The following is a 57,027-nucleotide window of genomic DNA, read 5'->3' on the forward strand; positions in this document are numbered from 1 at the left end:
GTGACCGATAGAGGACAAGTACCGTGAGGGAAAGGTGAAAAGAACCCCGAGAGGGGAGTGAAATAGAACCTGAAACCGTAAGTCTACAAGCAGTTAGAGCCCTTTATATGGGCGATAGCGTACCTTTTGCATAATGAGTCAGCGAGTTATGTTTGCATGCGAGGTTAAGCCGTTGCAGGTGGAGCCGTAGCGAAAGCGAGTCTGAATAGGGCGATTTAGTATGCAGGCATAGACCCGAAACCCGGTGATCTAATCATGGACAGGTTGAAGCGAGGGTAACACCTCGTGGAGGACCGAACAAGTTGAGGTTGAAAACTCTTTTGATGATCTGTGATTAGGGGTGAAAGGCCAATCAAACTGGGTGATAGCTGGTTCTCCCCGAAATATATTTAGGTATAGCGTTGAGTAAAAAGTATCGTGGAGGTAGAGCACTGAATGGGCTAGGGGTCTTTACCGGATTACCAAACCCAAATAAACTCCGAATGCCACAGATATGTTCCTCAGCAGGCAGACTCAGGGTGATAAGGTCATGAGTCGAGAGGGAAAGAGCCCAGACCAACAGCTAAGGTCCCTAAATGCACGCTCAGTGGAGAACGTTGTGGAGTTACTTTGACAACTAGGAGGTTGGCTTAGAAGCAGCAATCCTTTAAAGAAAGCGTAATAGCTCACTAGTCTAGTGACTCTGCGCGGAAGATACAACGGGGCTAAGCGTGTTACCGAAGCTTTGGATTAAGATATTTTATATTTTAGTGGTAGGGGAGCGTTCTAGTGTAGGATGAAGGTTGACCGGTAGGACAGCTGGACGAACTAGAAGTGATCATGCTGACATAAGTAGCGTTGAACTCGGGTGAAAAACCCGGGCGCCGAAAACTCAAGGATTCCTGGGCAAGGATAATCCTCCCAGGGTTAGTCGAGTCCTAAGACGAGGCCAAATGGCGTAGTCGATGGCAAAACGGTTAATATTCCGTTACCTAGCTAAGTGTGTTTAAGGAATGACGGTGTAGGATATCACAGCCTCTTATTGGATTGAGGTGTAAGCATGTAGGAGGATCAGTAGGCAAATCCGCTGGTCGTAACTCTGAGGTGTGAATGCGAGGGACTTTGTCCCGGAAGTGTGAAAAGCCATGCATCCAAGAAAAGTTTCGTAAATTTAGCTTAGTTAGCTCGTACCGTAAACCGACTCAGGTGAGTGGGGTGAATATCCTAAGGCGATGGGGTGAATTTTGGTTAAGGAACTCGGCAACTTAACACCGTAACTTCGGGAAAAGGTGTGCCTGAGAGAGTGTAAGGACTTGCTCCCCAAGCTTTTTCAGGTCGCAGAGAAATGGGAGTAGCGACTGTTTATCAAAAACACAGGTATGTGCAAAGTCACAAGACGACGTATACATACTGACGCCTGCCCGGTGCTGGAAGGTTAAAAGGATTAGTTAGCGTAAGCGAAGCTGAGAATTGAAGCCCCAGTAAACGGCGGCCGTAACTATAACGGTCCTAAGGTAGCGAAATTCCTTGTCGGGTAAGTTCCGACCTGCACGAATGGCGTAACGACTTCTCCGGTGTCTCAACCAAATGCCTCGCGAAATTGAATTCTCGGTGAAAATGCCGAGTACCCGCAGAAAGACGGAAAGACCCCGTGAACCTTTACTGTAGCTTGGCAGTGATTTTAGAGTTGGCATGTGTAGGATAGGTGGGAGACTTTGAAGCCAGGGCGCTAGCTCTGGTGGAGTCAACCTTGAAATACCACCCTTGGCAACTTTGAAATCTAACCTGCTCCTCGAAACGAGGAGAGGGACACTGTCTGGTGGGCAGTTTGACTGGGGCGGTCGCCTCCCAAAAAGTAACGGAGGCGCGCGATGGTCCCCTCAGCCTGATTGGAAACCAGGCGTCGAGTGCATTGGCATAAGGGGGCTTGACTGCGAGACCTACAAGTCGAGCAGGTGCGAAAGCAGGCCAAAGTGATCCGGTGGTCCCGCGTGGAAGGGCCATCGCTCAACGGATAAAAGGTACTCCGGGGATAACAGGCTTATTCCATCCAAGAGTCCATATCGACGATGGAGTTTGGCACCTCGATGTCGGCTCATCACATCCTGGGGCTGGAGCAGGTCCCAAGGGTTTAGCTGTTCGCTAATTAAAGTGGTACGCGAGCTGGGTTCAGAACGTCGTGAGACAGTTTGGTCCTTATCTTCTGTGGGCGTATGAGATTTGAGCAGACCTGTCCTTAGTACGAGAGGACCGGGATGGACGAACCTCTGGTGTTCCTGTTGTCGCGCCAGCGGCAATGCAGGGTAGCTATGTTCGGAATTGATAACCGCTGAAAGCATCTAAGCGGGAAGCAAACTGCGAGATTAGATCTCACTGGGGCTTCGGCCCCCTAAAGACTCCTTGGAGACTACGAGGTTGATAGGCGGAAGGTGTAAGCGCTGTGAGGCGTTCAGCTGATCCGTACTAATAGGTCGTGAGGCTTTTTTAAATTTTTTCTTCTTTAAGAAGAATATCGTCTCTATAGTAACTCTCTTACGAATGTAGGACTGAGCGAAAGAGACTAGTTCTCTGGATGAATCCCAAAAGGATGAGTCAATGAGCAGAGAATGAAGATTTGGGACTAACCACAAATCGCTAAAAATCAATTAAATCAATCATTCGATTGCTAAATCAAAAAAGTAACTTCTCCATTTGGATTGGAAGTAAGTTGCAAAGAAACGAAACGGAGTCTATAACGACTCCACTTTGACTTAATAAACGCTTTGCTGGTGTTTATAGCAGAGGGGCCACACCTGATCCCATTCCGAACTCAGAAGTTAAGTCCTCTTGCGGCGATGGTATTGCACGGGCGACCGTGTGGGAGAGTAGCACGATGCCAGCTCTATTTTACTTGAACCCAGGTTACGAAAGTAATCTGGGTTTTTTTTTTTGCCTTTTCCAAAAGGTACCTGCTTCCCTTCCTATTAAAAAGGTACACGGTTCTTTAATAAACGATCTCTTCCTGAAGAACGATCTACTGCTAATCTTTACTGTCACCGTGGCAGTAAGCTGATGCGTTAAAGTGGAGTTTGTTGTCGACTCAGAAGAATTACTCATTCCCTTACTGCCATTTGGGTAAAAGGGTATTCCATTAAGAGATCGACTGTAATCGAGGTTTTTCTGCTGAAAGTTACTTCCACCGTGGAAGTGATTGTTAGGAGTGCCTCTAGTCTCTTTAAAGTTTCTTCTGGTGGGGGCGGCTTGTTTGATCCGTTATTCTCCAACTAAGTCAGTCGATTTCAAAATCATGTTCTTGTTAGAGTTCTGATAATTGCCCTTTAACTGTCTCAGTATGATTCAAATATATAAACAAATGTTGATAGATGTAAACATATTTAGGCTCCATAGGAGGCTTCGTGTCTCTTTTGTAAATTGCTGAAATCTCTAGTTAATATTGTTTTAGTCGAGTCGCGAGAGCTTTTTGGAAGGGCCTGTGGTATTCTACATATATCAATAACAGGAATTTTCTCCTGTTCGCTTTTTAAGTCTTTTTTGACTGAATCAAAAAAAGATCTCTCGGGGAATCACCCGAGCACGGGAAAACAAAATTGAATAGCACAAGGAAAGGGTCGAGATGCGACAGGGTGTCTTATGGCTAATGCATACTTGTATTTGGCAGCAGCAATCGTTTTTGAGGTTTTGGGCACAATCACCATGAAATATTCCGTGGGATTCACAAAGGTGCTTCCAGTCATACTTACCATAGTTTGTCATGGAATCTGCTTTGTGGCTCTCGCTGTCGCTTTGAAGTCGTTACCTATCAGTATTGTCTACGCAATTTGGGCGGGTGTCGGAACGGCGATGATGGCGCTTGTGGGGCTTTGGATGTTTAATGAACCACTGCCAATACAAAAAGTATTGGCGACGAGTTTGATTATTCTCGGGGTCGTTATGTTGAACTTCTCAGAGACAAAACCAGTGGAGCAGCTTGCGAAGGTAGATAATGTTAAAGTTCTTCATCCAGAAAAACCTACGACTTCAGAAACTCGTGAAGTCGTGAGCGAAAGAAACTCTGGTTAACTTTGAAAACAATATTTTGAAAGAAAAGGCGGCAGAGATGTCGCCTTTTTTATTTTCAACAATCTATTTTCGAAGCTTCCCATTCAGCAGGCGCGATTTCAAGTATCGTCGGATTCAGTCAAGAGTAAGTGAGAAGTTAGCCAGCTCGATCGTAGCTAGTTAGTTAGTTGGTTGGTTGGTTAGTTGGTTGGTTGGTTGGTTGGTTGGTTGGTTGGTTGGTTGGTTGGTTGGTTAGTTGGTTGGTTGGTTGGTTAGTTGGTTAGTTGGTTGGTTAGTTGGTTAGTTGGTTGGTTGGTTGGTTGGTTGGTTGGTTGGTTAGTTGGTTAGTTGGTTAGGCGCATTAAAGAGATTGGATTTTTTGAATCCCGTTTGTAGTCACTATTTCGTTGTACAATTTTGGGATTTTTATTTTTTCTTTATTTCTAATGTAGATCTCTTTATGCGGAATTGATGTGGAAAGACCTAAATTGTTAGTCACTAAAAGGATTAACAATGGGTTTTACTATTTCAGACTTCATTCAAGTGTTTTTGACCCTAGCGGTGATCGTAGTGGCGACGCCGCTCTTGGGTGGTTATATGGCGAAAGTGTTTCAAGGAGAGCGCACCTGGCTGTCGCCGGCTTTGCGGCCTTTGGAAAAGATCATTTATAAAATATGTGGAATAGATGAGTTCGGTGAGATGAACTGGAAGCAGTACTCTATATCTCTTCTATGTTTCAACTTTCTAGGCTTGATATTTGTGATGCTCTTGATGATGGTGCAGCAGATTCTGCCTTTGAATCCACAGGGTTTTACAAATACGTCTTGGCACTTGGCATTTAATACGGCCGTGAGTTTTATGACGAACACCAACTGGCAGGCCTATTCGGGTGAAAGTACTTTGAGTTATCTAACTCAGATGCTGGGGCTGGGAGTACAGAACTTTTTCAGTGCGGCAACAGGCTTTGCCGTGTTTTTAGCTTTCACTCGAGGAATTGCGCGCAAGCAGGTGACAGGGATCGGGAACTTCTGGGTGGATTTAACGCGGGCAACAGTGCATGTGCTTTTGCCGCTTTCATTTTTTCTGGCTGTCGTTCTTGTCGGAGAAGGTGTTGTCCAAAACTTCAACTCTTATGTGCCAGCAAAAACCCTTGAAGGTGCTGAGCAGATTTTACCCCAAGGGCCGGCGGCTTCTCAGATTGCGATTAAACAACTGGGTTCCAATGGTGGAGGATTCTTTGGCGTTAATAGCGCACATCCTTATGAAAACCCCACTCCTTTAAGCAATTTCTTGCAGATGATTTCGCTAGTTCTGATCGCGGCGGCGAGTACTTACACCTTCGGTGTGATGGTGGGATCAAGAAAGCAAGGTTGGATGTTGTTTTCAGCAATGATGGCGATGTTTGTTGTGATGCTTTCACTGTCGCTTTGGAGTGAGTACAGTGCAAATCCTTTCATCGCTCAGGCGGCCTCCATGGAGGGGAAAGAAACTCGCTTTGGTGTGACGAATAGTGTGTTGTGGTCGGTCTTAACGACATCGGCTTCGAATGGCTCGGTGAACGCCATGCATAGTTCATTGTCTCCACTCAGTGGTGGAATAGCCCTGGTTAACATGATGTTAGGTGAAGTGATCTTCGGCGGTGTCGGGGCTGGGATGTACGGCATGCTGCTTTTTGTGATTCTGACCGTTTTTATTTCGGGATTGATGGTCGGACGCACGCCCGAATACTTAGGAAAAAAAATTGAAGCTAAAGAAATCATCTGGGTGATGATCGGAGTGCTTGCGCCTTGTGTGGTGATATTGATCTTCAGTGCTTTAGCAATTGCAACTCCGGCGGGGCTTGCGGGATTGGGACACCAAGGTCCTCACGGTTTGAGTGAAATTTTATATGCCTATACTTCGGGAGCGGCAAACAATGGGAGTGCTTTCGGGAGTCTATCGGTGAACACGACGTTTTACAATGTCACTATGGCGCTCGCAATGCTGGTCGGTCGTTTTGCGATTATTTTGCCTGTGCTAGTGATTGCGGGAAGCCTTGCCAATAAAAAGATTGCGCCAGCATCCGTAGGAACATTCAAGACGGACTCGTTATTATTTGTGGTTCTTTTATGTGCCATCATCGTGATCGTTGGAGCATTGACATTTTTTCCAGCTTTGTCTCTAGGACCGATTCTTGAGCACTTTCTGATGATGAGAGGTTAAGGAGTGATTATGAGTGCTTCCACTTTTTCTGATAAAAAAATTCTGACTCAAGCTTTTTTCGATAGTTTCAAAAAACTCAATCCCGAAGTGCAATGGAAGAATCCCGTTATGTTTATTACGTGGATCGGCGCCTTGGTGGTCAGTTTTATCACCGTTTATAGAATGAAGGCCGGCGAAAGTTTTGGCTTTGAGGTGCAACTAGCGATGTGGCTATGGTTTACGGTTTTGTTTGCTAATTTTTCTGAGGCTTTAGCTGAAGGGCGTGGAAAGGCGCAGGCCGAGTCGATGAAGAAAACTCGTTCGCACACCATGGCTCGTAAAGTTTTCCAAGGTCGAGAAGAAAACGTGGCTTCTTTATCATTGCGCAAAGGAGACACTGTGGTCTGTGAGGCGAACGATGTGATTCCTGGGGACGGTGAAATAATCGAGGGGATTGCAACGGTCGATGAATCCGCTATCACCGGAGAGTCAGCTCCGGTGGTTCGTGAAGCCGGCGGGGATCGCAGTGCCGTTACGGGAGGAACGCGTGTCATCAGTGATCGTATTATCATTCGTATCACCGCAGATCCTGGAAATAGTTTCTTAGATCGTATGATCAATCTTGTCGAGGGAGCTAAAAGACAGAAAACGCCGAATGAGATTGCTTTAAGCATTCTATTGGTATCGCTGACACTCGTGTTTGTGTTGGCGATTATCACGCTCAAATTTTTTGCAGACTATTCAGCAAAAAGTGCGGGGCAGGATCTGTCAGGTATCGTGAATGTGCCAGTGTTAACTGCGCTCTTGGTGTGTTTAATTCCGACTACGATCGGCGGACTTTTGAGTGCTATCGGCATTAGTGGCATGGATCGATTGATTCGTAAAAATGTGATAGCGAAAAGTGGTCGTGCCGTCGAAGCCGCCGGCGATATCGACGTGTTGATGTTAGATAAAACCGGCACTATCACTCTTGGAAATCGTATGGCCTTTGACTTCAAGGCGGCCTCTGGTGTCGAACTAGAAACTTTAGCAGAGGCCGCACAGTTGGCATCTTTAAGTGACGAAACACCCGAAGGGCGCTCGATTGTGGTTTTAGCCAAGCAAAGATTCTCGTTGCGCGCACAGAATCTAGATCCTCATCAGGCTCAGTTTGTTCCTTTCACCGCACAGACTCGAATGAGCGGAGTAGATATTAAAACAAGGGAAGGCCTTCGAGTGCTCCGTAAAGGGGCGGGTGACTCCATTCAGAAGTATGTGGAGTCTTTAGGTGGGGTCTTTCCTTTGGAAGTAAAAAACGCTGCTGACGCGATTGCACGCCAAGGAGGAACTCCGTTAGTCGTTGCTGAGAATGCGAAAGTGCTAGGCGTAATTCACCTTAAAGACATTGTGAAAGGCGGCATTCGCGAAAGATTTTCTGAACTTCGTCGCATGGGAATTCGCACCGTCATGGTGACCGGTGACAATCCGTTAACTGCTGCGGCCATCGCGGCAGAGGCCGGTGTTGACGACTATATTGCGCAAGCAACTCCTGAAATGAAGTTGCAACGAATTCGTGATGAACAAAATCGCGGGCACTTAGTCGCGATGACAGGAGATGGAACGAATGATGCGCCGGCGTTGGCGCAGGCAGATGTTGGTGTTGCAATGAATACGGGAACTCAAGCGGCGAGAGAGGCTGGTAACATGGTCGATCTTGATTCAAATCCAACAAAGCTTATAGAGATTGTCGAAACTGGAAAACAGCTTTTAATGACTCGAGGGGCGCTGACCACCTTCAGTATTGCAAATGATATCGCAAAATATTTTGCGATCATTCCGGCGATGTTCGCGGGACTTTACATGGTGAACGGAGAAGGGCCCTTAGCTGCTTTAAATATTATGCAACTTCATTCCGCGCAAAGTGCTGTTCTGAGTGCGGTGATTTTTAACGCTTTGATTATTATTGCCCTGATTCCTTTGGCCTTAAGAGGAGTGAAGTATCGTCCTCAGGGCGCGAATATCATCCTAAAAAGAAATCTTTTTATTTATGGATTTGGCGGTGTGGTGGTCCCTTTTGTCGGAATTAAAATCATTGATATTTGCATTGTCGGAATCGGGTGGGTGTTATGAAACAGTTTTTGATTTCTATAAAGGTGTTTGTCGTCATGACTTTTCTTTTAGGTGTTCTGTATCCCCTGGCGGTGACTTTCTCAGGGAAAACGCTGTTTCCTAGGAGGGCGGAAGGCTCGTTGATTGAAAGAAACGGGCAAGTGATCGGATCCGAGTTGATTGCGCAAAAGTTTGTGAATCCAAAATACTTTTGGGCGCGTCCTTCTGCAGGCGATTATGCCACCGTGGCTTCAGGGGCCTCGAACGCGGGCCCAACTAGCGAAAGTCTTAAGAAGGCCCTTGCTGAAAGGAAAGCACAAGGGAACGTGGCTGAAATGCTCTACACCTCGGGAAGTGGATTAGATCCCCATATTTCTGTTTTGGCAGCACACTCGCAGGTTCAACGCATTGCTGTTGAACGCAAGTTGTCGCAAGAGCAAACAGTGCTGGTTGAAAAGCTGATCCAGGAATACACTGAGGGGCGCCAGGGAGGAATTTTGGGAGAAGTCCGAGTGAATGTTCTCAAGCTCAATCTGGCATTGGATGAAACATTATGAGTGAAGCATATCGTCCCAATCCCGACCGTTTGTTGGCCGGGATAAGAAAGGAAGAAAGCGAAAGAGCGCGTGGGCACTTTCGTGTCTTTTTTGGGATGTGTCCCGGAGTTGGAAAAACTTATGCGATGCTGAAAGCGGCCCTGGAGCAAGTTCAACAGGGCACGGATCTTGTGGTTGGCGTCGTTGAAACACATGGGCGTAAAGAAACGGAAGAACTTCTTGCGGGGCTTGAGCTTCTTCCTCGAAAAGATATTGTTTATAAAGACACAGTTTTAAAAGAAATGGATCTGGATGCGATTCTTGCACGCAAACCACGTCTGGTCCTCGTTGACGAACTCGCACATACAAATGCACCAGGATCTCGCCATCCCAAAAGATATCAGGATGTGATTGAGCTTTTAGAGGCGGGCATTGACGTTTATTCCACAGTAAATGTGCAGCATTTAGAAAGTCGCGCTGATTTAGTTCAACAAATCACGGGTGTTAAAATCCAAGAGCGAATTCCTGATTCGGTATTAGATCTGGCAAACCAGATTGAGCTTATCGATATCTCGGCGCAAGGTCTTCTTAAGCGCATGAAAGAAGGAAAAGTTTATCAGGGGGACCGTGCGGTTCGTGCTGAAGAAAACTTTTTTAAAGAAACACATTTAACGGCGCTTCGTGAATTGGCATTGCGCTATACTGCGGAGCAAGTGGATCAAGATCTGCAGAATCAAATGATCGTGCAGCAGATTCAAGGTCCTTGGAATACGCAAGAGCGTCTGTTGGTAGCCGTCAGTCACAGTCCTTTCGCGGCTCGCCTGATTCGCGCCACCCGCCGTATGGCTTTTAGTTTAGAAGCACCGTGGGTTGCTTTACACATCGAAACCGAGGTGCGTTTAAGCGCCGAAGATCAGTCTATGCTGTTAAAGAATTTGAACTTGGCCCGTGAGTTAGGTGCGGAAGTTGTTTCCGTAAAAAATCATAATATTGCTGAAAGCATTCGCGAGATTTCTCATGAACGCAATGTCACGCAAATCATTATGGGAAGACCTCAACAAGGCTGGTGGGATCGCTTAAAAGGACAAGGGTCCCTTTTAGATCAACTCGTCAGTAAGAGCAGTGATGTTGACGTCCATATTATTCGTCAACAAGAGGATTCAAAAGTTCGTAAAGCAAAGTGGAAAGCGCCAGTTTTTGATTCTCCGTTAACTTCATACTGGTATTCTTTCTGTGCACTTTTAGGAGTGAGTTTTGTCAATGGCTTGGCTGTTCCGGTTATAGGCTACCGATCTGTCGGATTTGTCTTTTTGTTAAGCATGATCCTGATCGGGCTCGTCACCACTTTGGGACCCGTTCTTTTTGCGGCGACTTTGAGTGCTTTGATTTGGAATTTCTTTTTCATTCCGCCCGCAATGACGTTTGCCATCTCGCAACCCGAAGATGTGATGATGTGTTTATCTTATTTTCTGGTGGCGCTACTAAGTGGTGTTCTTGCGGACCGAATCCGAACTCGCGACAGAGATCTAGAGAGTCGTGAAAAGCGCACGCGTGTTCTGTACGAGCTCGTTCGAGAATTTGCTTCGGCAATGTCGGTTTTAGATGTGAGTCTGGCGGCGTCGCAAAGTTTAGAGCGCATCGTAAATGGCAAGGTCAAAATCTTACTGACAGATGAAGACGGGGATCTTTTAAGAAAGTCTGTGAACGACATCAAGGTTGATGATAAAGATTTTGCTTTGGCTCTGTGGGCTTTTGAAAATAACCGTCATGCGGGTTGGAAGACAGAGACTTTATCTGAGTCACGTTGTCTGGCAGTTCCTTTAAAGGCAAAAGAACGTTCGGTGGGCGTGTTGCTCTTTTACCCACGTGAAAAAGACAGCCTCACCTTGGATCAACAGCATATTCTTGAAAATGTATCAGCCCAGACGGCCATGGCTTTGGATCGTCTGCGTTTACAAAAGAGTGCAGAAAAAGCCAAGGTTCTGGAAGCTTCCGAAAATCTGCATCAAGCTCTTTTAAACACGGTCTCTCATGAGTTGCGCACTCCGCTAACGGCGATCATAGGGTCGGCTTCGGCAATGGCAGATAAAAATCTTTCTTCACAAGAACTTGTACGCGATCAGTTGGTCGAAGATATCATGGACTCTTCTTTAAGGTTGAATCAGGTGGTTGAAAATCTGCTGGATATGTCGCGACTTAATTCCGGTGCCTTGCAGTTAAAGAAGGAATGGATTGATTTAAACGATCTGATCTCGGGTATACCGTCTAAGATGGGGCGCTTGGCAGCGCAACATAAAATTTCTATCGTGAACTCTGTCGAGACCGTCTATGCGCGAGTGGATGAAAGATTGATTGAGCATGTGTTATTGAATCTTTTGTCGAATGCAGTTCGCTACGCACCCTCGGGTTCAACGATCACTTTAAGTCTTGAACGAAATGGCGGGCCGTTGATTTCGGTGAAAGATGAAGGCCCTGGAATACCAGAGTCCCATTTAAAAAAAATATTTGAAGCTTTCTATCGCGTTCCCGGCAGCAAGACCGGGGGAGTGGGTTTAGGTTTGGCCATTGTTAAAGCATTAGTTGAAGCTCACGGCGGTGAGGTTTATGCTCAGAACAGACAAGCCTCGTTGGGAGCCGAGTTCTTTATTAAACTTCCTTACGAAAAGCCGCCGCAAGATCTCACGGGTGAATCATGAAAGAAGGCATGAAAAAAGTATTAGTGATTGATGACGAGGCCTCGATCCGAAAGCTCCTGCGAGTGAGTTTGGAAGGAAATGGTTATCATGTCGACGAAGCTTCTTTAGGTCGTGAAGGTGTTTCTTTAGTCGCCTCCTTGCGTCCTGATATTGTGCTTTTGGATTTGGGCCTTCCTGATGTTACCGGTCTTGAAGTTTTAAAAGAGATTCGCGGCTGGACCCAGTTGCCAGTAATAGTTTTAACGGTTCAGGATTCTGATAACGATAAGGTCGTCGCTTTGGACGGGGGCGCGGACGATTATATTACGAAGCCCTTTAGTTTGCCCGAGCTTTTGGTACGCATGCGCGTGGCTCTTCGTCACTCTTCCGCAAGTGCACTAGAGAAGTCCGAGTTCGCCAGTGGTCCATTAAAAATGGATTTGCCAGGACACGTGGTCACTGTGTACGGCGAACATGTAAAACTTACGAGCACCGAGTTCAACATTTTAAAAGTTTTGATGCGCTATAAGGGAAAAGTGGTGACTCACCGGATGTTACTAAATGAGGTTTGGGGTCCCAACTCGGTCGAGCACACTCATTATTTGCGGGTGTACGTCGGAGCTTTACGCAAGAAATTAAAGATCTCAGAAGACACGCCAGACGTCATTGTTACTGAAGCTGGCGTCGGATATCGGCTTTTAGATATTTAAATTATTTCAAGATGGATTTTTTAAGCTGAGCCACACCATCATCCGATGATTTGCCAAGCCAGATCGAAAAGATTTTCTCGATAAATCCAGCGGGTCCTTTGATCTCAGTGACATTGCCGCCGGTAGTTTCATAAGTGATGGCTTCGTTTCCGTCTTTAAGGCGAGCACCCACAATGCTAAGAGCTTTGCCTTCTTTCGCTTCGCCGCCTTTAGCAACAGTATCTAAAAACTGCTGAACCGGAGCTTCTTGCGTGTTGATTTTATTTGCCGCCAAAGCTTCCTTAAAAGACTTTTGAACATTTTCGGCGTCAACGTCACGAAGGAAGTGCAATTGAATGGCGACGGCCTTTTGATTTTTCAACGATGAAAGTGCTTCGTTCTCTGATTTTTTAAAAGTTTCTAAAGAAGCTACGTAAAGTTGACCCACGTAGACCTTCACGTTTACGAAAACTACTTTCTTCGCACGCAGACCCGCTCCTACGGAGGTCAGGCTGACAGATTCACCCTCTACTTGAGTTGTTGCGGAAGGGGCCAAAGTCACATTTTCAAGTTTTTCTCCTCCGCCAGCCGGTGTCAGAAGAGCGGCCGAAGCGTTTACAGACAAAAGAATAGCGAATAGGGAAGCGCTAAGCAGTTTCATGGGGATTCCTTTCTTCTCGGTAGGCTTTTAGGATTTCGGTGGGTGCTTAAAATGTCAACGAGGAAAAGTTTTGTTGGCAGTCCCAAGTCCGTACATTAAGCTTTTCTTAGACGCATGACCGAGCCCCGAAGCACTTCTCTCTTTCGACAAAAACTAGAACTTCTGATTCTTGATGATTCAGAAGCGCTCTTAAATCGCGTTAAACAAGTGGTGTCTGCGCATTATTTAACGTTTCGCCAAGTCAAATTCGCCGAGCTTACACATCCCCTTGGGGAGTTGATGAAGGCGCAGTTGGTTTTATTGGCTCAAGGCCAAGAAGAAAGTCTTAAGGCGTTTTCGGAACGCGTGGATAAAGTTCTGCTCGTTTTTCCGCGTTCGTGCATTGTGACGGTGATGGCGCCTTCATATTCCCGCGAGAATTTAGAGGGCACTCAGAATCCTCGAGTGACTCCGTTGTCTCAGGCGGAATTTTATTCTACTTTGAAATTTGAATATGTCTGTTTGTATCGCTGTCGTTCTCAATATTTCGCTATTCAGGCGGGCGATCTTTTTCCCATGACGACGATGTCGTTTCCTGCGTTCATTCGTCTTTCGTTAAATCAACGATATTTGCCAGTGATTCACAGTAACACGGTGTTGTCAGACGAGCGAAGTCAAAGATTGAGTCGCACAGAGGGACTCTATATTCAGATCAAAGATATCGATGGATACTTGCAGTACATAGCGACTTACTATGACACCTCCGGAGCGGCTTTAAAAAAGCGGGCGCGGGCTCTTTTCTTAAGTCTTTGTTATAAGTCGGTGTATTTGAATGAAAGCCTGCTTTTTGATTTTAAAATGCCTGCGGAAAGCCACTTAGCGGCCATCTATACGGATATTAAAAAAACGGCGTCGGAACTTTTTGAAATTATGAAAACAGATGAAAATCTGTGGGACATTTTCCGTGAAGCCTTGGATGGGGATTTTTGGGAGCTGTGGCGGTCTCCTTGGATTGCTGTTTACGGTTCATTGATGTCATTGAAGAGTGGTGTGGGGAATCCCCTGGTTGTTCTTCTTTCGGGCCTGCTCACCGATGTGGGGATCTATGATCTCGAAGAGGCTGTGACGCGAAACTATTATCTTTCGGAAGAAAAAAAGGTCACTCCGGAGCAGCAGAGTTCCTATGAAAAACATCCTCTTTTGTCTTTGAACCGTTGTCTGATTAAGAAGCTTCCGGTCGAAGAGGCGGTCAAAACCGTCCTTGTCTGTACTCACGAGCGCGTTGATGAAAAAGGGTTTCCAAATCAAGTGCCTACAGACAAACTTCCCGAAGAGGCTTTGATTCTTCTGTTTGCTGAAAAGATCGACAAGACATCGTTAACAACCATGAAAAAGACGGGAGTGGGTTTCCGTTTTGCGAAAGAAAAGTTGTGGGAAGCCGAAAGTAACACTCAGGGCAGTTTCAGCCCTGATTTCTTAAATAAAATCAGCGAGTCTTTAATTTAGAATCCGGTGAATGACACCTCTTGTAAGAAGCAGATTCCTTTTGCCCCTGAGGAAGCTTTTGCATTTAATAAAACGGCATAAACTTACAGAGGAGTTAATAATGCTTAAAAAAATAGCATTGGCGTTTTGCTTAGTGGCGTTTGCGGGAAGTGTTGAAGCCAAAGAGCTGACCAATCGCTTGGGCGTTGGTGTAAAGAAGAACACGTCTTTGGATCTTCCAGAGCTTGCGGCTGTTTATCATCCAATGTCGGATCTTTCTTTCACTGGCGGATTGGGAATTGATACGCAAAAAGATTACTCTAAGTTTTCCTTCAATGCGGGTGTACGCCGTACGGTCTTTAAGGAAGACAATATGAATTTCTACATGGGCGGCGCTTTGGGCCTTGTGAACTTTGAGACAGAAGGAGAAAAAGAATCTGGTTTTGAATTGAACGCTCTTTTTGGTGGAGAGTTTTTCTTTACCGGTCTTGATTCTTTGGCTTTCACATTTGAGGGTGGCGTGGGTGTGATCTCTGCCGACAATGTTCGTTTTAGAACAATTGCGGATGGTCCCTTCAATGCAGGTATTATCTTTTACTTCTAATCAGGAGATTTAAATGAAAAAAGTAATTCACACAGACAACGCACCAAAAGCCGTAGGCCCTTATTCACAAGCCGTGCAAATGGGTGATTTTTTGTTCTGCTCTGGGCAAATTTCAATTGATCCAAAAACAAATGAAGTTTTCACAGGCGATATCAAAACTCAAACGCAAATGGTGATGAGAAATATCGAAGCTGTTCTTTCTGCAGGCGGCATGAATTTTTCAAACATCGTAAAGACGACAATCTTCATCACAAACATGAATGACTTTGCGACAGTGAACGAAGTTTACGCTCAGTATTTTAAAGATGCTCCTCCAGCGCGTTCTACCGTGGCTGTAGCGGGTCTTCCTAAAGGTGTGAACGTTGAAATCGAAGTTTTGGCGCATCGCTAAAGTTCTATTGCGGTCTCGACCGTTCTGGGTGCTTTTGATTTTCGTAGGAACGGTGTTGTACCGTTTCTATGATGAATATCAAAACGTTCAGCACGAGACCGTGCAATCCTGGCTGAAAACACCGACGGCCGACTGTGCCGTGGTGTTAACCGGGGGAGCCGGGCGTGTCCGTGAAGGATTCGATCTTTTGGCAAATCAAAACGTAAAAAAATTAGTGATCTCGGGAGTGTATTCCAATGCACGCTTGCGAGAAATTATGCCGGTATGGCCTTTTTACGGAAACCTGACTGAAAATGATGTGGTCTTAGATCGTCGCTCCGAAACCACTTATGGAAATGCTCAACAAAGTCTTCCGATTGTGGAGGCCTTGAAGTGTCGAGACATTCTTTTAGTCACATCACGATTGCATATGTATCGCTCCTATCGCACTTTCCGTGCGACTTTCCCTGAGAATATCTATATCCAAAAACACGCCATTATCGGCGGTCGTTACGAGTCTTCAGTCTGGGAAACTACCTTTGAAGCCTTAAAGTCGCTCTTTTACTCTTTCTGGGCTTACTAAAACTCGACTCTGGTCTACCCCATTTTCTTTACAAAATACCGATAAGTATTTGAGAAATTAAGGGGATAACCATGACTTCTTTACTGGCGCAGATCGACTCGCTAGGAAGATTTGTAACAAAAAACGTGGAATACACTGTGCGTGTATTCCTGATGGTCTATCTTTCTCTTCGTGCTGCCGTTCTAGATAAAGCGCAAGGCTTTCGACAAATTGTCGGTGTTCTTTCTTCGCAAATTTATTTCACAGGGTTTCAGGCATTGCCATTGATTTCTGTACTCGCCTTGGGCGTCGGCTCGGTGATGATTTTGCAATCGCTGTCCAATCTGACTTTGTTGGGCGGAACGCAAATGATCGGAAGTTTTTTGATCGTGATGATTTTGCGTGAAGCAGGGCCATTGCTTGTAGCCCTTGTTGTCATTGCACGTTCAGGAACTGCGGTGGCCTCGGAAATCGGGAATATGCGCGCCAATCGGGAAATCGAAGCTTTAGAAAGCATGGGGATCAACCCTTTAAGCTTTATTGTTTTCCCTCGTGTTGTCGGGGGAGTTTTGAGTGTCTTGGGTTTAGCCTTTTACTTTAATGCGATCGCCTTGATTGGTGGCTTCCTGGTCACGCGATTTTTTCAAGACATGTCGTTGACGTTCTATACGGATTCTTTGATGAAGGCTTTTGCCAAAGAAGACGTTTTGATTTTTTTCCTGAAAAACGGTTTCAGCGGCATGATTATTTTTGTCGTGTCTTGCTATCAAGGTCTGTCAGTGAAACGGTCTCCGCATGAGGTTCCCCAGGTCACAACTCAAGCCGTGGTGAACAGTATTATTTTCGTCGTGATTTTTAACTTAATGGTTTCAGCTTTGTTTTATTTAAATCAACTTCGCAGTCTAGGGGTGGTCTAATGAAAATCGAGAGTCTTAAATTTGAAGGCGTGACATTCACACATGACGGACAAGATCCGATTGTACAAAATGTCGAATTCGACTTCCCTATGAATGAAATTCTTTGGGTGAAAGCGGAAGAAGGTGCGGGCAAAAGTTCGTTACTTCAAATCTTAGCCGGCCTACAGATCCCGCAGTCGGGTAAGTATCTGATCAACGGTGAAAACGTTTGCGATATGTCGTTTGAAGAGTTTTTGCCATATCGTCTGCAGATTGGTTATTCCTTTGATTATGGCGGCCTTATCAACAATCGCTCTCTGTTTGATAATTTAATGTTGCCCCTTCTTTATCATAAAGTGATTTCCCCAGAAGAGGCAAAGGCTCGTGTGGAAGGTCTTTTAAAAGAATTCGGTGCCGAAAAGTTCGCGCATGATCGCCCGGCGCACGTGCCAGGGCGCATTCGTAAACTCACATGTCTTTTGCGTGCCCTAGTGATGCGTCCGCAAATTCTTCTTTTAGATGATCCCAGCGTGGGTTTGGGCCAAGACAGTATTTATGCCTTCGTAGACCATGTGCACAGACTTCGTAAAGAAGGTCATTGCAAGCATGTGTTTATCAGTTCTTACGACGAAAAATTTATGAATCTATTTGAGTACCAGATCATTCATTTGGATGAGGGGCAGTTGTACTTCCAAGCTGTCGATCCAGAGAAAAGGGTTGTTCATCTATGATGAAGGTCAAGTTTAGTAAGTTTGAGAGGATAGCCGGTCTTTTCATCGTAGTCGCTATCCTCGGTATTATACTGACGGCGATCAGTGCGGCGGTCAAACAGGGTTGGTTTGAGCCGAAGGTTCGCTATACGACGACGTTTGAAAATGCCGATGGTCTTCACCAGGGAACCTTGGTGCAAATGTCAGGTTTGCGTGCAGGGGCCGTTGAATCCGTTGAACTTGAAAGCGACAATCGCATTCGAGTCAGCTTTTATATTTTAGGAAAGTTTCAAGATCGCGTGCGCGAAAATAGCACTGTGCAACTAATTCGTCCTTTTATCATTGGGGAACGGGTTTTGGATTTGTCCGTAGGGCATGATCAGTTTCAGGTTTTACCTGCTCAAAGTGCCGTGAAGTCTTTAGAGACCGTGGATCTTATGACGTTGATGAGTGGTAAGAACATGAACTCGTATTTAAGTAAACTCGGAGGAATTCTTGAGAGCATGCAAGTGATCATGGATGCTTTCGCAGATAAGAGCCGTGCAGAAAGCATGGTTCGAGTGATCGATAGATTAGATCCTTTAATGAAGAACTTAAATACAATGTCGACAGAAGTGATCAAGTTGTCTCGTCAAGCGACTCACGAGGACGGCGTTCAGAAACTTGTGGGAAATCTTGCGGTAACGACAAAAGAAATCAACCGCATTTTGCCAGAGCTGAACGAAGAAAATCCTCAACTTGCAAAAGATTTAGCGGTCATGACTCAGAATCTGGCGACGGTGACTCGAGCTTTAGGGCCCGCGGTGAAAGCGGTTGAGCCTGAGCTTCCTGGAGCCAGTATTCGTTTGGTAGAAGCTCTGAATGAGACAGTGGTGGTTCTTAAAGCCATGCAGAAGTCGTTCTTTATGCGTGGAAGTGTGCGCGAGGTGCGCGACGAGGAAGCTCACGAACGTCTTCCTGCCAATATCCGAGAAACTAAGTAGAAATTCTTCGCGTCTCGGATAAATTATCTTTATTACTCTATAGTAATCCCCACATTCGTACGATAAAGCCCTTGCTCTCTTGAGCAGGGGTGAAACATGCGATCCATTGTTCGCTGTCTCTGTATTATACTCCTGAACATTGCGGTACAAAATGCAGAAGCAAAAAATATCAAGGTGGCACTGGGTATGGGGCGTCCTCCATACATCTACTCGGAACAAGGTCAGCTAAAGGGAATTGAAGTTGAAGTGATTGGAGAAGTCTTTCGCCGCTTAGGCTATAAGGCGAGCTTCGACACTCTTTCACCGTTACGTTTAGAGGCGGAAGCTCGTCATGGGAATTCTTATGACGCCGTCGTGGGAGTAGCTCGTGGTAATGAAAGATCTATCTTTTATTCAGAGCCGTATCTGCATTTTGAAAATTACGTAGTGGCCTTGAAGAAGAAGAACTACAAGATCAAATCCGTTCGTGAGTTAGCACCACTGAAGGTGGGAACTTGGGTGAACGCGTGGAATGGCCTTGGCAAGTCGTTTAAGGTGCAATTCGGTCCGCAATTAAATGGCGGGTACTCCCCGAACTATTTTGAGTTCTTGAATCAAGAAGATCAGTGTCTTGCGCTCTTTAAAGAAAAGGTGGATGCCATCGTTATCGACAAGTATGTTTTTGCCTGGCTGCGTATGACTTTGGCGGAAAAAGAGGACACCGAGCAAGAGGTGGATGTGTTCCGTTTGTTTAACGGGGAGTCACCATCTCACGTGGCTTTTCGGGATAAGAATTTGCATCATCGCTTTAACGAAGAGCTCGCTAAGTTCCGTCATAGTGGGGAATATGACCGTGTTCTGAGAAACTATGTCGGTGGAAACTTGGCCTCTTATTTCAAACCCAAGGTAAATCGATACAGATAGCGCTCCGTGGCTTGAATCTGCATTGCGGCGAATTATCATAGTGCCATGCTAGTGGGGCACTTATTTCGCCATTTTATTTTCTCAAAAAGAGCGGGTTCTTTAGTTAAAAGAATTTCGTGGCTTTCTATGATCGGTATCTCGATCAGTGTGACGGCGTTTTTAGTAGTCCTTTTTGTTATGAATGGCATGAATGCGACGATTAAGAAACGCATTCTGGGATTAGAGCCCCATCTGTACGTGCAGGCGGCCGGTGTTTCTTCGGCGGCGAGCTTAGAAGCGCATCCCGTTTTTCAGCGCCTGAAAGAGCATCCTGAAAACAAAGCCTATGTCTATGAAACTCAAGACGTGATCATTCGCAGTCAAGATGGTCAGTTTCGTGGCGGTGTGGCTCGAGGAGTGACCCGCGAAAGCCTAGGTTACTTTATTGAACAGCTTCAGCAGATGGAGCGCAATCAGCGCCAAAGTGATTCGCCAGCGTATTTCTGGGATCCTCAAGATGTGCCTGAAGAAGGTGAGATCATCATGGGGGTGGATCTGGCACAATCCTTGGGTGTTTTTGAAGGGGATTATGTCACTATAGTGTCACCTTCGGGCTTGTTGCTTCCTCCAGGGGAGACCCCTAAGTTTGAACGTCTGCGTGTGAAGCGCATTGTAACGACAAGTCTTGCGGATATCGATGCTCAGTATATTTTCTATCAAAGAGGAAAAGCTTTAAATTCATTAGTGAACGAAGGCATGCGCAAGCTGGGAATTGAAGTGTGGTTGCCTGCCGGTGTTTCTGTCGACGCGGTCAAAGACGATCTTCTGAAATTTGAAGATGTCAGTGTTGAGACTTGGATGGATCGTAATTCGGCTTTGCTGTACGCTTTGAAATTAGAAAAGCTCACCATCGGAACTTTCTTAGGTCTGGCGGGGATGATTGCGGCGAGTTCTATTTTGACAGTATTAGCTCTGCTTCTGTCACAAAAAAGAAGAGACATCGCCATCTTAAGAACCATTGGTTTTTCGGCGAAACAAACAGTTCGCACTTTTACGCAATTGGGATTTATTTTAGCTTCCGTGGGTGTATTGACTGGAGTCATCCTGGGAACAGGCATCAGTCTGTATATCGAAGCCAATCCTATTCAGCTGGCGGCATCGCAGATTTACTATGACCCGAGTATTCCAGCTTTGGTGGACTTCACATTGGTCTTCGGAGTTTTAATTGTCAGTGGTTTGATTGCCTGGTTTGGATCTTACATCCCGGCACGAACGGCATCAGAGGTTCAACCCTCTGACGCCTTAAGAATGAAATAACTAAACGCTGACCTGATAGTCGCGAAGAGCATCCGTCAACGACGTCTTTAAGTCTGTACTTGGTTTTCTTTTTCCAATGATAAGAGCGCACGGAACACCATAGGTGCCCGCAGCAAAGTCTTTCATCTGTGTGCCTGGAATCACGACACAGTTCGAAGGGACGCGGCCTTTGTACTCAACAGGTGAAGAACCAGTCACATCGATGATTTTTGTGCTGGCTGTGATCGTCACTCCGGCGCCAAGGACGGCACCTTCCTCAATCAAGGCTCCTTCAACCACGATACAGCGGCTGCCGATAAAGACGTTGTCTTCAACGATAACCGGAGAAGCTTGAACAGGCTCAAGAACTCCGCCGATGCCGACGCCACCAGAAAGATGCACGTTTTTACCGATTTGCGCGCAAGAACCTACCGTCGCCCAAGTGTCCACCATAGTGCCTGAACCTACATAGGCACCGATATTCACGTAAGAAGGCATCAAGATCGCGCCTTTTTCAATGAAGCAACCCTTGCGTGCTAAAGCGTGAGGAACGACGCGAACACCCTCTTCTTCGCTCCATTGTTTTACCGGGATTTTATCGAAGTAGGTAAAATCGCCTGCGGTCATCACATCCATTTTTTGAATGCGGAAATAAAGCAAGATGGCTTTTTTAATCCATTCATGAGTGATCCAGCCGTTAGAAGTTTTTTCGCACACGCGAAGACGGCCGGAATCCAAACCTTCGATGGTTTCAAAAACAGATTTCAACTCTGTCGTTGTCATCGCATCAACGGTTTTTCCGTTTTGAACATCGGCGTAGATTTGTGTTACTTCGTTTTGCATTTCAATCTCCTCTAAATCTTACTGCTCTAAAACTTTCAATGACTCTAAAATCGCTGGAACGTGAATCTCGATGATCTTTTCAGCGGAAAGTCCACGCTCAATTTCATAAGTCAGCGTAGGAAGGTTTCTTTCAAGTCCTGTATAAGTTCCCAAACATCCTGGTGTTGGATAACCGATGTCATCATCAATCTTGTAACCAGTGTGTTTAGCTAAAACTTCAGCCACTTTGCGACAGTCGCCATTCACATTTAAAACCGGATGCCAAGAGTGGAGCGAAAGAATGAAGACAGGTTTTTTGGTTTCACAATAGGCCATCAATCCTTTGTTCTCATTTTCACTGCCGGCAAAGGGTCCCGGATGATAGCGCGGCGTTTTTACTTCAGGAGACCAGTCTTTCGTGGGAAGATTTCTGTTCAGATCAACGCCGTTTCCATTCCCGCGCGTCTTGAAGATAACGCCTTCCAGGTTGAATTGCGGAACGATCGTGACATTGAGTTGGTAGGGATTGGATTTCATAAAGTGCTTCATCAGCTCTTGAGCCGCGATAACGCCTTCGATCTCGTCGCCGTGAACGCCGCCGAGAATAAGCACTTCAGGACCGCCGTTATGGAACTCGTAAGAAAGAACCGGCATCCCTTTAGATGTGTAGGTAAAAATAGAAGTTTTCATGACAAACCTTCCTTCCTGGGGCATGATGCTAGCACGAGGTCTTCATGGAATACATCAATAATGAATTATGCCTAGGTCCGTTAAAGAAGCGTCTGTTGCCCTTGTGCGCGAATTACATGCGGCCCATTTATGTCTATGACCTCGATTTTATCTCTCAACGTTTTAATGCTATGGCCAAAGCGCTTTCCGGCGTACGCCTTTTTTACGCGGTCAAAGCCAATCCTAACCAGCAAGTTTTGCAGCATCTTAAAAAAATAGGTTCAGGCGCAGACGTTGTGTCCTTAGGGGAAATCAAAAGAGCTATGGAAAGTGGATTTTCGGCTCACGACATCGTTTATAGCGGAGTGGGTAAAACGCGTCACGAAATCACCGAGGCTTTGAAGTTAGGTATCCTCCAAATCAACGTCGAAAGTCTGCCAGAGCTTGAGCGTATTGGGGCGATTGCGCGTTCTTTGGGTAAGAAGGCAGCCGTGGCGTTGCGTCTGAATCCAGACATCGATATTAAAACTCATCCCTATATTGCTACGGGATTAAAAGATAATAAGTTCGGCATGGAGTTGGCGCTGATTCCGGATCTGGTGGCTTGTCTTACGAAATACTCGGACTCTTTAGAGCTTGTTGGTTTTAGTTTGCACTTAGGGTCGATGATGATGGAGTTTTCAGGTTACGAAGAAGCTCTTCGAAAACTCAAGCCGGTCTTTGTGGAAATGCAAAAGAAGTTTCCGACGCTCAAGCGTTTTGATTTCGGCGGAGGCTTAGGGATTTTTTACGATCGTTTGGACCTGGAACTTGAAGAAAGTCTTTTGCGTGATTACGCGAAAATTACGAAAGACTTACTAGGCGATTTGAATTGTGAATTGCAGGCGGAACCGGGTCGATGGTTGCTCGCGCACTGTGGTGCTTTGATAACGGAAGTTCAATACATCAAAAAAACTTCTGCTAAAGACTTCGTGATTGTCGATGCGGGAATGAATCACTTGATCCGTCCGTCTTTGTACGAAGCTCAGCATCTTATTATGCCTCTGAAAAAAAAGACGGAAACGATGAAGGTCGATGTCGTAGGACCTATCTGTGAGTCTTCAGACTTTTTTGCTAAGGATATTACTGTAGGTAAAGTTCAAGAGGGTGACTTTGTGGCTATTATGGATTCCGGCGCCTATGGTTATTCGATGGCAAGTCAGTACAATATGCAGGAGCTTCCGCTAGAGATTTGTATCTAAAGATCGACGACGCGGAAAGAATGCGGTGTTAGCGGCGTTAAAATACGATGGGCTACTTCGGTAAAGTGGGCGGAGTGATCCGTAGTCATAATTTCAATAATGCGCTCTTCTTGAGACGCATTTTTTCCCAAACGACCTTGCGTAAAATCCCGATCCAACCAGTGAGCAATAGCTTCGCCTGAATCAACCAGCTCTACGGCAGAACCTGTCACGCGGCTGATCGCACTTTTTAAAATCGGATAATGAGTACAGCCCAAAATTAAAGTGTCGATAGAGTGACCCAATAGAGGACTGACGTAACGGAAGACAATCAAGTTTGTCACCGGATCAGAATCCCAGCCCTCTTCCGCTAAAGGAACAAATAAAGGACAAGCTTGATCAAAGACTTCAGCTTGCGGATGCAGTTCTAGAATCTTTTTTCGATAGGCTTGGCTGTTCACAGTGGCCCGAGTGCCCAAGACGCCAATTTTTTTGGCCGTGGATTTTTCAAGCGCGCGTTGTGAACCGGGTTCAATCACATTGTAGATGGGAAGGCCGTCGAACTCTTTTTCCGTCAACTGGCTAGAGGCCGTATTGCAGGCGATGACGATGGCCTTCACGCGTTGCTTTTCAAGAAAGTGAATATTCTGTTCAGAGTATTTACGAATCGTTGAAGGAGACTTCGATCCATAGGGAAGTCGCGCAGTGTCCCCCAAGTAAAGAAAGTTTTCTTGAGGGAATCTTACTGCGAGTTCTCTTAAAACGGTGAGACCACCGATTCCAGAGTCAAATACACCTATGGGTCTTGTATCCGAAGAAAGCATCCTTAATTTTTTACACCGTGAGCCCGTGATTCCGCAATACCATTCGCTGACATTTCAATAAAGAGAGCTTTCTCACGTAATTCAGCAATAGTAGTCGCATTCACATAGCTCATTCCGGAACGAATTCCGCCCGCGACCTCAAGGATAACGTCTTTGACGTGTCCTTTGACATTCACTTGCGTTGATTCACCTTCAGGAGCCATACCGGTAGGCACGCCACCTCTCCAAGAGTCCTGAGCTGCACGAGAAGCCATACCACGGTATTGCTTCTTGCCGTTTTTGATTTCTCCCGGTGTTTCGATTGTTCCTGAAAGCATACTTCCTAACATCACGGAGCTTGCGCCCGCAGCGAAGGCTTTCACCATATCACCTGAAGTACGGATGCCGCCGTCAGCGATCACCGGTACGCCGTAGCTGTCAGCGATTTCGGCGCAAAGAGCGATGGCCGTTAACTGAGGCACACCACAACCTGTGATAATTCGAGTCGTACACATGGAGCCCGGACCGATACCTACTTTGATAGCATCCGCACCTGATTCGATCAGATCGCGAGCGGCATCTGGCGTCGCCATATTCCCGGCGATGATTTCAACTTGTGGATAGTGATCTTTCAACCACTTCATTGTTTCCATCATTTGCACTGAGTGACCGTGAGCAATGTCGATCGTGATGATATTCACACCGACGTCGATCAAAGCTTTCGCGCGTGTTTTAAATTCCTCTCCCACGCCGACGCTGGCAGAAACGTTTTTCACACCGGCTTCTTTTAAGCGACGGGCTTGCGAAGCTTGTTCTTCCGTAGATATAAAGCGGTGCAGAATACCCAAACCACCCAATTCGTTCATAGCAAAAGCCATATCGTATTCTGTCACCATGTCCATATTGGCGCTGATGATCGGCATATCGATAGAAACTTTTTTAGTCAGTTTTGTAGTAAGGTGCGGATCGCGACGAGAGCGGATGTCTGAGCGCGCTGGCATAATAAGCACGTCATCAAAAGTTAAACCTTTGCCGCGATTTTTAATGTCTTTCCAGTTAAACATGAGCGTCATGTTTTCTTACCTCACTTCTAAAAATATTAAAAAGGATCTGAGTTGATAAAATTAGTAAATAAGTATCCAAAGCCGAAAGGGCAAGGCTTGCCATCGGGGTCTTCCAGATCAAGCGGTAGGCATCAAAAAGAGCTGAAAGCGTGACTGGCACAAAAAGATGAAAGAACACAAAAACCGCAAGAATCTTGAACCAGTTTTTGCGCACAATTTGAGCAGATCTTTGGAGGGCATCTTCTTTGCCTTCCTCATAGGGTTTCGAAGAAGTCACGACAAGGGGAACCAGGCTGTATTCGATGTATTTCCAAACTCCTGGCAAAATCAGCAGCAAAGACCATAAAAGGGTTTTGCCCCAAGAGCGAAGTGTTTCGATGAAAACCTGATTGAGATTTTTCTCCATGAATTCACCCAGGGTTTGAGTCCAACCTGTGAGGGTGTTTAAAGCGTAAAGTGCCACCGTAATAAGCAAAACAGGGAAGACCACGCTGCTGATAATGGATAAAAATCCTAACCAGTAAACTTGTTGCTGGGCTCCGTTCGGGTCTCTGAGAGCATTTTCGATATGAAGATTCAGGTACTGGTCAATGTTGCTCGACAGAACGACCAGAGCGAAAATAGGTAAGCAGACTTTTTTAAAAACCTGAAGGTTTTCGGCAAAAAAATTCACTTAAGTATTTAGATCGCGATTCAAAAGGGGAGTCAAGCGGACTCTTGCTAAGAAACACCGGGGAGAAGGAGGGTTCTATGGGGCATAATTTATAAAAGGAGGCTTTTATGGGTCTTCGCGTGATGATCACGGGTACCACTGGCACTCTGGGCCAAGAACTTGTGCGGAAACTTAAACGGGCAGGGCTTCCCTTCGTCGCGGCTTCGCGCTCTTTAGAGCGTCTTCCTGAAGGCGTTCGGGGTTTACAGCTCGATTATGGAAACAGCCTCATTTTAGAGCAGGCTTTTCGGGACGTTGACGTGCTTTTCTTTCTGCAACCGCTCATGCCCGGAATGCGTGATGAGGCTCTGCGTGTGATCAAAGCCGCTCGAGCCTCGGGCGTTGAATTCATCTTAAAAGTTTCTGAAATGGGCGCCTCAAAGGATTCTCCCTATCTGTATCAACGTCTTCATGGCGAGATCGATGATATGCTAGTGTATAGTGGAATTCCCTATGCGCTTTTAAAACCGTCTTCCTATATGCAAAATTTTATTCATGGTTATGGCGACGCTCTTTTGCAAGGGACTTTGTTTTTACCTGAAGGGGAAGGCAGAACAGCTTATGTCGATGCCAGAGATGTGGCAGATGTCGCCCTCGAGATTCTAAAAAGACCGTGGAGTTATGAAAAGCGCCATCTTGATATCACCGGGGAAAGAGCCTTATCAAATGCGGAAGCACTGGTTCTGATATCAAACCAAATTCATCGTCGTCTCTCTTATGTACCCATCACAGAAGAAGCCGCGATAAAAGCGTGGCAAAGGGCCGGCATGAATGATTTCCAAATGGAAGTACGACTCAGCCTTCATCGCGCCATTCGTGAAGGTCGCATGGATCACGTTTCCATGAATTATCAAGATATCACGGGACGCCTTCCTTTATCCTTTGAGCAATTCAGCCGCGAGATGAAGTCTTACTGGATTCCTCGTCGCGAGGGCTTAGAACTGTGGCCCTAAAGAAGTTTAAGCAGGCACAACCTCCTGATAGCACGAATCTTAAATCCTTAGCCGCGGCAGCCGCGACTTGCACCGGATGTGATCTTTATAAAAATGCGACGCAAACAGTTTTCGGAAAAGGAAAAAAGAAAGCGCGCATTCTTTTAGTCGGGGAGCAACCGGGCGACAAAGAGGATTTGGCGGGCCTTCCCTTCGTGGGACCCGCCGGAGAATTACTGAAACATTGTATTGAGCAAGCTGGACTTACTATGGATGAGATTTATCTGACCAACGCGGTAAAACATTTTAAGTGGCGCCCTGCGGGGAAAGTTCGTCTTCATCAAAAGCCGTCCATGGGGCAAATCAAAGCCTGTCGTCCTTGGCTGGAAAAAGAAGTGGAGTCAGTGAAGCCAAAGGTGATTGTCGCTTTAGGTGCCACGGCGGCAACCAGCGTCTTACAGCGAGTGCCACGTATTGGAAGTGAGCGAGGAAAAGCTATAAAAGATATCGAGCTTGCGGACTATATCATTCTTTCCTGGCATCCCTCGGCCATCTTGCGCAGTATTGATCGAGAGGATGCTGAAGTGAAGCGAGCTGATCTAGTGAGTGACCTCAAGCTCGCCAAAAAACTTTTAAGTAAGTGAGGCCTTTTTTACTTCCAAATATTCTTCGTAAGAGATGTGGTTGTCGTAAGTGACTTTGCCATCAAGCTCAATAACTCTGTTGGCCACGGTCTGAATCAGCTCATGGTCATGTGAAGTGAAGATCACAGTGCCCTTAAAGCGTTTGAGTCCTTCATTCACCGCCGTGATGCTTTCTAGATCCAAGTGATTCGTTGGTCCGTCTAAAATTAAGATATTTGAACCGGACAACATCATCTTTGAAAACATACAGCGGACTTTTTCTCCACCGGAAAGAACCTGGGGTTTCTTTAAAGCATCGGTACCGCTAAAAAGCATTTTTCCTAAGAAGCCACGCAAGAAGGTTTCATCCTTGTCTTCGGAATATTGACGGAGCCAGTCTACTAAGGAGTCTTCAGATCCCTGGAAGTATTTCGAGTTGTCCGTCGGGAAATAGCTGCGAGTCGTTGTGATACCCCAAGCAAAATTACCGGAATCGGCTTGCAGTTCGCCCGCAATGATTTCTAGGAGCAATGTTTTCGCTAAATCGTTTTTACCTAAAAGAACGACCTTGTCGCCTTTTTTCAAAGTGAAGCTCACGTCCTTAAGAAGAGTTTCGCCTTCCCAAGTTTTTGTGATGCGATCCACGGTCAATACGTCGTTACCCAACTCCCGTTTGATATCAAAACCAATGAAAGGTTGCTTGCGAGACGAAGCGGGAAGTTCATTGAACTCCAGTTTTTCTAACTGCTTTTGGCGAGAAGAAGCCTGACGGGATTTAGAGGCGTTTGCACTAAATCGTGCGATAAAGGCTTTAAGTTCCTCGGCCTTATCCGCACTTTTTTTGTTTTGATCCGCCAAAAGTTTTTGACTGAGTTCGCTGGCCTGGCGCCAGAAATCGTAGTTGCCCGTGTAAGTAGTGACTTTTCCGAAATCGATATCCGCAATATGCGTGCAAACTTTGTTTAAGAAGTGACGATCATGCGAAATCACGATGACGGTGTTTTCAAAGTTTAATAGAAAATCTTCAAGCCATTGAATTGCATAGATATCCAAGTGATTCGTGGGCTCATCCAGAAGCAGAATATCGGGTTGACCGAAAAGCGCTTGGGCTAAAAGCACTTTTACTTTTTCTCCGCCGTTGAGTTCTTTCATGAGTTTACCGTGATATTCGTCAGTGATGCCTAATCCCGCAAGCATAACTCCGGCTTCGGACTCAGCTTCCCAACCGTTGAGTTCTGCAAATTCAGTTTCTAGTTCAGAAGCTCGAACACCGTCCGCTTCCGAAAAATCAGGATTTGCGTAAAGCGCGTCTTTTTCTTCCATGATTTTATAAAGGCGTTCGTTTCCCATCAGAACAGTTTTCAAAACGGGGAACTCGTCATAGGCGTAGTGATCTTGTTTTAAAATCGAAAGACGTAAATCGGGCGCGATGTGGACTTCTCCGGTGTTGGGCTCAACCTCTTTGGAAAGAACCTTTAAAAATGTGGACTTGCCGGCACCGTTAGCGCCGATAAGGCCATAGCAGTTGCCGGGAGTAAATTTCACATTCACATCTTCAAAAAGTTTTTTGCCACCGAAACGGAGGCTGACGTTGCTGGTACTGATCATTTCGCGAGTCCTTTGAGGACTCTTTTTTACGTTTTTCCGTACGAAATCGCAACTTTTTCAGCACTCATTGGCAAAATATCCAGTTAGAACTGCCAGGTTAATGTGAGGCCCGCAGTAGGAGAAAGACCGGATTCATTGACATTGTCTTCTAGGTCGCCTTCAGCAGCACTAATAACGGCGTGGCCAGGATAGATAGAATCAAACTCAGGTATGCCCGTGCTAATCGAAATTTTTGAGCCCATGACTTTGACGGCGCCGAGACTGGCCTTCACATAGAGGTGGTCTCCTAAAAGCCAGGTATAGCCGACATGAAGACCTAGAATCATCAGTTCGCTATCCATGTTCACCGAAGGGTCGCGGCCCAAGGCGATAAGGAGGTCTTTAAGCAGGGTATAGTCATCTCCAGTGGCTGCATAAAGAACTTCATCAATTCCCGCTGAACCTTCCGCATTGAGCTGAGCCGCCGTCATACCGATATGCCAACCGACGTCACCCTGTATATTGTACTGAAGTGCTGCGCGCAGCACGCGGTTGTTTTTGAAGGCGGCGTTGATGACACGGCGTTGAGTGTCGTCATTCGAAATAATATCTGCAATGGTATTGTAATATGTAACGGGAACGTTTCCATAAGCCACGCTGAACTCTAGATACTCGTAGACTTTCAAGTTTAAACCTGCGCCAAGGAAAGTGGGAAAGACTGTGACGAATTCAGGAGACAGATGGATGTCGCTTTGAGCTTTCGCATGCCGGGCTCCAAAAAGGAGAAGCAACAGCGAGGATAGCAAAATGAGTTTTTTCACGGGCGGGCCTCTTTATTTAGTGATTAAGACCACCCTAGGAGCCCGTGAAAAAAAACGCATTAAAAAGAAAGGTGGAGCTGAAGAGAAACAGCTCTTTAAACTCTCTTTTGTCGAAACTGGATAAACTTAGGTCGAAGTGCTGAAAACTTTCTTTCTTGAAAATTTTGGACCCAATTAGCGACATCTCGCGGATCCAACATCGCGACCATGATCACTATCATAGCCCACTCAAAGACCGGAATGCTCATTGTGTATTCGATACCAAGATGTAAACCGACACCCGCCAGTAAAACCCAATAGCGGGTCTCTTTAAACCAAACCAATGTACCTAAAGCAAATTCAACGATAAGTGTGGACCAAGTGAGGAACTTAATGAATGTCATATCATTCAGCAAGGGGAGCGGGAAGCGAACGAAGTCATCAATGCGAGTTGCGATATAAATAGCAGTTCCATCGATCCACTTTTCGCCTTTAATTTTAAAAAGAACAGTGGCGATATAGATAGTACAAAATTGAAGCTGAATGAGGCGAAGAGCCCAAGGACTTTTTTCTGGTGGGACAAGGGGGGCTTCGCCATTCCATTTCTTTCTTAGCCAGTCGACAGACCACACGTCGCCAGAAGGGGTAAAGAAGAGGAAGAAAAGAAAAATTCTGAGAACCGAGTCGGCACTATTTAAGATAAATCCATTGCGGTGGTGGAACGAGACTAATGTCACGAAGGCAAGGGCGATCGCCGTTCTGGTAAAGGTTCCCGTTAAGACGGCGATGGACGCAATCAAGTTGATAATGGCTAGGGTAAACGTATTTTTATCTGTGTTAGGAATGTAGTCAAAAAGGGAAAAACGAAATGGATTTCCATACTGCTGTGCTGTTTGCAGTGAAATAATTCCGTTGGGCCCATAAAGAACATCAATATCCGTGATGAGCATCAGCCAATTGAAGAGCAATAAAAGTCCCATGCCCATACGAAGAAGGGCCACCGTGTAAACAGGCTGGGGAGCGAAAATAAAATCATAAATATTATTGAGCAGCGTTTTTAGCTTCATAACGAACCTTCTCTGTTGTTGGCTTGTAAACAAAAACCGATTCCTTGAGAAATTCTGTGGACATTGTGCCGTGAGGAATAAAAGGAGCTTCATTAGGCAGAAGGACTTTGTTAGAGAACCTGCTGAACGTAATTTCTGATACAACTCGACCTTGTCCTTTGGACTCGATTGTAGCAATTTCACGCAAAACGTATTTTGAAATGTCGAACCACACCAACTCATTTTCATTCGGAAGCAAAGTTTCCTGACCTACAATTCTGTAACGGTCAGCCGTTAGAACTTTTCTGGCACCATTTACAATCGTCGGTCGAGGCATCTTCCAAACCGCCGTTGAACCGTCGGTGAACTTTATATCCGCTTCAACATAGGCATTTGTATTCATCGGATTTGGTGCAAACATACTCCACGGTTGATAAAGCATTCCGAAAGCTTGGTATCTCTCTATAGTCTGAATGAATTTCGTACCAAGAGCACTGCGATCTGGAAGTCCATCGGCGACCATGATTCCGACGTTCACAAAAAAGAAAGTCAGGACGACGGCTTTGATAAAAACATCCCACACGATTTTGATTTTTTTGATTTCAAATTGTTTCATGGTCGTTCGTGTATCATGCCGAAAATCAGAATGTCCGGTTACAAACTGAAAGAAAAAATATCTGGTTCGCAACGATGTGGTTGGGTTGGAAAACTTTTTTGTGACCAACCTATCTACAACTCCAGTGTGTTTACAAAGGTTGAAAAACAATAAGGTGTCAAAAATATTAAGGCGCGCGAAATTGCCTGAAAATTTTTTGGGACGACCAAAAACACAAAAAGGAGAATGTATGATTCATAGTTCGAAAACTACATTCCTTTTAGCAGGGTTTACGTTAGTGGCGAATCTCGCAGTTGCGAACACGCCGACGAATGCGTCTGTGAATAAGGAATCAAATTCTAAGAAGCCATCGGCTTCAGCATATATCGGTGGGCAAGGTGGATTTGTCAGTTATGACTCGAAAATTGCGGTGACGGTCTCAACTAGAGGCAACAACGGTAATAACGGCAATAACGGCAATTTCAACGGCAACAACGGAAATTCTGCCTCTTTCGGTAATAACGGAAATAATGGCAATAATGGTAATAATGGTAATAACGGTAACAACGGCAATAACGGAAACTCTGGAAATTTTGGTTCGCTTGGTTCTTTAGGTTCTCTGGGCTCTCTTGGTTCTAATGGCAACAACGGAAACAACGGAAATAATGGGAACAATGGGAATAACGGTAATAACGTAAATAATGGTAACAACGGTAACAACGGAAACAACGGCACCTTTGGTTCGTTGGGTATTCTTGGTTCCAATGGACATAATGGAAACAACGGGAATAACGGGAATAACGTTAACAATGGTAACAATGGTAATAATGTAAATAACGGCAATAACGGAAATAACGGCAATAACGGCAATAACGTTAATAACGGAAATAATGGTAATAACGGAAATAACGTTAATAACGGAAATAATGGTAATAACGGAAATAATGGTAATAACGGAAATAACGTAAACAACGGCAACAACGGTAATAACGGAAGCCGGGGCCAATACGGTAATAACGGTAATAACGGGAATAACGGGAACAACGGGAATAACGGTAATAACGGTAATAACGGGAACAACGGTAATAACGGGAACAACGGTAATAACGGGAACAACGGGAACAACGGTAATAACGGGAACAACGGGAACAACGGTAATAACGGGAACAACGGGAACAACGGTAATAACGGAAACAACGGTAACCATGGCCACCACGGCAACAATGGTAACAACGGAAATAACGGGAATAACGGGAACAACGGAAATAACGGGAACAACGGAAACCATGGCCACCATGGCAACAACGGCAACAACGGAAACAACGGAAACAACGGAAACAACGGGAACAACGGCCATAAAGGCCACCACGGCACCACGACTTACGGTCCAACTGTAACGACGACGGCGGGTCCGGACACTTCTGTTACAACAACTTACGGTCCTGATGTGACTGTAACAACTACTGCAGGTCCAGACACTACTGTTACGACAACAGCGGGGGAGCCAACAGTTACTACAACTGCAGGTGACGACATTGTGACGGTGACAACAAGTACGACTCGTGGTGAGCCAACAGTGACAACAACTGCCGGTGACGACACGTCAACCACAGTTACAACCACTGCAGGGGACGATACAACATCGACAACTTCGACAAGTTCGACATCTTCAACATCTTCAACAACAGGAACTACCGGCTTTGAGGAAGAAGAAGAAAACGAGTTGAAAGCGAAGTTGAAACCTCTATTCCACTTGAGCTTCGACTATGGTTCATACATCGTGAACTTGACGCCTCACTTCAGAGATGTTCAGCCGAAATCAATTGTGAAATACGATTACCGCCCAAGCTCTGATTCTTTGATTTATGGCGACTATAGAGACGGTTTCCAAAAAACAGTCTATGGTTCTATCGAAGTAGGTATTGGTGCTCAGGTTCAATTCTGGTTCGACAATGCAACGGGATTGCGTCAGCACTTCTGGGGTTACGTCGGCGTATTGCCAATCATGGGTAAACAGACAGAGTCTGTTCGCTATGTAAGCACTTTAGACCGCGCGCACTCTATGGGTGGCCGTTGGCAGGTTCCTGAATCGGCGTCGGATCTAGATGCTTGGGATACTGGCGATAGCATCACTTATCTTGGTCATGGTGGCATCATCTTCTCTGCAGGCGCTGGTTTCGGTCCTGTGGGCGTAGGTGTGGCTAAATTGGCTAACGGTTCTTGGGAAACATATGTTGAAAAAGTAGATTCTGAAAAAGTTTACGTGAAAATCACTCGCGGTAAACTCAGCAGCTTCTCTATGTTCACGAATGTTTCGATCCTGACTTTGAGTGTGAATGACTTCAAATACTCGGATGATGGATTCTCATTCTTGTTCGATATGACGACTGAAACAGGACGTAAAGCTTACGAAGACGTGATCCGCGGTAACGTGTTGGCGTCTGAAACGTTTGCGACAAATCGTCCAGCGAACTTAGTTGAACGTGCTCCAGTTCTTAAAGTGGAAACTTTCAGAACGGTGTCTACAGGTCGCGTAGCAAGCAAATCACTGTCTATTCCTATTATCTGGAATAAAACTTACAGTGAAGGTCGCGTGAATTCATTCACGACATCTGACTTGCACATTGATCGTAACACGGCTCAAGTTCACTACGGTATCTACTCAGATTCTGAAGATTCTCGTTTCTGGTTCAAACATAAAGAAACAGACTTCATGTTCTATGGCGCGAAATACGCTGTTGAAAACTGGGATACGAAAGAACGTATGGAAAGCATGTTCGGTACTTACTCTTACGCCTTCCGCCACGAGAAATCGAATGGTGCAAGATTGCGTAAAGGTATCTACGACCTTGTTAAGAAAACGGGCTTGAATATCTTGATGGTGGGCGTTCCTGACCGTGACCTTGGTTACACAGGTGTTGAGTTCAACGTGAATTTCAGTGAAGAAAACACGATGAGATTGATGAATGCCGCTCAACGTATGACTCAAGATCAGTTCATTGATTTGTCGACAGATCAAATCTACGACTACTTCCGTACGAACAACGATCCGTATGACTACTGCATGATCGATGCAAGTGGTCCTGGTACTTGCGTGACTCGCACAAGCAAGCGCACGGCAGGTGCAGCGAGCAAAATGTACTTCGCTTTGAAGTCTATGTATAAATACATGAACTCAGATGCGAAAGCTTTCGCTGCGGCTTACGGTAAGTTCGGTGAAGGTATGGCGGAAAACTTGTTCACATTCAGAACGGCGATGAAGCTTGCTGGCTCTGGCGCGACAATCGACTATCTAGTTGAGGGTACGCACACGAACATGTACTTCCGTGAATGGGTTGTGGATGGTTCTGGTCGCTGGGTTCCAGCTATGAGCTCTCCTAAATACAAAGGACTTCCATTCAGTCCAGCATCTCGTCACTCACGAGTGCGCGGTATGATTATCGGAAACTCGGATGCGGCTAAATTGCCTCATATGACTCCGGTGACGTTCTAAGAAAGTTCAATTTAGTTTGAACGAAAAGGCCGTCTGGTGAAAACCGACGGCCTTTTTTTATTTCCATGCTATACTTCAACCATGATTGATTCCTGCGGGCTTTATGTTCAAGCAAATGGAAGCAACGGTGACTCCGCTCACCGCACAGGCTTAGCTTGTGCGCTCTTAGTCTTGTTAGGAAGACGGTCCGAAGCCGAAGCTGTCGGCAAGATGATTGTCGATCAATTAGAAATAGCACCCGGCATCTTCCGTCGATCTCCCTATGGAGATGCCTTCGATACAAACCCAAGATGTTTCAGCCGCGACCAAGCCAGCCGCGTGATTCTAGCATTCGCCTTATTAGGATGGAAAAAAGAACTCAAAGCTTGGTTGAAAGCGATGGCAAAAAGATATTTCTTTCATCAAAACAATCTCGACGATGAAACAATGAAATGGAAGTTCCCCGACATCATGGCAATAGGCGAGTGGACCAACATCATTCGTGGCTTAAACTGGTGGTGGCTTTACCCCGCACTGCTAATTTTAGATTTAAACTACATCGGGATGGTATTTTTAAGAAAACCCTGGGACGGCGCCAGCCTCTATGTTCCGGATCTTAAATACGCTCTTAAGAAATATTGGACACCCACAGCCTGGCTAGCTAACAAACTCAACGAGAGAACTCCTTGGTTAGAAGAAGCACTGAATAATCACTCAAAAGAAAACAACGGCTGCGAAGAACTCTGCACCCTTTTCCAATCCCTAGCCCTAAAAAATCAAATCCAAAAGCCCCACTAAAAACAAGGCACCATTCCTTTCTCTTTTGCGAGTTCCGCAGCAAAAAAGAGTATCGCAGACACGACGAAAAACCATCGAGCCAAAAAACTACAATCGAAGTGACAATTAAAAACGAGCGAGGACTGTCTGAAGCAAAAGAGAAAGGAATGGTGCCCCGGGCCGGAATTGAACCGGCACGCCCCTGTAAAGGAAGCCCAGGATTTTAAGTCCTGTGCGTCTACCAATTTCGCCACCGGGGCACGCGAAGGACAATCGAACCATTTCTGGCTACAAACGTCAATATCAGACCCAATGAGTTAGCTGATAATTTTTGATTCTGCCTATAATTTAGGATATTCCGTAGAGGTGAAGATTATTAAACGCGCCGAATTCCCTCATAAGCAGCTTTCCTCGCATCGAACAGGGGAAGTTTTCTCTCGCTCTGTGGTTCTTTCAGAATTGGTGGGGATGAAGGACATCTTTGTTCATCACGATGTCATAGCTCCAGGGCAAAGAGCTTCCAGTCCGCATTGTCACACTGAGGTTGAAGAGTTTGTTTTTGTTATTAAGGGAACAGCGACAGTTCATGAGGGAGACCAGGCTTCATTCGCAGGGCCGGGTGACTGTGCGGTGTTCTTTCCGCAAAACGAGAACAAGCATTTCGTTGCGAACGATTCGAATGAAGACCTAGAAATCCTGGTGGTTTCTAAATCACTCAACACCGTTGATGTCGTATATTAATATTTTAAGATAAAGTCTTTTCCATCTCTTTGAGATCAGCTGGAAGAGGGCTCTCGATCATAATCGGTTCATTTGAGAAGGGATGCGTGAACTCGAGTCGAAGAGCGTGTAACATAAGCCGGGGTGCCGTAGGTGTTTTCGGCGAAGGGTAAATATCATCCCCGAAGATTCCTAATCCTGCCTCAGCGAGGTGAACACGGATCTGGTGCATTCTTCCTGATAAAGGCTTTGCTTCAATCAGAAGTCCCTTTTTAAATGTCTTCAACTTGCGGAACAAAGTGTGAGCTTTGTCTCCACCAGAATGAACAGACTTCATTTTTATTTTCTTAAGAACGGGGTCGCGGACTTCGGCCAGGTGGTTTTTAACTTCCCACTGGTCGGGGCACTTTTTTAAAGCTGTTAAACAAAGATAGGTCTTTTGGATAAGATGCTTCTTAAACATCTCGGCCAGTGGCTCATTCGCTATTTTATTCTTCGTGAAAATCATTACACCTGAAGTGTCGCGATCTAAACGGTGATGCAGGCCTAAATAAAAATCAGCACCGCGCTCTTCGCGCAGTTGTTTTTTCAGTTGTGTGAAGAAGTCGGGACGGCGTTTATCAACAGTAGGCTGTGAAGGAAGGCCAGCAGGTTTTTCAGCAGCGAGGAAATAATCATCCTCAAAGAGGATCTTTAGACTCATCTTTTATTGATCATGCAGAACTCGATATTGTCATTGATGTACTGACGTTGTTCTTCGAGTTGCTCTTTAGTGATGCGGAAATCAGAAGCGCGGCAGCCGTAATTTGTGAAAGTCTCGTGGATGGCTTGGGCTTCGTTCGCGTTCATGTTCAATTTCCAGATGAATTTCACGGCCAACCAATCTTTGATGTACTGGCAACGATATTCCAAGTTCGGTGGCATGTAAGCTTCAGGACCACGATCACCCTTAGACATGTTTTGGCTCGCGCCCGCAGGAATCAAGTGATTGCGGTAACCCATGTAGTTAGCGTAAAGGCAGCGAGTTTTATAGTCCCATTGGTAAGCACCAGAGACATAGGCATTCTTCAAAGGAACCATGTGGTCGATTTGAATGGCGCGAGACGAAGTCACTTGATCGCCCGTGTACGGATCATCCCACAAGCCATCTTCAACAACGCAATGGCGTTCATTACGATAAGTCACTTCGCCCAGGCTATCGCGAACTAAAACTTTCGCGCGCGTGTTCATGCAAGTGTCGTCTGTAGGGTCATTGATCCAACGGCCGAAGTGAAGTTTACGGATATATCCTTCTTCTGGAGTGGGGCGGTCCTCGTTATGAAGAGTCCACTGCAAAAGATTATAGACCAATTTTTTTGCCGCCATCACGATGAACTGATGAGGCCCGATTTGTTCAGTGAATTGAGAGAAGTCGCGCAAGTCATAAGCGGCTTTAGGTCCGCCGATCTGACTGGTTTTCTCGTTAATCGTATAATACTCGTGATAAACGACTTGAGGCTTTGCAGCGGCGCTGGAGGCTGAGGAGTAGGGAACTGTGGACTCTGCCTTGGCCGTAAATGCCAACAGCATCGTCAGTAATAATGTCCCCTTAACGAAATTCATCGGGCCCCCTCCGCGAATCGGACTCATTAAGCCCCAGTTCGCAGATAGATTCAACAAAACAATGTGTTAGGATTTTGTTGAAATTACACACTGTGCATCAAGTCCCATATAAGAGGAGAATTTGCATCTTTTTCGAGCAAAATTACGAAGATTTTAAGCCTCAAAGCGGCATTTCCATGAAGTTTCTATACGGTCGGTGGAGATCTGTTTGTTCTTGTACACAACAAATCTTTGGTTCAAGCTTGGAAGTGACACAACATAGGAGTACTTCAATGAACCTTAAAACAATCCTTTTAACTTCCGCTGTAGCTATGATGTTGGGTGCTTGCGCTCATACAAAATCTCATGATCATGCCGGTTGCAATTGCGGCCACAAAACTGAAATGAAAAAAGAATGCTCTGGGACCGAGTGCGCTGTTGATAAAAAGTGCGCGGACTGTCAAAAGAGCGAAGCCGCAACTGCTAAGTAAATTTTTGGCCTTTGATTTTTCATTTAAACCCTTGGTTCACCAAGGGTTTTTTATTTTTCACGATGATGTATTGAAGCCCAATTCAATCGTTTGATTAAATCATTTGATTTAATTTGAGGCTCAAACTACCTTTGTCCTCATGAATTTCATCAAAGATGTCACAGCAGACGAGCTTGGGCCTCGTCAGAAAATCATGGAAGCCGCGACCGTGCTCTTCGCACATGAAGGTCTTCACGGCACCAGCACTCGAGACATCGCCAGAGAATCCGGATTAAACTTAAGCTTGATTAGTTATTATTTTGGAGGCAAAGAAGGCCTCTATAAAACTGTCATTCAAGAATTCGTCCAGAATATTTTCCTGCAAATCGATAAAGTCGTAAACGATTTCGAGCAAGAAGAAGTCTGCGAAAAGTCTTTGCGTCGCGCGATTGTTTCACTCGTGAATGCAATCATCGATATGCGTGCGGCAAATCCTTTGATGGCGAAAATCATGACGCGTGAAAAGCTTTCGGGAATGCCGTTTTCTCGAGAGATTCACGAAAGCATGATGATCAGCTCGGGCGAAAAAATTGAAATGATTATTTTAAAAGGGCAGAAGGCGGGGATTGTGAATAAGAATATCAATCCGCGTTTTTTCATTGTCTGCCTGGTTGAAGGTATTTTGGGTTATTTCAACATGCTTGATTGCAACTGTTCTTGGAATGACGGGCTTTATGAAATGCCGGAACAGCGACAACAGTTCATTGATCAGATTTCTATGATATTTTTAGAAGGGATTTTTAAATGAAAAAGGGAGCCGTCGTAGGTTTACTGCTTTGGATGTGGCAACCGCAAACTTTTGCGATGAATCTGCAAGAGTATTTAAAAACAGTCGAATCAAAACACAAGGGTCTTCAGTCTTACCAATCAAGTCAGGATGCGGCCTTGGATCGTCGTGAAGCAGCGGACATTGAGCTTGTTCCGCAGCTCACTGCTGGAGTGGGCTACTTAAGTGATAAGAGTCCTTTAGGTCAGTTTGCGCAATTGGGGGGAACTCAGACCACGGCGAAGGATTTGCGCCTTGGATTGGGTAAAAAGTTTTCTTCAGGCACGGCCGTATCTGTGACCGCAACGGCCAGTGAAGTGGAAAACGAAGGGGCTTTGCTAAATCCTATGTTCGGTAAATTTTCGTATGGCTCTTTAGGTCTTTCACTCAGTCAATCACTGTGGAGAGACTCTTTTGGTCGTGCGACTCGTTTGCGTTGGCAGCGCCAGGATGCTGCGACGGAAGCTGAAGTGGGCAAGTTTGACTTACAAAAGAAAGCTCTTTTAGTCGAAGCGGAAGCGGCTTATTGGGATTATATTTATCAGATTGAAAACCTTAAAATTGGTCGCGCTTCTTTAGAGCGCGCAAAACGCATTGAAAACTGGACACGTCGTCGTGTGAATGACGGAATCAGCGACAGGGCGGATTTATTGTCGACACAAGCCCTGGTGGCGTCTCGTCAATTGACGTTGGTATCTGCAGAAGATGACTTGGCGGCAGCAAAAAGAAAGATCCGCGATTTCTTAGAACTTTCAGATGCTGAAGCCTTCCCGGATATCACAGGTGATATTTCTCAAAAACGTCCTTTAACATCCATGGTGGATGGTAAGGACGGTAAGGTTGTGGCATTAAATGCGTATCTGGCATCATTGAATGCGAAGGCCATGGCTTTAGTCGCTCGTGAGACGGAAGATGCTTATAGACCAGATCTGGTTCTTTCCGGGTCTTATGCTACAAACAACTTCCAACCTGATAAAAGTATTTCCGATGCCACTTCAAAGTGGACGGACACAAATCTTCCAACGTGGAAGGCCGGTTTAAATCTCGTCTATCTTTTTGATACGGACGTAAAGACATCCGCCCAAGCGGCAGCTCGCAAAGACGCTTTGGCAGCAAAGCTTCAAGGTGAGCGCGCCATGCTGGACAGTGAAAGTTCTTGGATTGAGTTAAATCGCCGTTACGTTGAAATGACAAAACGTGTGGATTCAGCGACGCAAATCTCTCAGTTGCAATTGCAAGCGGCTAAAGCGCAGGCGGATCTTTTCAATAAAGGCCGCTCAATCACGGCCAACGTGATCACGGCAGAGCAAGATGCGGAAGAAGCAGAACTTGCATTGACGAAATTGAAATCAGAACAAAGAAAAATGGAGGCTCAAGGACGCTTGTTTGTCGTCGTTGAGGAGAAATAAGAATGAACTTACCAAGTTTATCCATTCGTAGACCCATCTTTATCTCGTGTATCGTCATCTTGATGCTGATTCTTGGTGCGTTCTCGCTGAAGCGCATGCCCGTGGATATGTTTCCTGATGTGACGTTCCCGGTGCTTTTCGTGCAAGTGACTTATCCGGGGGCTTCGCCACTGGATTTGGAAAAACAAGTCTCTAAGCTTATCGAAGATGAAGTCGGAAGTATTTCGGGTCTTAAAACCCTGACTTCAAACAATCTTGATGGAGTAGCCATCGTGGTGTTGGAATTTCAGTTAGGGACCGACATCAAAGAGGTCGAACAAGAGGTGCGAAACCGCCTTGGAAATATTCGCCGTGATTTACCGGCGGATATTTACGAGCCGGTGATTCGCCGTTTTGACCCGGCCGATCAACCGATTGTGGTGTTGGCGATTACTTCGGATCTTCCGGAAGGACAAGCTTATGACTTAGCCAACGAAACTATCAAGCCTCAGTTTGAGCGTTTGAAAGACGTGGGTCAGGTGGATATTTTCGGGGGAAGAAAACAAGAGATTCACGTTATCGTGGATAAAAACAAGCTTCAAGATCGTAAGATTTCGATGCTTCAAGTGTCTCAGCGTATTTTAGATACGTCTAAAGATACGCCGATTGGTAAAATCGAAAATCCACAAAATGAAACAACACTCAGAACTTCGGGAGAGTTTGATGCTCTTAAACAGATTGCCGAAGTGAACGTGAACTTCGTTGGTTCCGATCGTGCGGTGCTGGTACAAGATATTGGTAAAGTGGTGCGCAGTCTTGAAGACCAAAAAACCATGGGTCGCATCAAGGGTAAGTCCGCTCTTCTTATGAATATCTATAAGCAGCGTGGTGCGAACACGGTCGCTGTTGCCGAGAACGTGAATAAGAATATTCAGAAGATCAATGCCTTCCTTAAAGAGAGAAAAATCAATGGGGAAGTTTCGTTGGTGCGTGATACGTCTCGCCCGATTCAGTTGAACGTGTATGACGTGAAAGAATCTATCATCATCGGTATTATTCTTTGTGTGATCGTCGTGTTCTTCTTCTTGGGATCGGCGCGTTCGACGTTTATCACGGCGATGGCCCTTCCGAACTCCCTTTTGGGTGGATTCGTGATCATGTATGCCATGGGCTTTACGATCAATTTGATGACCTTGTTGGCTCTTTCATTGGCTGTAGGTCTTTTGATCGACGATGCCATCGTGGTGCGGGAAAATATCTTCCGTCACTTGGAAATGGGGAAGAAGCCTAAAGATGCCGCCTTAGATGGAACGAAAGAAGTGGCGATGGCCGTTATTGCAACCACGTTGGTTGTTATCGCGGTGTTTGGTCCGATTTCATTCCTTCAAGGGATCGTCGGACAGTTCTTTAAACAATTCGGTCTGACCGTCGTCTTTACAATGTTGATTTCGTTGTTTGACGCCTTCACGGTGGCGCCCATGCTTTCTGCTTATATGGCGCACCCGAACGAACATCATAAAGGCACAGGCATCATCGGAAGAATGCTTTCGGCATTTGACCGTTTCCAAACTCGTTTGGAAGATATCTATGAAAAAGGTCTTAAGTACACGCTAGCAAATCCCAAAAAGATTTTGCTGGCGGGAACTTTGATTTTCTTCAGCTCACTTGTGACAATTGCCTTTATTCCAAAAACTTTCCTTCCGTCGCCAGATAACGGAGAGTTTAACGTGAATATCGAAATGCCGGTGGGATCTTCCCTCATGGCCACCAGCACATTTACGGAAAAGGTAGAAAAGATCTTTGAAAACGACCCGGCCGTCGACATGGTTCTTGCGGTTGTCGGAAATACAAACAACGAATCTAATAAAGCGATGTTATTCGTGCGTCTGGTAGAGCGTAAAAAGCGTTCGATGTCGACGACGGATTACAAAGAAGAGATCCGTAAGAAAATTAAACAGTTCGATAAAGAGGCTATCGTGGCCTTGGGTGATATCGATGCGGTGAACTCGGGACAAAAACCTTTGAACGTGAATATTCAAGGGGAAAACTTGGAAGAGTTGAACGCTTACGCCGTAAAACTGGTGGAGCGCATGAAGAAGATCCCAGGTCTGGTGGATGTGGATACAAACTTCCGTTCCGGCAAACCGGAGTTCCACGTGATTTTTGATCGTGCCAGATCAGAAGCCCTGGGTGTCTCTACGGTCACTGCGGGTGCTGAGCTTCGTAATCGTACTGAAGGTAATGAGCAGGCGATCTTCCGTGAAAATGGGATCGACTACAAAATCCGCGTGCGTTTTGAAGAGATGTACCGCGACTTGCGAACTCAGTTTGCAACGACTTTGGTGCCAAACTCGAACTTCAACATGATTCCGCTTTCTCGTATTGCGAAAGGCGAAGAGACATTTGGTTATTCTCAGATCAACCGTCAGAACAAAGGCCGTTACATCCAGATTTCTGGGAACTTGGCTAAGGGGGGCGCGTTGGGAACCATCTCGGCCGAGATTGAAAAAATCATCAAGACCGAGCTTCCTCCTCCTCCAGGAATTGATTATAAATTCCAAGGACAGGCAGATGACTTTAAAGAGCTTATCGCAAATATGCTTCTGGCGATTTTCCTAGGTGTTACTTTTATCTATCTGGTTCTTGCGAGCTTGTATGAGAGTTTCATCACGCCGTTCTCGATCCTGCTCGCGTTGCCTTTGGCGATGACGGGTGCCTTCTTGGCTCTTTTGATCTTCGGTAAGACGATTGATATCTTCTCGCTGATCGGTATTGTCCTCTTGTTGGGAGTTGTGGCGAAGAACTCGATCCTTCTTGTGGATTACACGAATCAGTTGATCCACGAAGGTTTAGAACGTAATGCGGCTTTGTTAAAAGCTTGTCGTACGCGTCTTCGTCCGATCTTGATGACGTCCTTGGCGTTGATCGCCGGTATGATTCCAATCGCGATTGGTCTGAATGAGGCGTCTGCGATGAGAACATCCATGGGTATTGCGATCATCGGTGGTCTAGTGAGTTCGACGTTGCTGACACTTCTGATCGTGCCGGCGGCTTACGGATTTATTGAAGACTTCAAAATGTGGTTCCGCGCAAAATTGGCCAAGATCACAGGTTACCAACCTTAATTCAAACATTCGGAAGACTCATATATAGGGGAGATGAAGCTTGTACCTTCTTCATCTTTCCTATTTGAAACGAAGGATTCAGAGGATCTAGTTGACAGTCACTTGCATTTAGGACAAAAGTAAATGACCAAAGGCGGTCCGCATGGATGAGCAAGTTATCATCGAAAAACCTATGAAAATTGATTCTTGTTGTGAAGTGGATCACACGCAGCACGCGACTTTCGAGGAAAAAACAGACCGTTGGGATAAAATCGGTATTTTTCTTTCCAGTCTTTGTGCGCTTCATTGTCTGGCGACACCGCTATTAGTTCTAGCTTTGCCCGTTCTTGGCGAATTTTTCCATCAAGAGTGGGTTCACTTGGTCATGGCTTTGTTTGTTGTTCCGGTGGGTCTTTTCGCGTTCTGGTCGGGTTATAAACATCACAATCAGATGAAGGTGTTCGCTTTAGGCGTTGTGGGTCTTACGATGGTCGGCGGCGCTTCGCTTCTTCCGCATGAGTGGGTTGAAGTTTACGAACACGACGTTGTTACGATTCTAGGAAGCATCTTCCTGATCACGGCACACGTCTTAAATCGTCGCGCGTGCCTTTGTCATAAGCACTAAAATCATTCGAATGTAGAACAGGAAAGTCCTTGCGGCATTTGCTGCTCATTCATTTTTTATGACGGGGAAGCCGAGTTTTCCTTTCTTACACGCGTTCGTAAGTGCGGTATATTCTCCTAAAAAATTGCCTTAGCTCTCAAATAACGAATCCAATCCTTAAGTCTGTTTTAAGAGTCTGCAACATAAAGTGGCGCACGGCGCATAGTAGTTGAAAACTAAATGAAAGCTAATATGATTGGTTAATGAAAAACCAATCGGAGGCAACATGATCGAGAACAAAATGAATCGTCGCGGTTTCTTTTCAGCATTTATCAAACTTACTGGCGTAGCAGTGATTGCTCCCACTGTTTTGAACTCTGTTTTCTCTTCAACGGCAGCAGCTCAAAAAAAACGTGGTGGCGCGGCTCCAGCTGCGGGGGGCGGAATGCCATTGGTAGATCCCAATGACTCTGTAGCAAAAGCAGTGAAGTATATTGAAGACTATAAAAAAGCTCCCGAGGCGAAGGGCAACCACTGCGCAACTTGCAGTTTCTATGCGAAAAAAGAAGCTAAGAATGGCAAAGAGGCAGGAACTTGCACGATCTTTGCGGGTAAGCTTGTTTATGCAGATGCTTGGTGTGCATCTTGGAATAAAAAAGCTTAATTTTCTGATTAAGACTTTAAAAAAAAGGCCGACAGTGCGTCGGCCTTTTTTTCTGCATATTGAATGCGAATTAGGCTTTTGCCGTATCACGCAAAGCGCGGCGAAGGATCTTACCCACATTCGTTTTAGGAAGTTCGGTTCTAAACTCGACCAAACGAGGCGTCTTATAACCCGTTAAGCTCTTACGAGCGTGGGCAATCACTTCCTCAGCCGTTAGATTCGGATCTTTTTTAACCACAACCGCTTTTACGATTTCACCCGAGTGTTCATCAGGAACACCGATAGCCGCGACTTCGAGAACTCCAGGGTGAGAAGCAATCGCTTCTTCCACTTCGTTAGGGTAAACGTTAAAGCCAGAAACAAGAATCATGTCCTTTTTACGGTCGACGATTTTAAAGAATCCTTTTTCATCTACCGTTGCCACGTCACCTGTGCGCAGCCATCCGTCTTTAAGAACTTTTTCTGTCTCTTCTGGTTTATTCCAGTAGCCCGCCATGACTTGTGGTCCTTTACAAACCAGTTCCCCTGGTTCGCCAGGTGCGACTTCTTGATCGTCATCGTTCAGAAGTTTGATCTCAGTGCTTGGGAACGGCAGGCCAATGGTGCCCACGATGTCCGTGCCATCAATAGGGTTGCAGCAGACAACCGGAGAAGCCTCTGTCAATCCATAGCCTTCGACGATCACGGATTTTGTTAGCTCCATCCATTTTTCGGCGACGGGTTTTTGTAAAGTCATCGCACCCGCAACGCTGATTTTCACTTTTGAAAAATCAATGGTCGTAAAGGCAGGATTGTTCATCAAAGCGTTGAACAAGGTGTTCACTCCCGCAAGGACGGTGAAAGGCGATTTTTTCATCTCTTTGATAAAAGCAGGGATGTCGCGCGGATTTGTGATCAGAATATTTTCTGCACCATAACGAAGCAAACCCAAGCAGTTTAAAGTCAGGGCGAAGATGTGATAAAGAGGAAGAGCCGCAATTGCAATCTCTTCACCTTCACGCAATTTCGGTTTCATCCAATCACGGATTTGCAAAACATTGGCAAGCACGTTGCGATGTAAAAGCATTGCGCCCTTAGCGACACCCGTTGTTCCACCTGTGTATTGAAGGAATGCGATATCATCTAAAGTGGAAGCTACTTTTTGTGAAGGCTTCATCGCTCCAAGTTCCAGCGCCTGACGGAATGTGTAGGCTTGGGGGAGATTGTAAGCAGGAACCATTTTCTTGATGTACTTCACAACCGAATTCACCAAGATTCTTTTCGGTGCAGGGAAAAGATCACCGATCTCTGTGATAACAACGCTTTCGATCTGCGTGTCTTTAAGAATTTGTTCAAGCTGACTTGCATAGTTCGCTAAGATCACCACGGCTTTTGCACCCGAGTCTTTGAACTGGTGCTGCATTTCTTTGGCTGTGTAGAGCGGGTTGGTATTTACAATCGTCAGTCCTGAACGAAGAGCTGCGAAAGCGATGATCGGAAATTGAAGTACGTTCGGCATTTGAATCGCAATGCGATCGCCTTTTTTTAGTTTCAATTCGTTTTGTAAGAACGAAGCAAAAATTTGAACTTGGCGATCGAGTTCAGAAAAGGTGAGGCTGACTCCCATGTTCGTAAATGCTTTCTTTTGAGAAAACATGCGAATGGACTCTTCGTAAAGATCGAAAAGAGACGAATACTTCGTAACATCGACTTCCGGAGAGACTCCTTTAGGGTAGTGTTTAAGCCAGATCTTTTCCATCTTTCCTCCACGTTGCTAAATAAATTCTGTACTTTCCAAGGATAGAGTAAAGATTCGAGATGGGTAAAGTAAATTCTTGTTTTCATTCAGTCTATTTGCAAAACTTAAGCAATGCACCTTGTTCGCATCCTGGCCCTTGGGGCGCTTTCTTTAAGCATGATTTCGTGTTTTTCCCGAGAGGAAAAACCGGCCTCTGTGGCAACTACTTCGGCACCTAAACCGATCATGAAACCCACCAAAGTCGATGAGCCAAAAGATAAAAGCTTGAATGTATTTGCGCGTTATTTCGAACAAGCTGACTCCATTCATCGAGAGGCATGGTGGGTCTTGAATGATGAGCGCCGACCTGTGGGGAAGTCCCCCTTTGGAAAAGTTCAGAGAGCTTTATTGTCCTCACAGAATATCAAGCTTTCCAATAAATCTCTTTTTAGCTGCGACCGTTATTTGGTCCAGCGTGATGTCATGGGCTTGAATGGTTTTCCGCAAAAAGCGGAGGTTTTCGAGAAATGCAGTGAGAAGTCGGCGGCTAAACGCATCGCTGCTTTTTCGGCGGCGCATGAGTTGGAAGTTCAAGTGACTTTTTATCCCGAAAACCTGCAAGAAATTTTGGGGCTTAATGCGGGGGTTTTAAATAAACCCATTCAGTGTACTTTGCGCGGAAACGACAAAGAGCAGTTGATTGCTCTAAATTGCAAAGACTGGGCGCAGGATCGTACACAAGAGCAAATGGTGCGTTTGGATGTTTACGACTATCAAAAAGAAGGCCGTGATCTGATTAAATTGCGCGGAAAAGTGTACGAGAATCTGCGTGATATACGTAAGATCGTCGCCGACGTCCCGATGGCTGGTAAAATTCAAGTTACGGAAACAGAATTGTATGCACCGCCAGTAGAACCGGCACCTGTACCGACTCCAACTCCAACTAAGACACCGGTGAAGGCGGAGCGACCCGCGAATGCGCCTCCCTTGGAGCTTCCTCCTGAAGGCCAGGAACAAGTGCATGTGCAGGAGAATGGAGAGCCCGTTCAAGAACCCCAAGAGCCTGCTGCTTTAACGCCTTTGCCTGGATCGCCGGAACAGCCAACCTTTGCAATTCCTGCGGCGAGAGGTGTGGACCCGGATGTCATGATGCAACGGGCGGTGGAGCAGCAAGGTGGGCCGGTGATAGATGTTGAACCTCACCCTGAAAACCCGCAGAATCCAGAGGGTGGGGAGGGCGCTGAGCCCCAACCTGAAGCCCCGCAAATTCCTGCAGGAGGAGTGCCTCATGGCCGCTAAGATCGCAATGGGAAAGAAAGTTCCCAATTTTAAAATTCCTTCTTCTAACGGAGACACGTTTTCTCTGACTGATTTAAAAGGGAAAAAAGTAATCCTTTATTTTTATCCTAAAGACAGCACTCCGGGTTGCACGACCGAAGGCATAGAGTTTAACGAATTACTGGCGCAGTTTAAAAAGCAGAACGCGGTTGTCTATGGAATTTCACGCGACAGTTTGAAATCTCATGATAAGTTTATCTGCAAGTACGACTTTAAGTTTGAACTTCTTTCTGATGAAGACGAAGAAGTTTGCCAGCTTTTCGACGTGATCAAAGAAAAGAACATGTACGGCAAAAAAGTGATGGGTATTGAGCGCAGTACTTTCGTGATCGACGAAGATCAAAAACTCGTCGGAGAATTCCGTAAGATTAAAGCTCAGGGGCACGCGGCTGAGATCCTGAAATTCATCAAAGAACTTTAATTGTCTGCGTTTCTAAAGGTTTCCTAAACGTTTAGATCGGCAGGGATTCGTGTTTAATGTCTGCCGCGTCCGAATTTCTAAATAAGTTGTTGATGATTATTAAAAACAGAACTTAAAAAGAAAGGCGCCGAAGGGCGCCTTTCTTTTGATTAATAATGAAAATTCATTCTATCCGTCATCGACTTCGGAAGTGGCGGGACTTTCGAGCGAGGGATGAAGAAGGTCGTAAGATTGAAGAAATCTCCAAAGATCTTGTGCTTCGCTGTCGCATCGGCAAGATACTTGTGACCACTTGATCCGCCAGTGCCGATCTTCTGACCTAACATACGCATCGCCATCAAAGCATGGCGATAGCGCCACGTTGTCATAGTCTCATCGATATCCAAAAGGGCACGGATGATACGGAACGGAGTTTGAAGGGCCGGCTGATCGCGATAAATCTGAATTAACAAAGCCGCGTGCATACCTTTGTAGCTCAGGCGGAATTGGCCCTCTTTGCGCAGTTGTTCAAAGGCTTGTTCGTCAAAAAGAGCATCGAAACTTTTTAGAGTGGCCTGTAAACCTTCGATGTTTTTCTTTTTATCTTCATCGCTTAGGCGCGGATTGTTTTTCACAATGTCCATGTCTTCTTGGAACATGGTTGCCACGGCTTTTTTATATGAATCCCAGAAGTTAAAATCTTCACCTTGAAGGAAGGGCGTGCGCTCTAGCCACTTTTCGACAGAGTCGTAAAGAGACGGTTGCGAGATCACCTTTTGCATTTCGCCCTGCTGACTTTCGCTTAAGGACTTATAAAAAGGCGCCTGGTTGTAAGAAAGGCGATCGTCCATACGCAAGCCCAATTTCGTTTCTAACAAACGCCACTGGAAGCTTTGAAAGCCGGAAGCGGGGTAAAGCATGTCCCGGAAATCTAAGAAATCAAGTGGGGTCATTGTCTCTAAAATATCGACATGCCCGATGATCATTTTCAAAATCGCCACGGATCTTTCTAAGCGCGCACTCATTAAACCCATGTCGGTTTCAGCGACTTTGGATTTTTTGAAAATTTCTAGAACCGAATCCAATTCAAAAAGAACTTGTTTAAACCACAACTCGTAAGCCTGGTGCGTGATGATGAAAAGCATCTCGTCGTGGGCCGGCTTTCCGTACTCTTCGCTTTTACGATGCTGAGAGTTCAGTAAAGGATCTAGGCCCAAGTAGCTGTGATAATGCACCGGAGGGTATTTCATTTTGCAAGCTCCTTTAAAAGTTCGGCAAAGCCATCAATGTCTTCTTTTTGTGTGTCCCAAGAGGTCATCCAACGGCATTCAAAAGTGTTTTCATCCCACACGTAAAAGAAATATTTTTCGCGCAGGGTTTTCACCCAGTGACTTGGGATCGTTGCAAAGACCGCATTACTTTGCGGAACCTCGCGCACGTTCACCCCAGGAATATTACGAACAGCCTCGTACAGATACAAGGCCATAGTGTAAGAATGATCGGCGATCTCTTTCCAAAGACCGTTTTCTAGATATGCTTGAAACTGACAGGCGATAAAACGAGTCTTGGAAGGAAGCTGGGTGCTCTGTTTGCGGATGTATTTAAAGTCCTGTGCCAGTTCCTTGTTGAGGAACACAACAGCTTCGCCCATCATCAGGCCATTTTTCGTGCCTCCGAATGACACGACATCGACGCCTAAGTCCGTCGTGAATTCCTTGAAGGATTTTTTCAAATAAGCCGCAGCATTGGCGATGCGAGCGCCGTCGATATGCACGTACAGTTTTTTACTTTTAGCCCAAGTGATCAGCGATTTAAGTTCTTCCAGGCTGTAAGTTGTACCTAGTTCCGTCGGTTGCGTGATGCTAAGAACCTGTGCTTGAGAATAGTGCTGATCTCCTCGACGAATGAAGGCTTTTTCTAAGTCTTCAACTTTCATCTTTCCGTTTGTGGTTGGAATAGGAACGAGTTTGCAACCGGCTAAAAGTTCCGGAGCGCCACACTCATCGACGTTGATGTGAGAGACGTCTGCACAAAGTACGGAATGGTAGGGACGAGTCAGGGCTCGCAAAGCCGTTACATTCGCCGCTGTGCCGTTAAAAACGAAAAAGACCTGAGCGTCTTTCCCGAAGTGCTGACGAAAGTTTTCATTCGCTTGTTCGGTCCACTCGTCCGTCCCATAAGAGGGCGCGTGTTCAATATTGGCTTTAGCAAGTGAATTTAGAATCTGCGGGTGAATGCCAGCATGATTGTCGCTGCCGAAACCGCGTTTCATGATTTAGGCCTTTTTTAAAGTGGCGAAGATGAAATTATGAATAAGAAGTGCTGCCAGTTTGCTGGTGCGGTTGTCTTGATCCAAAGGAGGTGAAACCTCGTAAATACCAATACCGCAAACATCGAATTCGCGAATCAGATAAAGAAAGCTTTCTAAAAATTCTTTTGTGAATAAACCTGTCGTCCAAGACTGACTGCAACCCGGAGCTTCATTCGAAGTAAAGGCATCGATATCAATGCTTAAGAAAACTTTTTTCTGCTCTTTGCCCTTCATGAAGCTTTTTAGAACCGGCATAAGGCCTTCGGCATTGATTTGATCCAATGTGAAGACGGAAGCTCCTTTGCTTTTTGCCCATTGGATATGTGCCTGGCTGTTACACTGATTCTGAATGCCGACTTCCGCGAAGTCTACGTGACCGGAAAACTCCGAAAGCACGCGGTGAAAAGGAGTGCCTGAATTAAAGCCCTTGTCAGTAGGACGAACATCCATGTGCGCATCGAAGTTGATCAATACGGCATTGTCCTTGTGAAGGTCTAAAAAGCCTGCGCCATCGCAGTAACCATAGTCATGACCTCCGCCGATGGAGATCCAAGGCTTCTTCGTTTGTGCCAAAGCCCGCGTTGTCTGGCGAGCTTTTTCGTGGCGATCTTCAAGGGGTTTTTCTTTATCAACCAGGTCACCCAGATCCAGAATTTTCGGCAAGCGGGTGCTTGCTAGGTGGGGAGTCATTTTATAAAGATAAGTGCGAACTTGAGTCGGGGCATTTTGAGCGCCGGGACGACCGCCATTCAAAGCAATGCCTTCGTCATCAGGATAGCCAAGAAGAGCGAAATCAAAATCTAAAGATGTCAGCTGTTGCAGATCGCCTTTAGGGAAAAGCTGGACGCATTCACCCAGACGCGGATCCTCTTTGTCATTTTTGGTGAAAAGAAGATGTTTGTCGATGGGATGGAACCAGCTCATTATTTCAGATTGCCCCACTTAGAAAGGCGAAGAACTTTGATGATCTCTCCGTTTTCGGAATCGTAGATTCTCATCGTCGCGTTGTTCTTGTTGAACAAGATCGTCGCGAACACAGTGCTCGTACTGTCGGAAAGGAAAAGAACCCATTCTTTACCATCAGACGGCGTCACACTGTAACGGTAAGTGATCGGATCAATCTGCGTGAAGTCTTTCCCATTTTGGAAATCGTTCATGTTGATGGGATAGAAGCTCAAAGAATTATAATCACGAACGGTGATGATACCCTCTTGACTGTACCAGTAGCCTAGAAGTTTTTTAAGACCGACGTAATCAACACTTTCGATGATCGCCATGCAAGACTTAGAGTCGATAAGACCTGAAGCCGTAACAGTATCACCGTTAGAAAGTTTGCGAACGCTTAAAGCGGCATCTTCAGATTTCGTCTCGATAGTATAGAGCTTGCAGTTATCGTCTGAATAAGCAGACAAATAAACACCTTTCGAGTCTCTATAAACTGTTCCTTCAATAGGTTGAACAGCAAGAGCCATCGGAGTGGCAGCAAGGCTGAGGACGAAAAGCAAAAATCTCATGCCCCACCTTGTTTCATGGCTCGAAAATCAGGTCAATAGTATTCCTACTCCAGTGCTTGACCAAACGAGTCAACTGCTTATTCGAAGGGCACTTTTAAGGGATTTTACGGGCCTGTAGCTTGCCCCTATGAGATTGCACACATAAGATATTCTTAATGTCCAAAGAAACGGCTTCCGAGAACCTCTATTTTCCGATGAATGGTGAAGTGCCTAGTGCTGAAGTTTTAATCATTCGCGATGTGGATGTGGTGGGTGTCGGCGCCGTTCGTCGCCATCAGTTGGAAGAGCTGCAGAAAACCAAAAAGTTTGTTTTGCAAACTTACGAAGAGCACATCCCACGATCCGTTCACTCGATTTATCAAGCTGAACTTTTAAGAACTCTGCAATGGCTTCGCCCGCTAAAGACGGAAGAGGGTCAAGGCTTTGATTTTCTCAAAGAGCAAGAATCCGTGTTTTCGCGAATATTCCCCCTGACGCAGCAGCGTTTGGGATTAGCCGCAAAGCGTGTGCGCGATAACTATCTGGAAGAGATGGAATGGAGCAGCTGGCTTTTGCAAGATCACTGGCGTTATTTCGTCGGATTCTTAAAACAAAAATTCCCTGATAACAAAGAACTGGGCGAGCTTTCTCACTGGGAGTGGGTGAAGGCGTGGATCGAAATTCAGCCCTTTGATTTAGGAACGACGGAAGTGGGCCTTGTCTTTGTGAACCCCAGCTTGCAGATCGTTTCTTTGTCTCAGGCGAATTCAGTTCTAAATCGAGACAAAGGTGTTTATGCCTTTGTCTTTAGCGATAAAAACCACACCGTGACAGAAAAGGCACTGGATCTTTATGAAGCACGGCTTATCGACTTATTACAAGAAGATAGAAAGTTCACAAAAGAGCAACTGATACAGATGGCTTTAATCGACGAAGCTGTTCCGATGATTGGGGCGGAAGAATGGGAAAAAAAGTTTTCTCATTTAGTCGGTAGCGATATCATAAAAATATAAAAGTATTATTAGCAAAGGAGTGCCAGATGAAGTTTCATTTATTCTCTTTCGTTGTACTTTTCGCGACAGCCCTCGGTTCATTGGCTGAGGCGCGCTCGTCCAGCGGGGTTTTATTAACCGCGAATGCGTTCATGTATAATTCGACGGTCGAAGACGATTCAACCTCCAGTGATAGTAAAACAGCCATCTATGATATCAAGCTGGGTTACTTGCAAGGGAACGGTTTTTATTTAGGTGGCATCTATACGAAGCGAGATCAGTCTGGAAGCTCGGATGCAGATGGCAGTGCGATGGGTGCTTCCATAGGATACTTCGGTGCGAGCGGTTTCTTTTTAAAAGGTCACTATCTCGTGTCAGCTGAAAACGGCAACCTCAAAGAGGGTTCTGGATTTCAAGGCGACTTTGGTTATATATCCGAGGTTTCAAGCTCTGTGATCGTAGGTGTGGAATTGACCTATCGTTCGATTGAATACAAGGAAACTAATGGGGCTGACTCTAAAACAAAAGTCTCTGAGTTGTTTCCGATGCTGACTGTGGGTTTTGTGTTCTAAAATCCCGGATGGGTATTTCTTGTCAGAATAAAGCTTACTGCCGGAGGCAGTAAGCTTATTGTCTAAACTCCGCGCAGAATATCATTCAACATCTGTAAATGCTGAAGCGGGTGCTTGCCGACGTGATCAATCATTAGTTTTTTAGCCGCTTCCGTTTTTGGAACACCTTCGAAGGTGATCAGGCGGTCCATGGCATTCGCCGATGAGACGATGACTGAGAGAGGATCCATCTCTTTTTCACGCATGCCTTTGGGGCCTGCACCATTAATTGTTTCTTCGTGTTGTGCAATGATATTAATCACAGTTTGATCGAAGTGTTTTTTATCGTGAACCTTTTGGGCTCCGTCGTGGGGATGTTGATTCCACATTTTTTTGTCTTCGGGGCTCATTTTATCTAGGGGCTGGTTTAAATTTAATGGCGAGTTGTGATGACCATAATCATGAAGAAGAGCACCTAAGGTTAGAAGCTGTGTCTTCTTTGGATCGTTGATGCCCAGTTTTTGCGCCAACGCGATCGAGAGAGTGGAAACCGTGACGCCGTGATGGGCGATGTTTTTATCCGTGTTTTCCATGTTCATGATCGTTTGTGTCGCTTGCGCATTGCTCATGATGAAGTTCACGTACTTGCCGGCGGCGTCTTTACAGTAGTTGTAGGATTCGACGTTGTCTGGGTTTTCAAACACCTCTTCGGTATTGCTTTGTTGAGAACCTTGAATGATTTCCGCGCGCGTCTGAATATCTTTGTTGGATGAGTTGTCGTAAGCCATCTCGATATTCTTTTGTAGGTAGCTACGGTAGGTGTTTTCTTCGTCCGTCAAAATGTACATTTTGCGCAGCTTTTTGTCCTTAAGACGTTGCAGGCGATCACCTTCGAAACTATCGCCGCGACGAAGGTAGAGGATCATCTTGTCGTTGATTTTAACGTAAGCGTTGAAGTCGATCTTTTGATCTCCGCGCAGGGTGCTTACGCGAATAGAAACATAATCCATTGCCTCTGTATCCTTCGATTGTTATCGTGAGTTGATGTCGATTGATAAAGAAATTGTAGAAGATTTTGTGGGCGAGTCAAAGACCTTGATTGAAGAGTTGATAGACCTTCTCGAAAGTATAGAAGGCGACTTCTCTCAAGTGACAAAACTGGCCGATTACGGAAACAATGTGGACCGCATCATGGGTGGAGCAAAAAGCTTAGCGATGATGGTGCCCGCAGATCATCCATTGCACATGATTTCTGACTATGCCGCGCTTTGCAAAGCTGTCGGATACAAAGCGTCTCAAATAACCGACAACGAACAGTTCTTCGACATTTGTGTCGCTCTTTTGTTGGATGCCACAGAGACATTGGAATCTTTGATCGATAATATCTTTGAAGAAGGTAAAACTCTTCGTGAAAAGATTCCGCAAGCCTTCATTGAAAGACTGCGCTGGGTTTCAAATCAGTTTAGCGAAGAATACTCTATGAGTGTGGGAACAGGAACCACAGATAAAAAACTCAAACAATCTGAGATTGATGATCTCCTGAAAAAACTGGGGTTGTAATGGTGAAATGGGCGCTCGCTGTTCTTGTGTGGGGTTTATACCTTCCGCTCCAAGCGCAGGCGAGGGACATCACCGTCGGCTTTCCTGAAAATCAAGAACCTTACGTGATCTTTGAAGAGGGCCAGGGGCGCGGTATTGCCTTTGAAACCATGGACCGCACATTCAAGAAGTGCCAGTGGAATGCGAAGTACCGTGCGATGCCCTCGGCACGTACCATCGAGCGCCTTAAAAGCGGCGCGATTGATGCGGGAGGTTTGATTCCGGCAGCGGCCCTTCCCGGATTTTTTGAAAGCGAGCGCTTCTTTCAACCTGAAAACTGTCTTGTGACTTTGGCCGAAAATAATATTCATATTGGGAAATTGGAGCATCTGAAAGGACGAAGAGTGGTGTCCTTTAAAAACGCGCAATACATTTTGGATAAGCCCCAGTTGGATGAAATCAAGAGACTCTCGGACTATCAAGAAATGCAAGGCGTGGAAAAGCGATTGAAGCTCTTAGTGAATAAAAGAGTTGATGTGATGCTGACGGAAAGACAGATTCTTCTTTATCACAGTTTGCGTTTGGGCTTTGGCGACGCCAAAAAATACACATTTTCCTGTATCTTGAATTCAACAAAAATGGGGATTGTTTTTGCAAAAAAAGAAGATCGGGATGAATTTAATCAGTGTTTAAAGTAGCCAGCGTCCAGGCAGCCAGCTCTCCCAATTTTTCGTGTGTTAAAAGTTCGCTCACTTCATTTTTCAGATGGACCATTTTTCGGTTGGCCACTACGAGCAAGGCATTGCGTTTCAAACCGAACGAACCCGCTCGTGCTAAGGGCGTGCCTAAAAAATCCTTTGTCAGTTTTTTTCCCGAAGACGTCAGAATGTAGCGCAAGTCTTCGCTCAAGTCATCTGCTTCTTGTGAGCTAAGTTGAAGGCTTTTTTCAATAGTTAATTGGCCTTTAAAAACTTTCTGATTCCAAGGACAGACGGTTTGGCACAAATCGCATCCGAAGAACCAGTCACCGATTTTTTTTCGCAAATCCACGTCGGGAATTTGCCGAGACTCTATAGTTAAATAAGAGATGCATTTTCGCGCATCCATTTTTTTCGGTTCGAGAAGTGCGTTGGTGGGACAGATATCAATGCAACGACGGCAGGTGCCGCAAAAATCAGGCAGGGGTTCAAATGTGGTATTTAAATCCAGCGACGTGTAGATTTCTCCGATGAAAAACAGGCTGCCTTTTTTGGGATGGATAAGGCAGGTGTTCTTTCCAACCCATCCTAAGCCGGCGCGTTTGGCGAGATCTCGTTCTAAAACCGGGCTGCTGTCAGTGAATGGCAGAAACTCTTCTTCTGGTAAAATTTCTTGCAACTTTTTACAGAGCTCGGCCATGCGAGCTTTGAACCAAAAGTGATAATCCATTCCTTGAGCATAAAGACTGACTCGGGCTTGTTTTAACGGAAAATCAGCTTTCTTTTCCGGGTGGGGGTAATAGGGGATAGCAAAGACCAGAGCGCTGCGGGCCCGAGGCCATTTGATTTGCGGCTCTTCTTTAATGGGGGCATGATCTTCGAGGTACTTCATGTC

At 45.6% G+C, this 57,027-nt stretch carries 52 protein-coding genes, 1 tRNA gene and 2 rRNA genes (2 of these 55 cut by a window edge); 35 read left to right on the plus strand and 20 right to left on the minus strand.

All coding sequences use genetic code 11. From position 1 onward, the window contains the following. From ACLWBD_RS07940 to ACLWBD_RS07975, 8 genes are all read left to right on the plus strand, one after another. Positions 1-2,467, plus strand: a 23S ribosomal RNA gene (locus ACLWBD_RS07940); it begins 474 nt to the left of the window's first position. 276 nt (positions 2,468-2,743) lie between these two features. Continuing rightward, positions 2,744-2,860, plus strand: a 5S ribosomal RNA gene (gene rrf, locus ACLWBD_RS07945). Positions 2,861-3,609: 749 nt separating this feature from the next. After that, on the plus strand, positions 3,610-4,038 hold the full coding sequence (locus tag ACLWBD_RS07950; protein ID WP_081112222.1) for a DMT family transporter: 429 nt from the start codon (positions 3,610-3,612) through the stop codon (positions 4,036-4,038). A 492-nt stretch (positions 4,039-4,530) separates the two neighbouring features. Continuing rightward, entirely contained in the window at positions 4,531-6,219 is a 1,689-nt protein-coding gene (gene kdpA / locus ACLWBD_RS07955) for a potassium-transporting ATPase subunit KdpA (protein WP_413570493.1), read from the plus strand. A gap of 9 nt (positions 6,220-6,228) precedes the next feature. Beyond that, entirely contained in the window at positions 6,229-8,307 is a 2,079-nt protein-coding gene (gene kdpB, locus ACLWBD_RS07960; protein WP_413570495.1) for a potassium-transporting ATPase subunit KdpB, read from the plus strand. Next, entirely contained in the window at positions 8,304-8,843 is a 540-nt protein-coding gene (gene kdpC, locus ACLWBD_RS07965; RefSeq protein WP_413570496.1) for a potassium-transporting ATPase subunit KdpC, read from the plus strand. The genes kdpB and kdpC overlap by 4 nt, the downstream gene beginning before the upstream one ends. Beyond that, the gene (locus ACLWBD_RS07970; protein ID WP_413570497.1) at positions 8,840-11,518 is read left to right on the plus strand and encodes an ATP-binding protein; all 2,679 of its coding nucleotides are present in this window, start codon (positions 8,840-8,842) and stop codon (positions 11,516-11,518) included. Before kdpC ends, ACLWBD_RS07970 begins: the two co-directional genes overlap by 4 nt. Further along, on the plus strand, positions 11,515-12,207 hold the full coding sequence (locus tag ACLWBD_RS07975) for a response regulator (protein WP_413570498.1): 693 nt from the start codon (positions 11,515-11,517) through the stop codon (positions 12,205-12,207). Before ACLWBD_RS07970 ends, ACLWBD_RS07975 begins: the two co-directional genes overlap by 4 nt. A gap of 1 nt (position 12,208) precedes the next feature. Here ACLWBD_RS07975 and ACLWBD_RS07980 read toward each other — a convergent pair whose 3' ends face one another. Then, positions 12,209-12,847, minus strand: a complete 639-nt coding sequence (locus ACLWBD_RS07980; RefSeq protein ID WP_413570500.1) for a chalcone isomerase family protein — start codon at positions 12,845-12,847, stop codon at positions 12,209-12,211. Positions 12,848-13,126: 279 nt separating this feature from the next. Between ACLWBD_RS07980 and ACLWBD_RS07985 the strand changes: the two genes are divergently transcribed. From ACLWBD_RS07985 to ACLWBD_RS08025, 9 genes are all read left to right on the plus strand, one after another. Next, a complete protein-coding gene (locus ACLWBD_RS07985) occupies positions 13,127-14,332 on the plus strand; it encodes an HD domain-containing phosphohydrolase (protein ID WP_413570501.1) in 1,206 nt (401 codons plus the stop codon). A 100-nt stretch (positions 14,333-14,432) separates the two neighbouring features. Beyond that, positions 14,433-14,915 (plus strand): organic solvent tolerance protein, encoded by a 483-nt coding sequence (locus ACLWBD_RS07990; RefSeq protein WP_413570502.1) that lies wholly within the window; start codon positions 14,433-14,435, stop codon positions 14,913-14,915. Positions 14,916-14,928: 13 nt separating this feature from the next. Next, a complete protein-coding gene (locus ACLWBD_RS07995; RefSeq protein WP_063243209.1) occupies positions 14,929-15,306 on the plus strand; it encodes a RidA family protein in 378 nt (125 codons plus the stop codon). Then, complete coding sequence (locus tag ACLWBD_RS08000) at positions 15,278-15,868, plus strand: YdcF family protein (RefSeq protein ID WP_373999575.1); 591 nt, start codon at positions 15,278-15,280, stop codon at positions 15,866-15,868. The genes ACLWBD_RS07995 and ACLWBD_RS08000 overlap by 29 nt, the downstream gene beginning before the upstream one ends. A 71-nt stretch (positions 15,869-15,939) precedes the next feature. Next, positions 15,940-16,764 carry an MlaE family ABC transporter permease gene (locus ACLWBD_RS08005; RefSeq protein ID WP_413570503.1) on the plus strand — a complete coding sequence of 275 codons (825 nt, stop codon included), beginning with the start codon at positions 15,940-15,942 and terminating at the stop codon, positions 16,762-16,764. After that, positions 16,764-17,474, plus strand: coding sequence for a cell division ATP-binding protein FtsE (locus ACLWBD_RS08010; RefSeq protein ID WP_413570505.1), 711 nt, complete (start codon positions 16,764-16,766; stop codon positions 17,472-17,474). Before ACLWBD_RS08005 ends, ACLWBD_RS08010 begins: the two co-directional genes overlap by 1 nt. Beyond that, positions 17,471-18,436, plus strand: a complete 966-nt coding sequence (locus tag ACLWBD_RS08015) for an MlaD family protein (RefSeq protein WP_413570506.1) — start codon at positions 17,471-17,473, stop codon at positions 18,434-18,436. Before ACLWBD_RS08010 ends, ACLWBD_RS08015 begins: the two co-directional genes overlap by 4 nt. A gap of 96 nt (positions 18,437-18,532) precedes the next feature. Then, on the plus strand, positions 18,533-19,339 hold the full coding sequence (locus tag ACLWBD_RS08020; RefSeq protein ID WP_413570507.1) for a substrate-binding periplasmic protein: 807 nt from the start codon (positions 18,533-18,535) through the stop codon (positions 19,337-19,339). 45 nt (positions 19,340-19,384) lie between these two features. Further along, positions 19,385-20,635: an FtsX-like permease family protein gene (locus tag ACLWBD_RS08025; protein ID WP_063243205.1), complete on the plus strand. Its 1,251-nt coding sequence runs from the start codon at positions 19,385-19,387 to the stop codon at positions 20,633-20,635. Here the strand turns inward: ACLWBD_RS08025 and ACLWBD_RS08030 are convergent, their stop codons facing one another. Both ACLWBD_RS08030 and ACLWBD_RS08035 read right to left on the minus strand, forming a co-directional pair. Next, a complete protein-coding gene (locus ACLWBD_RS08030) occupies positions 20,636-21,457 on the minus strand; it encodes a 2,3,4,5-tetrahydropyridine-2,6-dicarboxylate N-succinyltransferase (RefSeq protein WP_413570509.1) in 822 nt (273 codons plus the stop codon). It lies immediately after the preceding gene. 18 nt (positions 21,458-21,475) lie between these two features. Continuing rightward, a complete protein-coding gene (locus ACLWBD_RS08035; RefSeq protein WP_373999582.1) occupies positions 21,476-22,126 on the minus strand; it encodes a M14 family zinc carboxypeptidase in 651 nt (216 codons plus the stop codon). 44 nt (positions 22,127-22,170) lie between these two features. Between ACLWBD_RS08035 and lysA the strand changes: the two genes are divergently transcribed. Next, positions 22,171-23,346: a diaminopimelate decarboxylase gene (gene lysA, locus ACLWBD_RS08040; RefSeq protein WP_413570511.1), complete on the plus strand. Its 1,176-nt coding sequence runs from the start codon at positions 22,171-22,173 to the stop codon at positions 23,344-23,346. Here the strand turns inward: lysA and murI are convergent. From murI to ACLWBD_RS08055, 3 genes are read right to left on the minus strand one after another with little or no spacing between them, the layout of a single operon-like run. Further along, positions 23,343-24,149 carry a glutamate racemase gene (gene murI, locus ACLWBD_RS08045; protein WP_373999584.1) on the minus strand — a complete coding sequence of 269 codons (807 nt, stop codon included), beginning with the start codon at positions 24,147-24,149 and terminating at the stop codon, positions 23,343-23,345. The two genes, lysA and murI, sit on opposite strands and share 4 nt — an antisense overlap. 2 nt (positions 24,150-24,151) lie before the next feature. Beyond that, positions 24,152-25,192 carry a guanosine monophosphate reductase gene (locus ACLWBD_RS08050; protein WP_413570513.1) on the minus strand — a complete coding sequence of 347 codons (1,041 nt, stop codon included), beginning with the start codon at positions 25,190-25,192 and terminating at the stop codon, positions 24,152-24,154. Further along, on the minus strand, positions 25,185-25,865 hold the full coding sequence (locus ACLWBD_RS08055; protein ID WP_373999586.1) for a hypothetical protein: 681 nt from the start codon (positions 25,863-25,865) through the stop codon (positions 25,185-25,187). The genes ACLWBD_RS08050 and ACLWBD_RS08055 overlap by 8 nt, the downstream gene beginning before the upstream one ends. Positions 25,866-25,972: 107 nt before the next feature. Here ACLWBD_RS08055 and ACLWBD_RS08060 point away from each other — a divergent pair, with 107 nt between their 5' ends. Both ACLWBD_RS08060 and ACLWBD_RS08065 read left to right on the plus strand, forming a co-directional pair. Beyond that, complete coding sequence (locus ACLWBD_RS08060; protein WP_413570515.1) at positions 25,973-26,857, plus strand: SDR family oxidoreductase; 885 nt, start codon at positions 25,973-25,975, stop codon at positions 26,855-26,857. Beyond that, entirely contained in the window at positions 26,848-27,480 is a 633-nt protein-coding gene (locus ACLWBD_RS08065; protein WP_413570517.1) for a UdgX family uracil-DNA binding protein, read from the plus strand. The genes ACLWBD_RS08060 and ACLWBD_RS08065 overlap by 10 nt, the downstream gene beginning before the upstream one ends. Here ACLWBD_RS08065 and ACLWBD_RS08070 read toward each other — a convergent pair. The 4 genes from ACLWBD_RS08070 to ACLWBD_RS08085 all read right to left on the minus strand — a co-directional run bounded on the left by ACLWBD_RS08070 (position 27,469) and on the right by ACLWBD_RS08085 (position 31,508). Next, positions 27,469-29,067 carry an ABC-F family ATP-binding cassette domain-containing protein gene (locus ACLWBD_RS08070; RefSeq protein ID WP_373999589.1) on the minus strand — a complete coding sequence of 533 codons (1,599 nt, stop codon included), beginning with the start codon at positions 29,065-29,067 and terminating at the stop codon, positions 27,469-27,471. The two genes, ACLWBD_RS08065 and ACLWBD_RS08070, sit on opposite strands and share 12 nt — an antisense overlap. Positions 29,068-29,150: 83 nt before the next feature. Next, entirely contained in the window at positions 29,151-29,867 is a 717-nt protein-coding gene (locus ACLWBD_RS08075; RefSeq protein ID WP_413570519.1) for a hypothetical protein, read from the minus strand. 95 nt (positions 29,868-29,962) lie between these two features. Then, positions 29,963-30,913, minus strand: coding sequence for an HTTM domain-containing protein (locus ACLWBD_RS08080; protein WP_413570520.1), 951 nt, complete (start codon positions 30,911-30,913; stop codon positions 29,963-29,965). Next, positions 30,888-31,508 (minus strand): hypothetical protein, encoded by a 621-nt coding sequence (locus ACLWBD_RS08085; protein WP_413570522.1) that lies wholly within the window; start codon positions 31,506-31,508, stop codon positions 30,888-30,890. The genes ACLWBD_RS08080 and ACLWBD_RS08085 overlap by 26 nt, the downstream gene beginning before the upstream one ends. A gap of 229 nt (positions 31,509-31,737) precedes the next feature. On the opposite strand from ACLWBD_RS08085, the gene ACLWBD_RS08090 reads away from it, so the two are divergent. Together ACLWBD_RS08090 and ACLWBD_RS08095 are read left to right on the plus strand one after the other, a co-directional pair. Further along, entirely contained in the window at positions 31,738-34,980 is a 3,243-nt protein-coding gene (locus ACLWBD_RS08090) for a hypothetical protein (protein WP_413570523.1), read from the plus strand. 81 nt (positions 34,981-35,061) lie between these two features. After that, positions 35,062-35,757 (plus strand): hypothetical protein, encoded by a 696-nt coding sequence (locus ACLWBD_RS08095; RefSeq protein ID WP_413570525.1) that lies wholly within the window; start codon positions 35,062-35,064, stop codon positions 35,755-35,757. A gap of 147 nt (positions 35,758-35,904) precedes the next feature. On the opposite strand, the gene ACLWBD_RS08100 is transcribed toward ACLWBD_RS08095, so the two are convergent. After that, positions 35,905-35,996: transfer RNA gene (locus ACLWBD_RS08100), tRNA-Leu, on the minus strand. A 106-nt stretch (positions 35,997-36,102) separates the two neighbouring features. Here ACLWBD_RS08100 and ACLWBD_RS08105 point away from each other — a divergent pair. Beyond that, a complete protein-coding gene (locus ACLWBD_RS08105; RefSeq protein WP_413570526.1) occupies positions 36,103-36,477 on the plus strand; it encodes a cupin domain-containing protein in 375 nt (124 codons plus the stop codon). 4 nt (positions 36,478-36,481) lie between these two features. Here ACLWBD_RS08105 and ACLWBD_RS08110 read toward each other — a convergent pair whose 3' ends face one another. Together ACLWBD_RS08110 and ACLWBD_RS08115 are read right to left on the minus strand one after the other, a co-directional pair. Beyond that, the gene (locus ACLWBD_RS08110) at positions 36,482-37,159 is read right to left on the minus strand and encodes an RluA family pseudouridine synthase (RefSeq protein WP_413570527.1); all 678 of its coding nucleotides are present in this window, start codon (positions 37,157-37,159) and stop codon (positions 36,482-36,484) included. Then, positions 37,156-38,058: an HNH endonuclease family protein gene (locus ACLWBD_RS08115; RefSeq protein ID WP_253696795.1), complete on the minus strand. Its 903-nt coding sequence runs from the start codon at positions 38,056-38,058 to the stop codon at positions 37,156-37,158. The genes ACLWBD_RS08110 and ACLWBD_RS08115 overlap by 4 nt, the downstream gene beginning before the upstream one ends. Before the next feature lie 272 nt (positions 38,059-38,330). On the opposite strand from ACLWBD_RS08115, the gene ACLWBD_RS08120 reads away from it, so the two are divergent. The 6 genes from ACLWBD_RS08120 (at position 38,331) to ACLWBD_RS08145 (ending at position 45,093) form a co-directional block, all read left to right on the plus strand. After that, positions 38,331-38,528, plus strand: coding sequence for a hypothetical protein (locus tag ACLWBD_RS08120; RefSeq protein WP_063207751.1), 198 nt, complete (start codon positions 38,331-38,333; stop codon positions 38,526-38,528). Between the two features lie 139 nt (positions 38,529-38,667). Beyond that, entirely contained in the window at positions 38,668-39,315 is a 648-nt protein-coding gene (locus tag ACLWBD_RS08125) for a TetR/AcrR family transcriptional regulator (RefSeq protein WP_063207748.1), read from the plus strand. After that, positions 39,312-40,742: a TolC family protein gene (locus tag ACLWBD_RS08130; protein ID WP_063207745.1), complete on the plus strand. Its 1,431-nt coding sequence runs from the start codon at positions 39,312-39,314 to the stop codon at positions 40,740-40,742. Before ACLWBD_RS08125 ends, ACLWBD_RS08130 begins: the two co-directional genes overlap by 4 nt. Before the next feature lie 2 nt (positions 40,743-40,744). Beyond that, positions 40,745-43,846, plus strand: a complete 3,102-nt coding sequence (locus ACLWBD_RS08135) for an efflux RND transporter permease subunit (protein WP_413570529.1) — start codon at positions 40,745-40,747, stop codon at positions 43,844-43,846. 142 nt (positions 43,847-43,988) lie between these two features. Continuing rightward, complete coding sequence (locus ACLWBD_RS08140; RefSeq protein ID WP_373999602.1) at positions 43,989-44,450, plus strand: MerC domain-containing protein; 462 nt, start codon at positions 43,989-43,991, stop codon at positions 44,448-44,450. A gap of 265 nt (positions 44,451-44,715) precedes the next feature. Beyond that, a complete protein-coding gene (locus ACLWBD_RS08145) occupies positions 44,716-45,093 on the plus strand; it encodes a high-potential iron-sulfur protein (RefSeq protein ID WP_413570530.1) in 378 nt (125 codons plus the stop codon). Between the two features lie 70 nt (positions 45,094-45,163). Here the strand turns inward: ACLWBD_RS08145 and ACLWBD_RS08150 are convergent, their stop codons facing one another. Beyond that, complete coding sequence (locus ACLWBD_RS08150) at positions 45,164-46,831, minus strand: AMP-binding protein (protein ID WP_413570532.1); 1,668 nt, start codon at positions 46,829-46,831, stop codon at positions 45,164-45,166. 111 nt (positions 46,832-46,942) lie between these two features. On the opposite strand from ACLWBD_RS08150, the gene ACLWBD_RS08155 reads away from it, so the two are divergent. Next, on the plus strand, positions 46,943-48,109 hold the full coding sequence (locus tag ACLWBD_RS08155; RefSeq protein ID WP_413570534.1) for a proline-rich domain-containing protein: 1,167 nt from the start codon (positions 46,943-46,945) through the stop codon (positions 48,107-48,109). Next, a complete protein-coding gene (locus tag ACLWBD_RS08160) occupies positions 48,099-48,569 on the plus strand; it encodes a peroxiredoxin (RefSeq protein WP_063207729.1) in 471 nt (156 codons plus the stop codon). Before ACLWBD_RS08155 ends, ACLWBD_RS08160 begins: the two co-directional genes overlap by 11 nt. A gap of 149 nt (positions 48,570-48,718) precedes the next feature. On the opposite strand, the gene ACLWBD_RS08165 is transcribed toward ACLWBD_RS08160, so the two are convergent. From ACLWBD_RS08165 to ACLWBD_RS08180, 4 genes are read right to left on the minus strand one after another with little or no spacing between them, the layout of a single operon-like run. Next, on the minus strand, positions 48,719-49,798 hold the full coding sequence (locus tag ACLWBD_RS08165; RefSeq protein WP_063243180.1) for a tryptophan 2,3-dioxygenase family protein: 1,080 nt from the start codon (positions 49,796-49,798) through the stop codon (positions 48,719-48,721). Beyond that, entirely contained in the window at positions 49,795-50,820 is a 1,026-nt protein-coding gene (locus ACLWBD_RS08170) for a threonine aldolase family protein (protein ID WP_413570536.1), read from the minus strand. The genes ACLWBD_RS08165 and ACLWBD_RS08170 overlap by 4 nt, the downstream gene beginning before the upstream one ends. 3 nt (positions 50,821-50,823) lie before the next feature. Then, positions 50,824-51,783 carry a formimidoylglutamase gene (locus ACLWBD_RS08175; protein WP_413570537.1) on the minus strand — a complete coding sequence of 320 codons (960 nt, stop codon included), beginning with the start codon at positions 51,781-51,783 and terminating at the stop codon, positions 50,824-50,826. After that, positions 51,783-52,373 carry a hypothetical protein gene (locus ACLWBD_RS08180; RefSeq protein WP_155722564.1) on the minus strand — a complete coding sequence of 197 codons (591 nt, stop codon included), beginning with the start codon at positions 52,371-52,373 and terminating at the stop codon, positions 51,783-51,785. Before ACLWBD_RS08180 ends, ACLWBD_RS08175 begins: the two co-directional genes overlap by 1 nt. 155 nt (positions 52,374-52,528) lie before the next feature. Here ACLWBD_RS08180 and ACLWBD_RS08185 point away from each other — a divergent pair, with 155 nt between their 5' ends. Both ACLWBD_RS08185 and ACLWBD_RS08190 read left to right on the plus strand, forming a co-directional pair. After that, on the plus strand, positions 52,529-53,365 hold the full coding sequence (locus ACLWBD_RS08185; RefSeq protein WP_413570539.1) for a hypothetical protein: 837 nt from the start codon (positions 52,529-52,531) through the stop codon (positions 53,363-53,365). A 26-nt stretch (positions 53,366-53,391) separates the two neighbouring features. Next, complete coding sequence (locus ACLWBD_RS08190; RefSeq protein ID WP_063207717.1) at positions 53,392-53,916, plus strand: hypothetical protein; 525 nt, start codon at positions 53,392-53,394, stop codon at positions 53,914-53,916. Between the two features lie 62 nt (positions 53,917-53,978). On the opposite strand, the gene ACLWBD_RS08195 is transcribed toward ACLWBD_RS08190, so the two are convergent. Then, positions 53,979-54,905 carry an HD-GYP domain-containing protein gene (locus ACLWBD_RS08195; protein WP_413570541.1) on the minus strand — a complete coding sequence of 309 codons (927 nt, stop codon included), beginning with the start codon at positions 54,903-54,905 and terminating at the stop codon, positions 53,979-53,981. 34 nt (positions 54,906-54,939) lie between these two features. Here ACLWBD_RS08195 and ACLWBD_RS08200 point away from each other — a divergent pair, with 34 nt between their 5' ends. Together ACLWBD_RS08200 and ACLWBD_RS08205 are read left to right on the plus strand one after the other, a co-directional pair. Next, the gene (locus ACLWBD_RS08200) at positions 54,940-55,455 is read left to right on the plus strand and encodes a hypothetical protein (protein WP_413570543.1); all 516 of its coding nucleotides are present in this window, start codon (positions 54,940-54,942) and stop codon (positions 55,453-55,455) included. Continuing rightward, positions 55,455-56,132, plus strand: coding sequence for a substrate-binding periplasmic protein (locus tag ACLWBD_RS08205; RefSeq protein ID WP_413570545.1), 678 nt, complete (start codon positions 55,455-55,457; stop codon positions 56,130-56,132). The genes ACLWBD_RS08200 and ACLWBD_RS08205 overlap by 1 nt, the downstream gene beginning before the upstream one ends. Here the strand turns inward: ACLWBD_RS08205 and queG are convergent. Continuing rightward, positions 56,113-57,027 carry the 3' portion of a tRNA epoxyqueuosine(34) reductase QueG gene (gene queG / locus ACLWBD_RS08210; RefSeq protein ID WP_413570546.1) on the minus strand. 138 nt of this gene lie beyond the right edge of the window, so 915 of the gene's 1,053 nt are visible here — the last part of the coding sequence; its start codon lies off the right edge, out of view; the stop codon is at positions 56,113-56,115. The two genes, ACLWBD_RS08205 and queG, sit on opposite strands and share 20 nt — an antisense overlap.

Origin of the sequence: Bdellovibrio sp. HCB117, assembly GCF_047305915.1 — a bacterium.
In the GTDB taxonomy this organism is placed as follows: domain Bacteria; phylum Bdellovibrionota; class Bdellovibrionia; order Bdellovibrionales; family Bdellovibrionaceae; genus Bdellovibrio; species Bdellovibrio bacteriovorus_B.

Bases quoted from the DNA above. Each gene is read 5' to 3' on its own strand.
- ACLWBD_RS07950 (WP_081112222.1), top strand. From the start codon at position 3,610: ATGGCTAATGCATACTTGTATTTGGCAGCAGCAATCGTTTTTGAGGTT.
- kdpA (WP_413570493.1), top strand. From the start codon at position 4,531: ATGGGTTTTACTATTTCAGACTTCATTCAAGTGTTTTTGACCCTAGCG.
- kdpB (WP_413570495.1), top strand. From the start codon at position 6,229: ATGAGTGCTTCCACTTTTTCTGATAAAAAAATTCTGACTCAAGCTTTT.
- kdpC (WP_413570496.1), top strand. From the start codon at position 8,304: ATGAAACAGTTTTTGATTTCTATAAAGGTGTTTGTCGTCATGACTTTT.
- ACLWBD_RS07970 (WP_413570497.1), top strand. From the start codon at position 8,840: ATGAGTGAAGCATATCGTCCCAATCCCGACCGTTTGTTGGCCGGGATA.
- ACLWBD_RS07975 (WP_413570498.1), top strand. From the start codon at position 11,515: ATGAAAGAAGGCATGAAAAAAGTATTAGTGATTGATGACGAGGCCTCG.
- ACLWBD_RS07980 (WP_413570500.1), bottom strand. From the start codon at position 12,847: ATGAAACTGCTTAGCGCTTCCCTATTCGCTATTCTTTTGTCTGTAAAC.
- ACLWBD_RS07985 (WP_413570501.1), top strand. From the start codon at position 13,127: ATGAAGGCGCAGTTGGTTTTATTGGCTCAAGGCCAAGAAGAAAGTCTT.
- ACLWBD_RS07990 (WP_413570502.1), top strand. From the start codon at position 14,433: ATGCTTAAAAAAATAGCATTGGCGTTTTGCTTAGTGGCGTTTGCGGGA.
- ACLWBD_RS07995 (WP_063243209.1), top strand. From the start codon at position 14,929: ATGAAAAAAGTAATTCACACAGACAACGCACCAAAAGCCGTAGGCCCT.
- ACLWBD_RS08005 (WP_413570503.1), top strand. From the start codon at position 15,940: ATGACTTCTTTACTGGCGCAGATCGACTCGCTAGGAAGATTTGTAACA.
- ACLWBD_RS08010 (WP_413570505.1), top strand. From the start codon at position 16,764: ATGAAAATCGAGAGTCTTAAATTTGAAGGCGTGACATTCACACATGAC.
- ACLWBD_RS08015 (WP_413570506.1), top strand. From the start codon at position 17,471: ATGATGAAGGTCAAGTTTAGTAAGTTTGAGAGGATAGCCGGTCTTTTC.
- ACLWBD_RS08020 (WP_413570507.1), top strand. From the start codon at position 18,533: ATGCGATCCATTGTTCGCTGTCTCTGTATTATACTCCTGAACATTGCG.
- ACLWBD_RS08025 (WP_063243205.1), top strand. From the start codon at position 19,385: ATGCTAGTGGGGCACTTATTTCGCCATTTTATTTTCTCAAAAAGAGCG.
- ACLWBD_RS08030 (WP_413570509.1), bottom strand. From the start codon at position 21,457: ATGCAAAACGAAGTAACACAAATCTACGCCGATGTTCAAAACGGAAAA.
- ACLWBD_RS08035 (WP_373999582.1), bottom strand. From the start codon at position 22,126: ATGAAAACTTCTATTTTTACCTACACATCTAAAGGGATGCCGGTTCTT.
- lysA (WP_413570511.1), top strand. From the start codon at position 22,171: ATGGAATACATCAATAATGAATTATGCCTAGGTCCGTTAAAGAAGCGT.
- murI (WP_373999584.1), bottom strand. From the start codon at position 24,149: ATGCTTTCTTCGGATACAAGACCCATAGGTGTATTTGACTCTGGAATC.
- ACLWBD_RS08050 (WP_413570513.1), bottom strand. From the start codon at position 25,192: ATGTTTAACTGGAAAGACATTAAAAATCGCGGCAAAGGTTTAACTTTT.
- ACLWBD_RS08060 (WP_413570515.1), top strand. From the start codon at position 25,973: ATGGGTCTTCGCGTGATGATCACGGGTACCACTGGCACTCTGGGCCAA.
- ACLWBD_RS08070 (WP_373999589.1), bottom strand. From the start codon at position 29,067: ATGATCAGTACCAGCAACGTCAGCCTCCGTTTCGGTGGCAAAAAACTT.
- ACLWBD_RS08080 (WP_413570520.1), bottom strand. From the start codon at position 30,913: ATGAAGCTAAAAACGCTGCTCAATAATATTTATGATTTTATTTTCGCT.
- ACLWBD_RS08085 (WP_413570522.1), bottom strand. From the start codon at position 31,508: ATGAAACAATTTGAAATCAAAAAAATCAAAATCGTGTGGGATGTTTTT.
- ACLWBD_RS08090 (WP_413570523.1), top strand. From the start codon at position 31,738: ATGATTCATAGTTCGAAAACTACATTCCTTTTAGCAGGGTTTACGTTA.
- ACLWBD_RS08095 (WP_413570525.1), top strand. From the start codon at position 35,062: ATGATTGATTCCTGCGGGCTTTATGTTCAAGCAAATGGAAGCAACGGT.
- ACLWBD_RS08110 (WP_413570527.1), bottom strand. From the start codon at position 37,159: ATGAGTCTAAAGATCCTCTTTGAGGATGATTATTTCCTCGCTGCTGAA.
- ACLWBD_RS08115 (WP_253696795.1), bottom strand. From the start codon at position 38,058: ATGAATTTCGTTAAGGGGACATTATTACTGACGATGCTGTTGGCATTT.
- ACLWBD_RS08120 (WP_063207751.1), top strand. From the start codon at position 38,331: ATGAACCTTAAAACAATCCTTTTAACTTCCGCTGTAGCTATGATGTTG.
- ACLWBD_RS08125 (WP_063207748.1), top strand. From the start codon at position 38,668: ATGAATTTCATCAAAGATGTCACAGCAGACGAGCTTGGGCCTCGTCAG.
- ACLWBD_RS08130 (WP_063207745.1), top strand. From the start codon at position 39,312: ATGAAAAAGGGAGCCGTCGTAGGTTTACTGCTTTGGATGTGGCAACCG.
- ACLWBD_RS08135 (WP_413570529.1), top strand. From the start codon at position 40,745: ATGAACTTACCAAGTTTATCCATTCGTAGACCCATCTTTATCTCGTGT.
- ACLWBD_RS08140 (WP_373999602.1), top strand. From the start codon at position 43,989: ATGGATGAGCAAGTTATCATCGAAAAACCTATGAAAATTGATTCTTGT.
- ACLWBD_RS08145 (WP_413570530.1), top strand. From the start codon at position 44,716: ATGATCGAGAACAAAATGAATCGTCGCGGTTTCTTTTCAGCATTTATC.
- ACLWBD_RS08150 (WP_413570532.1), bottom strand. From the start codon at position 46,831: ATGGAAAAGATCTGGCTTAAACACTACCCTAAAGGAGTCTCTCCGGAA.
- ACLWBD_RS08155 (WP_413570534.1), top strand. From the start codon at position 46,943: ATGCACCTTGTTCGCATCCTGGCCCTTGGGGCGCTTTCTTTAAGCATG.
- ACLWBD_RS08160 (WP_063207729.1), top strand. From the start codon at position 48,099: ATGGCCGCTAAGATCGCAATGGGAAAGAAAGTTCCCAATTTTAAAATT.
- ACLWBD_RS08165 (WP_063243180.1), bottom strand. From the start codon at position 49,798: ATGAAATACCCTCCGGTGCATTATCACAGCTACTTGGGCCTAGATCCT.
- ACLWBD_RS08170 (WP_413570536.1), bottom strand. From the start codon at position 50,820: ATGAAACGCGGTTTCGGCAGCGACAATCATGCTGGCATTCACCCGCAG.
- ACLWBD_RS08175 (WP_413570537.1), bottom strand. From the start codon at position 51,783: ATGAGCTGGTTCCATCCCATCGACAAACATCTTCTTTTCACCAAAAAT.
- ACLWBD_RS08180 (WP_155722564.1), bottom strand. From the start codon at position 52,373: ATGAGATTTTTGCTTTTCGTCCTCAGCCTTGCTGCCACTCCGATGGCT.
- ACLWBD_RS08185 (WP_413570539.1), top strand. From the start codon at position 52,529: ATGTCCAAAGAAACGGCTTCCGAGAACCTCTATTTTCCGATGAATGGT.
- ACLWBD_RS08190 (WP_063207717.1), top strand. From the start codon at position 53,392: ATGAAGTTTCATTTATTCTCTTTCGTTGTACTTTTCGCGACAGCCCTC.
- ACLWBD_RS08195 (WP_413570541.1), bottom strand. From the start codon at position 54,905: ATGGATTATGTTTCTATTCGCGTAAGCACCCTGCGCGGAGATCAAAAG.
- ACLWBD_RS08200 (WP_413570543.1), top strand. From the start codon at position 54,940: ATGTCGATTGATAAAGAAATTGTAGAAGATTTTGTGGGCGAGTCAAAG.
- ACLWBD_RS08205 (WP_413570545.1), top strand. From the start codon at position 55,455: ATGGTGAAATGGGCGCTCGCTGTTCTTGTGTGGGGTTTATACCTTCCG.